The sequence below is a fragment of the Streptomyces sp. NPDC087428 genome (assembly GCF_044744085.1).
Taxonomy (GTDB): Bacteria; Actinomycetota; Actinomycetes; order Streptomycetales; family Streptomycetaceae; genus Streptomyces.
In genome coordinates this window covers 1-57,671 of the sequence record NZ_JBIUXR010000022.1, presented here as the reverse complement: position 1 = coordinate 57,671, position 57,671 = coordinate 1, and the positions used below count along the sequence as shown (strand labels likewise).

Annotated in this window: 33 protein-coding genes (1 of these 33 running past the window's edge); 20 read left to right on the top strand and 13 right to left on the bottom strand. The window is 72.2% G+C overall.

All coding sequences use genetic code 11. From position 1 onward, the window contains the following. Both glgP and ACIO3R_RS35635 read left to right on the top strand, forming a co-directional pair. Positions 1-454: the final stretch of an alpha-glucan family phosphorylase gene (glgP, locus tag ACIO3R_RS35640; protein ID WP_385032324.1), read on the top strand. The gene continues 2,147 nt to the left of window position 1, outside the view; the window shows 454 of its 2,601 coding nt (coding positions 2,148-2,601); its start codon lies off the left edge, out of view; the stop codon is at positions 452-454. A 215-nt stretch (positions 455-669) separates the two neighbouring features. Then, complete coding sequence (locus tag ACIO3R_RS35635; protein ID WP_385032327.1) at positions 670-1,887, top strand: alginate lyase family protein; 1,218 nt, start codon at positions 670-672, stop codon at positions 1,885-1,887. Positions 1,888-1,968: 81 nt separating this feature from the next. Here the strand turns inward: ACIO3R_RS35635 and ACIO3R_RS35630 are convergent, their stop codons facing one another. Then, positions 1,969-4,014 carry a M4 family metallopeptidase gene (locus ACIO3R_RS35630; RefSeq protein ID WP_402111155.1) on the bottom strand — a complete coding sequence of 682 codons (2,046 nt, stop codon included), beginning with the start codon at positions 4,012-4,014 and terminating at the stop codon, positions 1,969-1,971. Positions 4,015-4,175: 161 nt separating this feature from the next. Continuing rightward, a complete protein-coding gene (locus tag ACIO3R_RS35625) occupies positions 4,176-5,087 on the bottom strand; it encodes a TetR/AcrR family transcriptional regulator C-terminal domain-containing protein (protein ID WP_385032333.1) in 912 nt (303 codons plus the stop codon). 138 nt (positions 5,088-5,225) lie between these two features. Between ACIO3R_RS35625 and ACIO3R_RS35620 the strand changes: the two genes are divergently transcribed. Further along, positions 5,226-6,815 (top strand): MFS transporter, encoded by a 1,590-nt coding sequence (locus tag ACIO3R_RS35620; RefSeq protein ID WP_402111153.1) that lies wholly within the window; start codon positions 5,226-5,228, stop codon positions 6,813-6,815. A gap of 74 nt (positions 6,816-6,889) precedes the next feature. Here ACIO3R_RS35620 and ACIO3R_RS35615 read toward each other — a convergent pair whose 3' ends face one another. Then, the gene (locus ACIO3R_RS35615) at positions 6,890-8,791 is read right to left on the bottom strand and encodes an ABC transporter ATP-binding protein (protein WP_402111151.1); all 1,902 of its coding nucleotides are present in this window, start codon (positions 8,789-8,791) and stop codon (positions 6,890-6,892) included. After that, on the bottom strand, positions 8,788-10,677 hold the full coding sequence (locus ACIO3R_RS35610) for an ABC transporter ATP-binding protein (protein ID WP_402111150.1): 1,890 nt from the start codon (positions 10,675-10,677) through the stop codon (positions 8,788-8,790). The genes ACIO3R_RS35615 and ACIO3R_RS35610 overlap by 4 nt, the downstream gene beginning before the upstream one ends. Before the next feature lie 312 nt (positions 10,678-10,989). Between ACIO3R_RS35610 and ACIO3R_RS35605 the strand changes: the two genes are divergently transcribed. The 4 genes from ACIO3R_RS35605 to ACIO3R_RS35590 are packed head-to-tail and all read left to right on the top strand — an operon-like array spanning position 10,990 to position 14,728. Continuing rightward, entirely contained in the window at positions 10,990-11,928 is a 939-nt protein-coding gene (locus tag ACIO3R_RS35605) for an ABC transporter ATP-binding protein (RefSeq protein WP_385032346.1), read from the top strand. A gap of 1 nt (position 11,929) precedes the next feature. Then, positions 11,930-12,718: an ABC transporter permease gene (locus tag ACIO3R_RS35600; protein ID WP_385032349.1), complete on the top strand. Its 789-nt coding sequence runs from the start codon at positions 11,930-11,932 to the stop codon at positions 12,716-12,718. Between the two features lie 48 nt (positions 12,719-12,766). Beyond that, positions 12,767-14,041, top strand: a complete 1,275-nt coding sequence (locus tag ACIO3R_RS35595) for a sensor histidine kinase (protein ID WP_402111148.1) — start codon at positions 12,767-12,769, stop codon at positions 14,039-14,041. 36 nt (positions 14,042-14,077) lie between these two features. Further along, positions 14,078-14,728 (top strand): response regulator, encoded by a 651-nt coding sequence (locus ACIO3R_RS35590; protein WP_402111146.1) that lies wholly within the window; start codon positions 14,078-14,080, stop codon positions 14,726-14,728. 10 nt (positions 14,729-14,738) lie between these two features. On the opposite strand, the gene glgX is transcribed toward ACIO3R_RS35590, so the two are convergent. After that, a complete protein-coding gene (gene glgX / locus ACIO3R_RS35585; RefSeq protein ID WP_385032358.1) occupies positions 14,739-16,991 on the bottom strand; it encodes a glycogen debranching protein GlgX in 2,253 nt (750 codons plus the stop codon). 153 nt (positions 16,992-17,144) lie between these two features. Here glgX and ACIO3R_RS35580 point away from each other — a divergent pair, with 153 nt between their 5' ends. Both ACIO3R_RS35580 and ACIO3R_RS35575 read left to right on the top strand, forming a co-directional pair. After that, positions 17,145-18,377: an Ig-like domain-containing protein gene (locus tag ACIO3R_RS35580; protein WP_385032361.1), complete on the top strand. Its 1,233-nt coding sequence runs from the start codon at positions 17,145-17,147 to the stop codon at positions 18,375-18,377. 287 nt (positions 18,378-18,664) lie between these two features. Next, positions 18,665-19,918 (top strand): Ig-like domain-containing protein, encoded by a 1,254-nt coding sequence (locus ACIO3R_RS35575; RefSeq protein WP_385032364.1) that lies wholly within the window; start codon positions 18,665-18,667, stop codon positions 19,916-19,918. 135 nt (positions 19,919-20,053) lie between these two features. Here the strand turns inward: ACIO3R_RS35575 and ACIO3R_RS35570 are convergent, their stop codons facing one another. The 4 genes from ACIO3R_RS35570 to ACIO3R_RS35555 all read right to left on the bottom strand — a co-directional run bounded on the left by ACIO3R_RS35570 (position 20,054) and on the right by ACIO3R_RS35555 (position 25,973). Beyond that, positions 20,054-21,208, bottom strand: coding sequence for a hypothetical protein (locus ACIO3R_RS35570; protein ID WP_402111144.1), 1,155 nt, complete (start codon positions 21,206-21,208; stop codon positions 20,054-20,056). Between the two features lie 430 nt (positions 21,209-21,638). Beyond that, positions 21,639-22,301, bottom strand: coding sequence for a 4'-phosphopantetheinyl transferase (locus tag ACIO3R_RS35565; protein WP_402111143.1), 663 nt, complete (start codon positions 22,299-22,301; stop codon positions 21,639-21,641). Next, on the bottom strand, positions 22,298-23,146 hold the full coding sequence (locus ACIO3R_RS35560) for a metallophosphoesterase family protein (RefSeq protein WP_402111141.1): 849 nt from the start codon (positions 23,144-23,146) through the stop codon (positions 22,298-22,300). Before ACIO3R_RS35560 ends, ACIO3R_RS35565 begins: the two co-directional genes overlap by 4 nt. A 61-nt stretch (positions 23,147-23,207) precedes the next feature. Beyond that, positions 23,208-25,973 carry an AAA family ATPase gene (locus ACIO3R_RS35555; RefSeq protein ID WP_402111140.1) on the bottom strand — a complete coding sequence of 922 codons (2,766 nt, stop codon included), beginning with the start codon at positions 25,971-25,973 and terminating at the stop codon, positions 23,208-23,210. A gap of 207 nt (positions 25,974-26,180) precedes the next feature. Between ACIO3R_RS35555 and ACIO3R_RS35550 the strand changes: the two genes are divergently transcribed. Further along, positions 26,181-26,795, top strand: a complete 615-nt coding sequence (locus ACIO3R_RS35550; RefSeq protein ID WP_385032378.1) for a TetR/AcrR family transcriptional regulator — start codon at positions 26,181-26,183, stop codon at positions 26,793-26,795. A gap of 85 nt (positions 26,796-26,880) precedes the next feature. Here the strand turns inward: ACIO3R_RS35550 and ACIO3R_RS35545 are convergent, their stop codons facing one another. The 4 genes from ACIO3R_RS35545 to ACIO3R_RS35530 form a co-directional block, all read right to left on the bottom strand. Next, positions 26,881-27,150 (bottom strand): PqqD family protein, encoded by a 270-nt coding sequence (locus tag ACIO3R_RS35545; RefSeq protein WP_363026846.1) that lies wholly within the window; start codon positions 27,148-27,150, stop codon positions 26,881-26,883. Positions 27,151-27,516: 366 nt separating this feature from the next. After that, complete coding sequence (locus ACIO3R_RS35540) at positions 27,517-28,281, bottom strand: thioesterase II family protein (RefSeq protein ID WP_402111139.1); 765 nt, start codon at positions 28,279-28,281, stop codon at positions 27,517-27,519. A gap of 19 nt (positions 28,282-28,300) precedes the next feature. After that, positions 28,301-28,537 (bottom strand): acyl-CoA carboxylase epsilon subunit, encoded by a 237-nt coding sequence (locus ACIO3R_RS35535; protein ID WP_385032385.1) that lies wholly within the window; start codon positions 28,535-28,537, stop codon positions 28,301-28,303. Between the two features lie 62 nt (positions 28,538-28,599). Further along, positions 28,600-30,210, bottom strand: coding sequence for an acyl-CoA carboxylase subunit beta (locus ACIO3R_RS35530; protein ID WP_402111137.1), 1,611 nt, complete (start codon positions 30,208-30,210; stop codon positions 28,600-28,602). A 507-nt stretch (positions 30,211-30,717) separates the two neighbouring features. Between ACIO3R_RS35530 and ACIO3R_RS35525 the strand changes: the two genes are divergently transcribed. The 10 genes from ACIO3R_RS35525 to ACIO3R_RS35480 all read left to right on the top strand — a co-directional run. Continuing rightward, positions 30,718-31,584: an ACP S-malonyltransferase gene (locus ACIO3R_RS35525; RefSeq protein ID WP_385032400.1), complete on the top strand. Its 867-nt coding sequence runs from the start codon at positions 30,718-30,720 to the stop codon at positions 31,582-31,584. Between the two features lie 117 nt (positions 31,585-31,701). Then, complete coding sequence (locus tag ACIO3R_RS35520) at positions 31,702-32,565, top strand: sugar phosphate isomerase/epimerase family protein (protein WP_385032391.1); 864 nt, start codon at positions 31,702-31,704, stop codon at positions 32,563-32,565. Positions 32,566-32,620: 55 nt separating this feature from the next. Continuing rightward, complete coding sequence (locus ACIO3R_RS35515) at positions 32,621-33,850, top strand: cytochrome P450 (protein WP_385032394.1); 1,230 nt, start codon at positions 32,621-32,623, stop codon at positions 33,848-33,850. A gap of 12 nt (positions 33,851-33,862) precedes the next feature. Further along, positions 33,863-34,057: a ferredoxin gene (locus ACIO3R_RS35510; RefSeq protein ID WP_363026834.1), complete on the top strand. Its 195-nt coding sequence runs from the start codon at positions 33,863-33,865 to the stop codon at positions 34,055-34,057. A gap of 158 nt (positions 34,058-34,215) precedes the next feature. Further along, positions 34,216-35,751, top strand: coding sequence for an AMP-binding protein (locus tag ACIO3R_RS35505; RefSeq protein WP_402111134.1), 1,536 nt, complete (start codon positions 34,216-34,218; stop codon positions 35,749-35,751). Further along, a complete protein-coding gene (locus tag ACIO3R_RS35500) occupies positions 35,748-37,010 on the top strand; it encodes a type III PLP-dependent enzyme (RefSeq protein ID WP_402111132.1) in 1,263 nt (420 codons plus the stop codon). Before ACIO3R_RS35505 ends, ACIO3R_RS35500 begins: the two co-directional genes overlap by 4 nt. Then, a complete protein-coding gene (locus tag ACIO3R_RS35495) occupies positions 37,007-37,504 on the top strand; it encodes a cobalamin B12-binding domain-containing protein (RefSeq protein WP_402111130.1) in 498 nt (165 codons plus the stop codon). The genes ACIO3R_RS35500 and ACIO3R_RS35495 overlap by 4 nt, the downstream gene beginning before the upstream one ends. Then, positions 37,501-38,871 (top strand): methylaspartate mutase, encoded by a 1,371-nt coding sequence (locus tag ACIO3R_RS35490; protein ID WP_385036553.1) that lies wholly within the window; start codon positions 37,501-37,503, stop codon positions 38,869-38,871. Before ACIO3R_RS35495 ends, ACIO3R_RS35490 begins: the two co-directional genes overlap by 4 nt. Before the next feature lie 134 nt (positions 38,872-39,005). Then, positions 39,006-55,343: an SDR family NAD(P)-dependent oxidoreductase gene (locus ACIO3R_RS35485; RefSeq protein WP_402111129.1), complete on the top strand. Its 16,338-nt coding sequence runs from the start codon at positions 39,006-39,008 to the stop codon at positions 55,341-55,343. Between the two features lie 7 nt (positions 55,344-55,350). Continuing rightward, on the top strand, positions 55,351-57,671 hold a 2,321-nt coding region (locus tag ACIO3R_RS35480), incomplete at its 3' end, for a type I polyketide synthase (RefSeq protein WP_402111127.1).

The following is a 57,671-nucleotide window of genomic DNA, read 5'->3' as shown; positions in this document are numbered from 1 at the left end:
GCGTTCCCTGGACGCCGCCACCGCACAGGAGCTCTCCGGCTGGAAGGCCAGGGTCAGGGCGGCCTGGCCGCGGGTGGCGGTCGACCACGTCGAGGCGGTGACGCCCAGTGAGGCGGACAGCTCGGCCGAGCTGGGCTCGACGCTGGCGCTGCGGGTCCGGATCAGCCTCGGGGTGCTGGAGCCGGACGACGTGGAGGTGCAGGCGGTGGCCGGCCGGGTGGACGCCGCCGACTCCCTCACGGACGCCCAGATCTTCCCGCTGAAGCCGGCCGGGGGCCAGGACCTGGAGGGCCGCTGGCTGTACGACGGCCCGCTGGCCCTCGACCGCACCGGCCCCTACGGGTACACCGTGCGGGTGCTGCCGGCCCATCCGCTGCTGGCCGGCGGAGCCGAACTCGGCCTGGTGGCACAGCCGGCGGACGGCACGGGCGAGGCGGGTCTGGTGATGCGCTGACGTCCCGTCCCGACGACGGACCCCGGGGCCCGGCACCGTTCCACCGGTGCCGGGCCCTTCGTCTTCTGAACACATGTGCTTGACGTGTCCATGCGATGCATTTAAGTTCCTCACTCATCGCAGGGTTCATCACCCGGCCCATTGTTCACGTGAGTGAACGTCGTTGGTTTCGGGCCGAGTTGCCGGACCTTCTCCGCACCGGAAGGCACCCCCACATGCGCACCGGAACCATCGGGCGCGGCCTCGGCCTCGCCACCGCCCTCGCGGCACTGATCACCGGCTTCTCCACGGCCCCGGCCTCGGCCGGCCGGGCCGCCCCCGACCCGGCCCCGGCGGTGGCAGCCGCCCCCGCCGCCTTCACCCACCCCGGCGTCCTCGTCAGCCGTCCCCAGCTGGACTTCGTGCGCGCCAAGGTGCGGGCCGGCGCCCAGCCCTGGAAGAGCGCGTACGACCAGATGATGGCGAGCAAGTACGCCTCGCTCACCCGGACCGCCAAACCCCGGGCCGTCGTGGAGTGCGGCTCGTACTCCAACCCCAACTACGGCTGCACCGACGAGCGCGAGGACGCGACAGCCGCCTACACGCTCTCGCTGGCCTGGTACATCACCCAGGACAGCCGCTACGCCGCCAAGGCCGTCGAGATCATGGACGCCTGGTCGGCCGTGATCAAGGACCACACCAACAGCAACGCCCCGCTCCAGACCGGCTGGGCCGGCTCCTCCTGGCCACGTGCCGCCGAGATCATCAAGTACACGTACAGCGGCTGGCCGAACGCGGGCCGGTTCGCCACCATGCTCCGCGACGTCTACCTGCCCAAGGTCATCAACGGCTCGAACAGCAACGGGAACTGGGAACTGAGCATGACCGAGGCCGCGATCGGCATCTCGGTCTTCCTGGAGGACCGCACCTCGTACGACAAGGCGGTCACCAAGTTCCGCGGACGGGTCCCCGCGTACATCTATCTGACCTCGGACGGCGCGCTGCCGAAGACGGCGCCCGGCAGCGGACTGGACACCCGCGACAAGATCGTCAACTACTGGCAGGGCCAGTCGACCTTCATGGACGGGCTCTCGCAGGAGACCTGCCGCGACCTCACCCACACCGGCTACGGCCTCTCCGCCATCTCGCACATCGCCGAGACCAGCCGGATCCAGGGGCAGGACCTCTACCCGGAGATCGCCGACCGGCTGCGCCACGCGCTGGGGCTGCACGCCAAGTACCAGCTGGGGGAGGCCGTTCCGTCGTCGCTCTGCGGCGGATCGCTCAAGGACAGCCTCGGCCCGGTCACCGAGGTCGGGTTCAACGCGCTGCACAACCGGATGGGCATCGCGATGACCAACACCCAGACCCTCACGGAGCAGCGCAGGCCCGCCGGGACCGACAACCTGTTCGTCGCCTGGGAGACGCTGACCCACGCGGACAACCCCTCCTGAGCACGGAACCGCCCGGGAGGAGTGGGTACTCCTCCCGGGCGGGATACCGCGTCAGCTGTGGTGCGTGCCGTGCGGCTGGGTTCAGAAGGTGAGCTTGAAGCTGTTGATCTTCCCGGTGTCGCCCGAGTAGACGTCCTGGACCTTCAGCTTCCACGTCCCGTTCGCCACCACGGCGGAGGCGTTCACCGTGTACGTGGTCTGGACGTTGTCCGCCGAGTCGGTGGACGAGGAGTTCTTCAGGCGGTACGTGGTGCCGTTCGGGGCGACGAGGTCGATGACCAGGTCACCGCGGTAGGTGTGGGTGATGTCCACGCCGACCTTGAGGGCGCTCGGGGCGTTGCCGGTACGACCGGTGACGTTGACCGAGCTGGTGACGGCCGAGCCGTGGTCCGGGATGGCCGTGGCGGTGGTGTTCTCGAAGACCGTGCCACCGGGGTCGGTGCCGCCGCCGGGACGGGTACCGACGTTGATGCCGGCCCAGGCGTTGGCCACCGCCGTGTACTCGGCGCTGGTCGTGCCGTACAGCTCACCGGCCGCGGCGAGCGTGCCCGTACGGGCACCCGCGTAGTTCGTGGTGGAGCTGAACTTGGTGGTGAGCGCCTTGAACCAGATCAGCTCGGCCTTGGCACGGCCGATGCCGGTGACCGGCAGACCGTCGGAGGTCGGGGAGTCGTACGAGACGCCGTTGATCGTCTTGGCGCCACTGCCCTCGGAGAGAAGGTAGAAGAAGTGGTTGGCCGGGCCCGACGAGTAGTGGACGTCGATGTTGCCGATGCCGGAGTACCAGGCGTCCTTGGAGATGCCGTCCCGGCTCGGCTTGTCCTGGTAGCGCAGCGGCGTGCCGTCACCGTTGATGTCGATCTTCTCGCCGATGAGGTAGTCGCCCTTGTCGCTGGCGTTGTTGGCGTAGAACTCGACGGCGGTGGCGAAGATGTCGCTGGTCGCCTCGTTGAGGCCACCGGACTCACCGCTGTAGTTCAGGCCGGCGGTGTTCGAGGTGACGCCGTGCGTCATCTCGTGCGCGGCCACGTCCAGCGCGGTCAGCGGCGAGGCGTTCCCGCTGCCGTCGCCGTACGTCATGCAGAAGCAGCTGTCGTCCCAGAAGGCGTTGACGTAGCTGTTGCCGTAGTGGACGCGGGAGTACGCTCCGACGCCGTCACCCCGGATGCCCGTCCGGCCGTGGACGTTCTTGTAGTAGTCCCACGTCTCGGCCGCACCGTAGTGCGCGTCGGCCGCGGCGGTCTCGGCGTTCTGGGGGGTGCCGTCACCCCAGATGTCGTCCGAGCCGGAGAAGAGGGTGCCCGTGCCGGACGAACCGTGGTTCAGGTTGTACGTCTTGTGGTTGCCACGGGTGGTGTCGGTCAGGTTGTACGACCCGGAGGTGTTCAGGGTCACCTGCCCGCTGTACTCGGTGTTGCCGGTGCCCTTCTCGATGCCCTGCCACTCGTAGAGCTTCGCGCCGCTGGTCGCGTCCGTGACGACGTGCAGCGCGTTCGGGGTGCCGTCCTCCTGGAGACCGCCGACCACGGTCTCGTAGGCGAGCTGCGGCGTGCCGCTCGCCATCCAGACGACCTTGCGGGGCGCCTTCTCGGCCACGGTCTTGTCCGAGCCGTCGGCCTTGGCCGCACCGAGCGCCTGCTTCTCGGCCGTCGCCGGGGCGACCTCCGCGGCCGTGCCCACGGCCTTCAGCTGGGCGGTGGTGGCCTTGGAGGCCTTGGTGACGCTCTCGGTCGCGCCGGACTTCGACTCCTGGACGATCAGGTCGCCGCCCAGGACCGGGAGCCCGCTGAAGGTGCGCTCGTAACGGGTGTGCGTGGTGCCGTCGTTGTCCTGGATGACGTCCCGGACGACGAGCTTCTCCTGCGAGCCGAGACCGAGGTCCTTGGCGGTGGCCGCCTTGCTCGCGTTCGCGTCACGGATCAGCTCCGCACGCTGGGAGGGGGAGAGCTGCCGGGGCAGCGCACCGTGATCGGCACCTGCGGTTGCAGCGGCTTCGGCGGCGGCGGCGCTGGATGTGCCGGCCGGTGTCGCGGTGGCTGTGCCGGTCTGGACTCCGGCGGCCAGAAGAGCTGCTGCGGCTATCAGAGCGCCGGTCGCGGTGGCACGACGGCTGGGCGTGGATCTCACGCGGACTCCTTCTGCAAGGGGGTACCGGCGGCTGGTGAGCCGTCCGGGCAGAGCAGGCAGTGCGCAGAACGGGGTGAAGAGTGCCAGGAGAAAGGTGTTGCTGTCAGGAGCGCGTCAACAAGATGGCCGGAATTCGTCCGTTGCCGTAATGGTCATGTTCGTTAAGCGGACGTTTCGCCGATCATCACCGCGATGCCGTCCAGCGTCCTCCGCAGCCCGAAATCGAAGAGGACGTCGAGGTCGAGCTCGAACGCGTCGTGTTCGAAAAGATTGAGGAGAACCGGGAAGCGACCACCTGTCGAGACGGCTTCGAACTGTGGCTCGTTCCGCGTCATCCACTCCTCGTCGGACAGTCCGGTGTCCTGGAGCGCCTGCGCCTCCATGTCGGCGGCCTGGGCCAGTCCCTGGACATAGGCGAAGAGGGTGAGATGCGTGTGGAGCATGGCGTGCGGGGACAGCCCGGTGCCCTTCAGGGCGCGCAGCACCCACTCCGTGTACCGCATCGCGTGCGGGGACGCCGTGGGCCGGGTGAAGGAGGCCATCGCCTGGGCCATCCACGGATGGCGCCCGTACACCGCGCGCAGCCAGCGGGCGGCGAGCTCGAGACCGGTCCGCCAGTGCTGCGGCACGGGACCCAGCGGGCGTTCGCCGAGCGCCTCCTCCGACATCAGCCGCACCAGTTCGGCCTTGCCCGGGACATGGCGGTACAGCGCCATGGTGGACGTGGCCAGGATGGTCGCGACCCGGCGCATCGACACCGCCGGCAGGCCCTCGGCGTCGGCGAGTCCGACGGCGGTCCGGACGATCCGGTCGCGGTTCAGCGCGGAGCCGTCCCCGGCGCCCGCGAGCGGCGGGACACGGTCCGCGACCACGGTGCCGACGCCCGGCACGACCCGCACCAGCCCCTCCGCGCGCAGCACGGACAGCGCCTTCGTGGCCGTCGCCATGGCGACGCCCCACTCCCGGACGACGGCGCGGGTGGACGGCACCCGCTCACCCGGGGCGAGTTCGTCCGATGCGATCCGCCGACGCAGCTCGGCGGCGATCCTGAGGTAGGGCGGTTCGGTCGGCACGGAGCGGACTGTACTAGTGCACCCAGGACGTCGTACACCGTCCTGAACTGCCCCTGTCGGCCCGGCCCCGGACCGGTGACGGGCCATGTACTACGGCACTGTTTGTGGTGTACGCGGGCCCACTGCTGTGCTCCCGGCATGACTTCCTCACCGCCGGCCGCCCTCGCGGGCCGCCGTGAATGGACCGCACTCGGCGTGCTGATGCTGCCGCTGCTCTTCGTCTCGATGGACGTCTCCATCCTGTTCTACGCACTGCCCGCCATCGGCGCCGACCTGGAACCGGGCTCCACCCAGCAGCTGTGGATCCTGGACATGTACGGGTTCGTGCTGGCCGGGCTGCTCATCACCATGGGGGCGCTCGGCGACCGGATCGGCCGCCGCAAGGTACTGACGGGCGGCACGGTCGTCTTCGCCGCGGCGTCCCTCGCGGCCGCCCTCGCACGGTCCCCGGAGGCGCTGATCGCCGCCCGCGCGCTGCTCGGGGTGGGCGGCGCCTGCCTGATGCCGTCCACGCTCGCGCTCGTCCGCAACCTGTTCCACGACCGCGAACAGCGGTCCCGGGCCGTCGCGCTGTGGACGACGGTGATGGCCACCGGGATCTCCCTCGGCCCGGTCGTCAGCGGAATCCTCCTCGAACACTTCTGGTGGGGCGCGGTCTTCCTGATCAACCTGCCCGCGATGACGCTCCTGCTCGTCCTCGCGCCCGTACTGCTCCCGGAGTCCCGCAGCCCCGTGCGAGCGCGGTTCGACGTCCTGAGCGCCGTGCTCTCGCTCGCCGCGCTGCTGCCGGTGATCCACGGCATCAAGGAGCTCGCCAAGCACGGCTACCGGCCGCTGCCCGCCCTCGGCATCGCCGTCGGCCTCGTCCTCGGACTCGTCTTCGTCCACCGCCAGGGCCGCCTCACCCACCCGATGGTCGACCTCGCCCTCCTGCGCCGCCGCGCCTACGGGGGGTCGGTCCTCGTCAACCTCCTGGCGATGGCCGCCACGATCGGCTTCGCCGCCTTCTTCTCGCAGTACGTGCAGTCCGTCCTCGGCAAGAGCCCCTTCGAGGCCGCGATGTGGAGCGTGGTGCCGTCCCTCGGCGTCGTCGTCGCCGCACCGGCCGCCGGAGCGCTCGCCAAACGCCTGGACCGCGGATACGTCATGGGTGGCGGGTTTCTCGTCTCGGCGGCGGGCTTCCTCTCGCTCACCGGGACACGGGCCGACTCCCCGCTCTGGGTGACGCTGGCGGGCTCCGCCGTCTACGCGGGCGGCCTGGTCGCGGCGATGACCCTGGCCAACGAACTCGCCCTGGGCGCCGCCCTGCCCGAGCGCGCGGGCTCCGCCGCGGCCGTCCTCGAATCGGGCCAGGAACTCGGCGGAGCGCTGGGCATGGCCCTGCTCGGTTCGCTCGGCGCGGTCGTCTACGGGCGCGACATGACCGACGCCGTGCCGGACGCCCCCGACGCGGCCCGGGAGACCCTGGGCGGCGCGGTGGCCGTGGCCCGGCAACTCCCGTCACAGGACCGGGAGGCCTTGCTCTCCGACGCGTTCAGGGCCTTCACCCACGGCCTGAACACGGCGGCGGCGGGCGCGGCCGCGGCGATGGCGGTGGCCGCGCTGGTCTCGGTCGTCGTGCTGCGGCGGGCCGGCGGGTCCGCGTCGGCCGATCCGGGTAACCGGACCAGCGCGGACCTGCCGGAGGAAGGGCTTCGGTACGCGGACGTGGACGCGGATGTGCGATGACATGCGGCGGCCGGCCGGAGCGGGACGCGCAGCGCGGGGCGGTGGCCGGACCGGAGCGCCGGTCCGGCGGCAGCTCACACCAGGCTCTCCCGCCAGACGCGATGCAGGCCCGCGAACCGGCCCGTGCCGCCGATGAGTTCGGCCGGGGATCCGTCCTCCACGATGCGGCCGTGCTCCATCACCAGGACCCGGTCCGCGATCTCCACGGTCGACAGCCGGTGGGCGATCACCACCGCGGTGCGGCCGTGCAGCACCGTGTCCATCGCCCGCTGGACCGCCCGCTCGCCCGGGATGTCGAGGGAACTGGTCGCCTCGTCGAGGATCAGTACCGCCGGGTTCGCCAGCAGGGCGCGGGCGAAGGCGACCAACTGGCGCTGGCCGGCCGAGATCCGGCCGCCCCTCTTGCGCACGTCGGTGTCGTAGCCGTCGGGCAGACCGCTGATGAAATCGTGGGCGCCGATCGCCTTCGCGGCCTCCTCGATCTCCTCGCGGCTCGCGTCCGGGCTGCCGATCGCGATGTTCTCGGCGACGGTCCCCGAGAACAGGAAGGCCTCCTGGGTCACCATCACCACCCCGCGCCGCAGTTCGGGGACGGCGAGGTCCCGCAGATCGGTGCCGTCCAGCAGCACCCGGCCGTCGGTCGGGTCGTAGAAGCGGGCCAGCAGCTTGGCGAGCGTCGACTTGCCGGCGCCCGTCGAACCGACCACGGCCATCGTCTGGCCGGCGGGGACGGTCAGATCGAAGCGGGGCAGCACCTCACCACCCGTGCGGTAGGCGAAGCTCACCGCGTCGAAGACCACCTCGCGGCCCGGGAGCTCACCCGCGAGCGGCGGCAGCTCCCGCGGCTCCAGGGCTTCGGGAACCGTCGGGGTCTGGGCCAGCAGACCCGCGATCTTCTCCAGCGACGCCGCCGCCGACTGGTAGGAGTTGAGGAACATGCTGAGCCGGTCGATCGGGTCGTAGAGCCGCCGCAGATACAGCACCACCGCGGCCAGCACACCGAGGGCGAGGGTGCCGGAGGCGACACGGTAGGCACCCCACAGCACGATTCCGGCCACCGCGGTGTTGGCGATCAGCCGGGAGCCGACGACGTAACGCGCGTTCTCGATTATCGCGTCGCCGTTCGTGCGCCGGTGCTCGTGGTTCAGCTTCCGGAAGGCCGCGTCGTTGACCGCCTCCCGGCGGAACGCCTGGACGGGGCGGATGCCGTTCATCGTCTCCGCGAACTTCACGATGACCGCGGCGATCGCCGTCGACCGGGCGGCGAAGATGACTCCTGCCCGGCGCTGGTACTGCCGTACCAGCAGATACAGCGGGGCGAAGGAGAGCACGGCGACGGCGCCCGTCGCGAAGTCCAGCCAGAGCAGCACCAGGGAGATCGAGACGAAGGAGAGGACGACCCCGATCAGCTCCTGGAGCCCCTCGCTGAGCAGTTCGCGCAGCGACTCCACATCGGTGGTGGAGCGGGAGATCAGCCGGCCCGAGGTGTACCGCTCGTGGAAGTCCACGCTCAGGGCCTGGGCATGGCGGAAGATCCGGCCGCGCAGATCGAGCAGGGCGTCCTGGTTGACGCCGGCCGAGGCCCGGATGAAGGCGTACTGCATGGCGCCCGCGCCGGCGGAGCACAGGGCGTAGCCGATGCCCACGGCGATCAGCGGCCCGTAGTCCTTGTCCCGGAACGCGGGCACCCCGCTGTCGATGGCGTACGCGACGAGCAGCGGACCGGCCTGCACCGCCAGCTGCTGGACCAGCAGGAACAGCGCGGCCACCACGACCCGGCCGCGGTGCGGGCGGAGCAGCGAGACGAGCAGCTCGCGCGTCGCGCCGCGGGGGGCGGGCAGGTCGTCGCGGTCGAAGGAGTCCCGGGGCGCCGGGGTGCGCGCCGGGTCCTGGACGCCGGGGACCGACGCGGTCCTCTCGCCGCCGTCCCCGCCGTCGCCGGGTTCCGTGGGCCGTCCCGTCGTGGTGCTGGTCATCGGCTGCTGCCCTCCTCGGCAGGGGCGTTCGTGCCCAGGGTGTCGTCGCTCGGGCCGGGGCCACCGGGGTACGTGTCCTCGCCGGCCGGGCTTCCCGCGCCGGACATCAGCCAGGCGTACTCGGCGTTGCCGCGCAGCAGTTCCTGGTGGGTGCCGACCGCGCTGATCCGGCCCTCCGACAGGAGCGCCACCCGGTCCGCGAGCATCACGGTGGACGGCCGGTGGGCCACCACCACCGCCGTGGTGTCCCGCAGCACGCTGCGCAGCGCGGCCTCGACCAGCGTCTCGGTGTGCACGTCCAGTGCGGAGAGCGGGTCGTCGAGCACCAGGAAGCGCGGCCGGCCGACGACGGCGCGGGCCAGCGCGAGGCGTTGCCGCTGACCGCCGGAGAGGCTCAGTCCCTGTTCGCCGACCTGGGTGTCGATCCCGTGCGGCAGGTCGTGGACGAAGTCGGCCTGCGCGACCGAGAGGGCGCGCCGCAGCTCGTCCTCGCCGGCGCCCTCCGCGCCCATCAGGACGTTCTCCCCGACGCTCGCGGAGAAGAGCGTCGGCTCCTCGAACGCCACGGACACCAGCTCCCGCAGCCGCTCGCGCGGCATCGCGGTGATGTCCTCGCCGTCCAGGGTGATGCGCCCCGAAGTGGCCTCGTGCAGCCGGGGCACGAGCGCGGTGAGCGTGGTCTTGCCGCAGCCCGTGGCCCCGACCAGGGCCATCGTCTCGCCGGGACGGATCCGCAGATCGATCCGGGCCAGCACGGGAGCGGAACCCTCCGCCGCGTCCGGGTAGCGGAACCGGACCCCCTCGAAGACCATGCCGCCCGCCCCGGCGGCGTCCTCGGCGGGGCCACCGGACGGGCTCCCGGCCGCCGGCCGGTCCGCCGCGGACTCCTCCTCCTCCTCGGCCACGTCCATCACCTCGAAGAACCGCTCGGTCGCCGTCGCCGACTCCTGGCTCATCGCCAGCAGGAAGCCGATCGACTCGACCGGCCAGCGCAGCGCCAGCGCCGTGGAGAGGAAGGCGACCAGCGTGCCCGCGGACAGCCCGCCGTCCGCGACCTCGATCGTGCCGAGCACCAGCGCCGCCCCGACGGCGAGTTCTGGGATCGTCGTGATGAGGGCCCAGATGCCCGCGAGCAGCCGCGCCTTGTCCAGCTCCGTGGCCCGCAGCCGCTGCGCGAGGGCGCGGAACGCGAGGGCCTGGCTGCGGTGCCGGCCGAAGCCCTTGACGATCCGGATGCCGAGCACGCTCTCCTCGACCACCGTCGTGAGATCACCGACCTGGTCCTGGGCGCTGCGCGCCGCCAGCGAGTACTTCGCCTCGAAGACCGAGCAGGCGATCATCAGCGGCACGACGGGGACGAGCAGCACCAGGCCGAGCGTCCACTCCTGGCCGAGCAGGATCACGAAACCGACGACGATCGTGGTGGAGTTGACCACCAGATAGGTCAGCGGGAAGGCCAGGAACATCCGCACCAGCATCAGGTCGGTCGTGCCGCGCGACAGCAACTGGCCCGACGGCCAGCGGTCGTGGAAGGCGACCGGCAGGCGTTGCAGATGCCGGTAGAGCGCGGCCCGCATCGACGCCTCGACAGCGGCCAGCGGACGCGCCACCACCCAGCGCCGGAGGCCGAACAGGAACGCCTCCGTTATCCCCAGCAGCAGCAGATACAGCGCCCCGAGCCAGACGCCGCCGGGGTCCCGGTCGGCGACCGGGCCGTCGACCATCCACTTCAGCACCAGCGGGATCACCAGGCCGAGGCACGAGGCGACGACCGCGATCACGACCGCGCCGGACAACTGGGCCCGCACCGGTCTCACGTACGGCCACAGCCGCATCAGGGAGCGTGCGACGGACCGGTCCTTGGGCTCTGCGTGTTCTTCGGGCATCAGGGGCGAGCCTACGGTTCACCACTGACATCGCTCATCTGCTTTTCCCGTCCGGAACCCGCTTGACGCCGTGATCACCGCAGCCGATATTTGGTCGGCCCCGGGGGAGGGACGGCCGGTCGCGGAATCCGCGCAGCCGTGGCCCACGCGCCGGAGGGCGACGACCACGACGCCGACGGCGAACGGGCCTTCCGCCGCGTACCGGGGCCGGGGCGTACAGCGGTCGTAGCGAGGCATCAACCGATCGGCTGATGCCGGTTCGAGCGCGATGGCGGATACCGCGTGCGGGCCGGGGCCGGGATGCTCGTGGACATGGCAATCATCGAAGTGGACGGGGTGCACAAGGCCTACGCCGGACGCCCCGCGGTGGACGGGGTCGGCTTCTCCGTCGACGAGGGGGAGATCTTCGGGATTCTCGGCCCCAACGGTGCGGGCAAGACCACCACCGTCGAATGCGTCGAGGGACTGCGGGTCCCCGACTCCGGTACGGTCCGGGTCGCCGGGCTCGACCCCGTCGCCGACCACGACCGGGTGACGCTGCTGCTCGGCGCCCAGCTCCAGGAGAGCGAACTCCAGCCCAAGATCACGGTGGGGGAGGTGCTCGAACTGTACAGCGCGTTCTACCCGGACCCCGCGGACTGGCGGCCGCTCGCGGAGCGCCTGGGCCTGCACACCAAGCTCACCACCCGGTTCGGCCGGCTCTCCGGCGGTCAGAAGCAGCGGCTGTCCATCGCGCTCGCGCTCGTCGGCAACCCCCGGGTCGTGGTCCTCGACGAGCTGACCACCGGGCTCGACCCGCGCGCCCGGCGCGACACCTGGCAACTGATCGAGGAGGTACGGGCGAGCGGCGTCACGGTCCTGCTCGTCACGCACTTCATGGAGGAGGCCCAGCGGCTCTGCGACCGGATCGCCGTGATCGACAAGGGCAGGGTCGTCGCCCTCGACACCCCGTCCGGGCTGATCGCCAGGGCCGGCAGCTCCACGGTCATCTCCTTCACGCCCTCGCGGCCGCTCGACGACGCCGAACTGGCGCGGCTGCCCGGTGCGGCCTCGTGCGAGACCCGTAACGGCCGCATCGTCATCGACGGCACCGACGAGACCGTCAACGCCGTGATCTCGCTGCTGGCCCGGCTCCGCGTCACCGCGCACCAACTGCGCGTCGCCGACGCCACCCTGGACGACGCCTTCCTCGACCTCACCGAGCACCCCGGACCCGCCGAGCGGCACGCACTCACAGAACGGGCGGTCTGAGATGGCCACAGCGAACACCGACACCGGCCACGTCCCGCGCACCGCCCCGGCGGGCGCCTCCCTCGCGGTCCTCAGGGCGGAGACCAGGCTCTTCCTGCGCGAACCCGGCAGCCTGTTCTGGATCCTCGTCTTCCCGACCGTACTGATGACGATCCTGGGCCTGATCCCGTCCTTCCGGGAGCACGACGACGGACTCGGCGGCCGGCGCGTCATCGACCTGTACGTCCCCGTGGCGGTGCTGCTCGCCATGATCATGGCCGGTCTGCAGGCGATGCCGCCCGTACTGACCGGCTACCGCGAGCGCGGCATCCTGCGCCGCATGTCCACCACCCCCGTACGGCCCGCCGCCCTCCTCGGTGCGCAGATCGTCCTGCACGGCGCCGCGGCACTCGGCTCCACCCTGCTGGTGATGGCGGTCGGCCGGATCGCGTTCGGGGTGCGGCTGCCCGGACAGCCCTTCGGCTATCTGCTGGCGCTGCTGCTCGCCGTGGCCTGTGTGCTGGCGCTGGGCGCACTGGTCTGCGCGGTCTCCCGCACCACCAGGATCTCGGCGGCCCTCGGCTCCGTCGTCTTCTTCGCGATGATGTTCACCGCGGGCGTCTGGGTGCCGGTGCAGGCCATGCCCGACACCCTGCGGCGCATCGTCCAGGCCACCCCGTTCGGCGCGGCCTCCCAGGCGCTGGACCGGGCCGCCTCCGGTGACTGGCCGAGCTGGACGTACCTCGGTGCGGTGGCGTTGTGGACGGTACTGGCGGCGGGGGTCGCGGTCCGCAACTTCCGCTGGGAGTAGACGGTCCGGGGAGAGACGTCGGCCACGGGTGCGGGGGACACTTCAGTCATGAGTGCGGGGGAGCGGGAAGCCGTCATCCGGGTGGCGACGGCCGAGCAGTGGTGGGAGCGGTTCTTCCGGTACGGACCGTACGGACTGCTCGGCCTGGCCACCGGGGTCTCGGCCGTGACCGGCGAGCTCATCATGTCCCGCGCGGACGTGTACGCGGTCGCGGTTCTCGTTCCGGTGGCGCTCGTCCTCCAGCTCTGGCGGGGCCGCGACCCCTGCGGGCCGGGGTCACGGGCGGCGCTGTTCTACTTCGTCGCCCGCACGCTTCTGGCCTCCGCGCTGACCTGGTGCAACCCGTTCTTCTCCATCTTCGCGACGCTCGGCTACTTCGACGCGGGCCGGCTGCTTCCGCGGCGGGCCATGCGGGCCGGAATGCTGGCCACCGCCGTCATCATGGCGGGTTCGCAGTGCGGCAGCGGCCTGCCGCCGGCCGGCCTCATGAACTGGATCGCCTTCGGCATCCTCTTCATCCTGCACGGGACCCTCACCATGGTCTTCGCGCAGATCAGCAACCGGGAGGCCGAGCAGGTCCGTACCCAGTCCGACACCATCACCGCACTGGAGTCGGCCAACGCCCGGCTCGAACAGGCCATGGCGGAGAACGCCGGACTCCACGCCCAACTCCTCGTCCAGGCCCGCGAGGCCGGGGTGGCCGACGAGCGCAGGCGGATGGCCGCCGAGATCCACGACACCATCGCCCAGGGGCTGACCGGCATCATCGCCCAGCTCCAGGCCGTGACGTCCGCCGCCGCCACCGATCCGGAGCTGGCCGGGGAACACCTGGTCCGGGCCACCGCCCTCGCCCGGCACAGCCTGGGCGAGGCACGCCGCTCGGTGCACAACCTGCTCCCCGCCGCGCTGGAGCACGACGACCTGCCCGGCGCACTCAAGAAGACGGTCACCACCTGGTCGCAACGGACCGGCGTCCGCGCCGATTTCACCGTCACCGGCACGGCCGAGCCGCTGCACGACGAGGTCGGCGCCACCCTGCTCCGGATCGCCGAGGAGGCGCTCGCCAACGCCGGCCGCCACGCCGCCGCGACCCGGGCGGGCGTCACCCTGTCCTACATGGGCGACGAGATCACCCTCGACGTACGGGACGACGGCCGCGGCTTCGACCCGGCCGCGCTGCCGCCGTACCGGGGCGCCGGCGGATTCGGGCTCGGCGGCATGAGGGCGCGCGCCGAACGCATCGCGGGCACGGTCGAGGTGGAGACGGGACCCGGCCTCGGCACCGCGGTCTGCGCCCGGGTCCCGCTGGTCCGCGACGACTGAGACGGCACCGCCGCGCGCACAGTACGGTGGGCCGCTATGGCTGAGGAACCCGCACGCGTCATCACGCTGATCGTCGTCGACGACCACCCCGTCGTACGGAACGGGCTGCGGGGCATGTTCGAGTCCGCGGCGGAGTTCCGGGTGCTCGGCGAGGCGCCGGACGGTGTCGAGGGCGTCGAGATGGCGCTCCGGCTCGATCCCGACGTCGTCCTGATGGACCTCCGGATGCCCGGTGGCGGCGGGGTCGCGGCGATCACCGAACTGACCCGGCGCGGCGCCCGCTCCCGGGTCCTGGTCCTCACCACGTACGACACCGACTCCGACACGCTGCCCGCGATCGAGGCCGGTGCGACCGGGTACCTGCTCAAGGACGCCCCGCGCGAGGACCTGTTCACGGCGGTGCGCGCCGTCGCCGACGGCCGTACCGTCCTGTCGCCCGCCATCGCCTCCCGTCTCGTCTCGCGGGTGCGCGCCCCCGTCCGGCCCGGCGGCGAGACGCTCTCCGCGCGTGAGCGCGAAGTGCTCGAACTCGTCGCCAGGGGGACCTCGAACCGGGAGATCGCCGCCGTGCTGTTCATCAGCGAGGCCACGGTGAAGACCCATCTCACCCATGTCTTCGCCAAGCTGGGCGCCAAGGACCGCGCGGCCGCCGTCGCCGTGGGCTACGACCGCGGCATTCTGGGCTGAGCGGCCGGGCTCACTCCCGTACGCGCAGCAGCAGCACCGATCTCGCGGGCACCATGAGGCCCGTGTCGCCCCGGTGGACCGTGCCCGGTGCGGTGGACTGGTCCTCCCGCGACGTGTCCAGGACCAGTTCGTAACTCTGCGCCCACGGCGCTCCCGGCAGCCGGAGGTCCGCCGGGCGGTCACCGGCGTGCAGCACGGCCAGGAAGCTCTCGTCGGTCACCGGCTCGCCCCGGGCGTCCCGGCCCGGGATGTCGCGGCCGGAGAGGTAGAGCGCCACCGTCGCGGCCGGTGCGTACCAGTCCCCCTCGGTCATCTCGGTCCCCTGCGGGGTGAACCACGCCAGGTCCCGCAGCCCGTCCGGGGACTGCGCCCGGCCGGAGAAGAACGCCCGGCGGCGCAGCACCGGGTGGGTGTGGCGCAGGGCCAGCACCCGGGCCGTCAGCTCGGTCAGCTCCCGCCACTGCGGCTGTTCCAGGAGTGACCAGTCCAGCCAGCCGACCTCGTTGTCCTGGCAGTACGCGTTGTTGTTGCCGCCCTGGGTGCGGCCCATCTCGTCGCCCGCGACGAGCATCGGCACCCCGGTCGACAGCAGCAGGGTGGTGAGCAGGTTGCGCAGCTGGCGGCGGCGCAGCGCGTTGACGCCGGCGTCGTCGGTCTCGCCCTCGGCGCCGCAGTTCCAGGACCGGTTGTCGCCGGTGCCGTCGCGGTTGCCCTCGCCGTTGGCCTCGTTGTGCTTCTGCTCGTAGCTCACCAGGTCGCGCAGGGTGAAGCCGTCGTGCGCGGTGACGAAGTTGACCGAGGCGTACGGGCGGCGGCCGCCCCACGCGTACAGGTCGCTCGATCCGGTCAGCCGGTAGCCGAGATCGCGTACGTCGGGCAGCGCGCCGCGCCAGAAGTCCCGTACGGCGTCGCGGTAGCGGTCGTTCCACTCGGTCCACAGCGGCGGGAAGGCGCCGACCTGGTAGCCGCCGCTGCCGACGTCCCACGGCTCCGCGATCAGTTTGACCCGGCGCAGCACCGGGTCCTGGGCGATCACCGCGAGGAACGGGGAGAGCATGTCGACGTCGTGCATCGAGCGGGCGAGCGCCGCCGCCAGGTCGAAGCGGAAGCCGTCGACGCCCATCTCGGTGACCCAGTACCGCAGGGAGTCGGTGATCAGCCGCAGGACGTTCGGCTGCACCACGTGCAGGGTGTTGCCGCACCCGGTGTAGTCCGCGTATCTGCGGGCGTCGGACTGGAGCCGGTAGTAGCCGCGGTTGTCGATGCCGCGCAGTGACAGCGTCGGGCCGAGCTCGCCCGCCTCCGCCGTGTGGTTGTAGACGACGTCGAGGATCACCTCGATCCCGGCGTCGTGCAGGGCGCGGACCATCCGTTTGAACTCGCCGACCTGCCGGCCCGCGGTGCCGCTGGCGGAGTAGCCGGCGTGCGGGGCGAAGTAGCCGATCGAGTTGTAGCCCCAGTAGTTGTGCAGCCCGCGCCGGAGCAGATGGTCCTCGTGGGCGAACTGATGCACCGGCAGCAGCTCCACGGCCGTCACCCCGAGGCGCTTCAGATGGCCGACGGCCGCGGGGTGGGCGAGTCCGGCGTAGGTGCCCCGCAGCTCCTCGGGGATGTCCGGGTGGAGCTTGGTGAAGCCGCGGACGTGGAGTTCGTAGATGACGGAGTCGGCCCAGGGGGTCTTGGGCCGCCGGTCCTCGGCCCAGTCGTCGTCCTCGTGGACCACCACCCCCTTGGGGACGTACGGGGCCGAGTCCCGTTCGTCGCGCACGGTGTCGGCGACCTGCTGCTGGGGCCAGTCCCTCACATGGCCGTACACCTCGGCCGGAAGGGTGAAGGACCCGTCCACCGCACGGGCGTACGGGTCGAGGAGCAGCTTCGCCGCGTTCCAGCGGGCGCCCGTCCACGGGTCCCAGCGGCCGTGCACCCGGTAGCCGTAGCGCTGCCCGGCTCCCACGCCGGGCACGAAGCCGTGCCAGATCTCGTGGGTCAGCTCGGTCAGCGGCAGCCGGGTCTCGGTGCCGTCCGCCTCGAAGAGGCACAGCTCCACGGCCTCCGCCCCGCCCGCCCAGAGCGCGAAGTTGGTGCCCGCCACCCCGTCGGGCCCCACCCGGAAGCGGGCTCCGAGCGGCGTCGGCGTACCGGGCCACACGGCGGGCGGCCGCTGTCCGGGGCCGGCCGGAGCGGTGGCCGGCCGTTCCACCGCCTGTCCGGGCGGTCCCGGACACGTCTTCGGCGCGGTCTCCTGTTCGGCTGCGCTCGACACCTGCTCGCCTCCCGCGGCTCGTGGGGGACCGGCACGGAAAGGGAGCGCGCGGCGTCCCGGCCGCTGCTCCCGGCGTGTGGTCTCCCCTCTGTTCTGCCCACGAGTGGCCCCGCACTCACGTTTCCCCCGAGCGGCCCCTGTCGTTGGGGGGACGTGAACCACGTAGCGAAGAAGGCAGACGCGAGCCCGGTCCCCGTGCTGACACGCTCGGGACTGCTCGCCGTACTGGCCCTGCTGGCCGTTCTGACCGGCTGTTCGGGCACGGGCTCGATCATCGGCGGGAAGTCCCGGTCGCCGCAGGAGGCGATCCGGATCACCCCGCAGGACAGGGCCGAAGGTGTGAAACCTGACAGCAAGGTCGAGGTGAAGGTCCCGGACGGGCGGCTGGAGAGCGTCAAGGTGACCCGGATCGAGGACGCGCAGGAGCAGGAGGTGAGGGGCCTGATCGCGAAGGACGGCCTCTCGTGGACGCCGCAGGGCACGGCGGGCCGGCTCGGGCTCGCCGCCAAGTACAGCGTCGACGCGGTGGCTCTGGACGGCGCGGGGCACCGGTCGGCCCGCCACACCACCTTCACCACAGTGGTGCCCGAACACCGCTTCATCGGCTACTTCAAGCCGGAGAACCGGTCCACGGTCGGCACCGGCATGATCGTCTCCTTCGAGTTCAACCGTCCGATCACCCGCCGCGCGGCCGTGCAGCGGGCCATCCGGGTGACCAGTGATCCGCCGGTCGAGGTGGCCGGGCACTGGTTCGGCGCCGACCGGCTGGACTTCCGTCCGGCCGCCTACTGGGAGCCGGGCACCGAGGTCACCGTCGAGGTGGCGCTGCGCGATGTGGAGGGGGCGCCGCAGGCGTACGGCAGCCAGCACAAGACCGTCAGGTTCACGGTGGGCCGGGAGCAGGTCTCCCGGGTGGACTCGGCCGCGCACACCATGGAGGTGCGCCGGGACGGGCAGCTCGTCTCCACGGTCCCGATCACGGCGGGCTCCCCGACGACGACCACGTACAACGGCAAGATGGTGGTCAGCGAGATGCACGAGGTGACCCGGATGGACGGGCGGACCGTGGGCTTCGGCGGCGAGTACGACATCAAGGACGTGCCGCACGCCATCCGGCTCACCGAGTCCGGCACCTTCCTGCACGGCAACTACTGGTCCGACGACGACATCTTCGGCTCGACCAACGTCAGCCACGGCTGCATCGGGCTCCGCGACGAGCAGGGCGGCAGCGGGTCCACCCCGGCGGGCTGGTTCTTCGACCGGACGCTCATCGGGGATGTCGTCGAGGTCGTCAACTCCAAGGACAAGAAGGTCGCCCCGGACAACGGGCTGAGCGGCTGGAATCTGAACTGGACCCAGTGGAAGGCGGGTTCCGCCGTGCGCTGACCCGTCCCCGCTCCTCCGCGCACACCTCGGCTCCGCCCCGGAGCCGTCCGGACGGCGCGGCCGGTGCGGCCGCGCCGTCGTCGTGTCCGCCCACCGCCGCCGGTACCACTCCCCACCAGGCGAAGTCCTGAACCAGTTGGGACGGAATGGTGACATCCCGGGGGAGATCTGTCCGCAGCCGGTGTGATTATCTTTCGCTGAGCGCGCATATGCAGCGCGTGGGGGCGGGAGCACATGAGCTCCCAGGGCCTTGGCGGGGCCAGGCCGTGCGAGGGGAGACGACCACATTGAACGGGCAGCCGATATCGGGGACATCGGCCGGGGCGGACAGCGGGCGGCGTGGACGTGGGGCCACCGGACTGCTGGCTCTGGTGCTGGGCGCGCTGTTGCTGCTGGTGACGGCGTGCGGCGGGCAGGAGACCGGGAGCGGGGGCAAGGGCGGCGGCAAGGGCGGGGCGAAGACCGACGACACCAGCGCCTCCCAGGCGGTGGTGAAGGTCGCCCCGAACGACGGCGCCGACTCCGTCGCCACCAGCGGGGCGCTGAAGATCTCCGCCGAACAGGGGAAGCTCTCCACGGTCAAGGTCTCCGACGCCAAGGGCGCGGAGGTCGAGGGCAAGATCGCGGCGGACGGCGCGAGCTGGGAGCCGGAGCGGCATCTGGCCTCCGCGACCAAGTACAAGGTCCACGCCGTGGCGAAGGACGAGAAGGGCCGTGAGTCGGCGAAGGACACCACCTTCACCACGCTGGTCCCGCAGAACACCTTCATCGGGCAGTACACCCCGGAGGACGGTTCCACGGTCGGCGTCGGCATGCCCGTCTCGATCCACTTCACCCGTGGCATCACCGACCCGGAGGCCGTCGAGAAGGCCGTCAAGGTGACGGCCGAACCGGCCGTCGAGATCGAGGGCCACTGGTTCGGCAACGACCGCCTGGACTTCCGGCCGGAGGACTACTGGGCCGCGGGCACCAAGGTGACCGTGAAGCTCGACCTCGACGGTGTCGAGGGACGCCCGGGGGTCTACGGCAAGCAGACCAAGACGGTGTCGTTCACCGTCGGCCGCCGTCAGATCAGCACCGTGGACGCGAACTCGCACCGGATGAAGGTCGTCCGCGACGGCAAGCAGGTCAAGGACATCGCGATCTCCGCGGGCGCCCCGGCCACCACCACGTACAACGGCCGGATGGTCATCAGCGAGAAGCTGCGGGTGACCCGGATGAACGGTGACACCGTCGGCTTCGGCGGTGAGTACGACATCAAGGACGTGCCGCACGCGATGCGGCTGTCCACGTCGGGCACCTTCATCCACGGCAACTACTGGGGCGGTTCGGGTGTCTTCGGCTCCACCAACACCAGCCACGGCTGTGTCGGCATGATGGACGCCCGCGGCGGCGGTGACCCGGGCACCCCGGCGGCCTGGTTCTTCAACAACTCGCTCATCGGCGACGTCGTGGTCGTGAAGAACTCGCATGACAAGACGATCCAGCCGGACAACGGCCTCAACGGCTGGAACATGGACTGGTCGGAGTGGATCAAGTAGCCCTGACCGCCTGAGCGACGTCGGCTCCCGGGACCACAGTGGTCCCGGGAGCCGACGTCGTCATGGGGGAGTGGCGCGGGCGGTGTGGAACGGTATTTCGGCACGTATTCGATTCGTGCCCAACAGTCCGGTTCGTTACATGGGTGATGTTCCGGGCGTGTATGTCGAGGGCGGAGGCTCATCCGCGTCCCGGGGATTATCCGCCGGGCCGGGCTCTTTTTCCGTCGCTGCCAGGTTCGGTGGAAAGGGTTCGTCGACCAGGCCCGCCCGGGTCAGATGAACACCGGCCTGAAAGCGGCTGAGAGCCCCTTGTTCCTCCATTATCTCCGCGATATGGCGGCGGCACGTACGGACCGATATACCGAGCCGGCGTGCCACCATTTCGTCCTTGTGGCCCATGGCCAGAAGGCGCACTATCGACTTCTTGAGTTCATCGATGGTGTGTGTGGTGTTCTTCGCGTCGGGAATGAGCGGGCTCGCGGTGTTCCACAGGTTCTCGAAAGCGGCGCAGGCGAACGCCACCACGGCCGGGTCCCGCACCGCGGCCGCCGACGTCGGGCCGGCCCCCCGGGAGGAGTCCGGCGACAGCGGCAGTACGAGCGCCTCGCGGTCGAAGGCGACGAGCGGATCGATCAGTTCGGCGCTGGTCCTGACCTCGGCCCCGTGCTGGGTGAGCTCCCGCACCAGGGACCGGGTGACCAGGTCGCCGCGGATGGCGTGCTGGTAGATCAGCCGGGCCCGCACCCCGCGGGCCAGCAGGTCCAGGGTGATCTTCCGGGCGACCGCGAAGGACTGGCAGGGGCGGGCGCCACTGGGCAGGACGAGGAGGAGCTCCTCGTGGCAGCGGGCGCTCATCTCGTCGATCAGCGCGTGGAAGGCGGCGGCGTCGGCGGGATCGCACGCCGGGGGAGGGTCGGCGGCGGAAGGCTCCGCCGGGTCCGGCCCGTTCTCCTCGTGGTCACGGGCGCCGTCCGGGTGCCGTTCGTGCGGCACGCTTTCGCGGAGCCGGCGTTCGCGCAGTTGCGCCCCGAGCGCCCGCGCCAGCATCGCCCCCGTCTCCTCCGCGTCCACCGGGGCGATGAGTTCGCCCGCGGCGGCGGCCGACCGGATCAGACCCAGGAGGCGCAGCACCCGCTCCGCGCCGATCGACTGCTCAGGACTCAGGCTCAGGCCCGCCGCGACGTCCTCGCGCTCGAACCGGGCCTCGTCCCCGGTGAACCGATGCGTCGGAGCGCCGCGGTCCCGCGGCGCGAACTTCCCGAGCCAGTCTGACCCTCTGGCTGCCGGCATTCGCTGCTCCCCCCTTGTGCCCGCAGGTCGGTGGGCTTCAACTCTAGGGTATATGGATTTCGTGAAGAGAAATGGAGCATGAATTCACTCACGAATGATCCAAGGGTGTAACCGTGCAGTGGAGAGGGGCGGTGCGGGAAATTTCGGAAAGGTTGTTGCGAATTAAGACAATGGCGCTCGGGGGGCTGTCCCGGTGGTGCCGAGTCAGGAAATATTCCCCTCACGCCGAATTGTCTGTAAGCGCAAACGGAGCGGGCTTGGTCGGTCACGAGCGTAACCGAGGGGGTTGCCTGCCGAACAGTGTTTACTCAATTAATGCAGTTCATTTACTGTCCCTTTACTTGTGTTCGTATGGTGACCCCGTTTGGGTTCGCCGCATGGGGGAAGGGGTTAGTTGAATGTTTCCTTTGTTTCTGCCGCGCGGTTCATCTCACGCGGGCAGGGCGATCGCGGTCACGACGAAGCCGCGTCCCGCCGTCCAGCGCCCGGAGAACGTGCCGTGCCGCCGCCCGGCCACCTCGGGCCCCGGCACCAGCAGTCGCGCCGAGAAGGTGCCCGCCGGGTCGAAGGCGAGCTCCGCCTCCGTGAAGTCGAGCTCGCGACCGGTCAGCGGGTACCAGGTCTTGAACACCGCCTCCTTGGCGCTGAACAGCAGCCGGTCCCCGTGCACCTCCGGGCGCTGCCGGGAGAGTTCGGTGAGCCCGGCGCGCTCGCGGGGCAGGGAGACGACCTCCAGCACACCGTCGGGCAGCGGCCCGTTCGGTTCCGCGTCGATGCCCAGTGACGCGATGGCCCCGGTGCGGGCGACCGCCGCCGCACGGAATCCGGCGCAGTGGGTCATGCTGCCGACCACGCCCTCCGGCCAGCTGACCGCGCCGCGTTTTCCCGGCAGCAGGGGGGCCGGTGCCAGCCCGAGCTGTTCCATGGCGCGCCGCGCGCACAGCCGTACGGTGGTGAACTCGGCGCGGCGACGGGCCACCGCCCGAACGATCGCCGCCGTCTCCGCCGGGAAGAGCTCGCAGCCCTCCCGGGGCGACAGATCACCGAAGACGCTCACGGCGGCCACGTCCGGGGGGAGTATGGCGCCGATCATGCCGAGGGTCCCGACGCGGGCGGCGGCAGGATCTGGCGCAGCGGGGAGCGGGGCGGCCGGGAGCGCCACTCCCGCGGGTACCCGATCGACACCTCCTCGAAGCGGACCCCGTCGTACCAGGTGACCCGGGGGATGTGGAGGTGGCCGTAGACGGCGGCGACCGCCCGGAAGCGCCGGTGCCAGTCGGCGGTCAGCTCGGTGCCGCACCACTGGGCGAACTCGGGGAAGCGCAGGACCCGCGTCGGTTCCCGCACCAGCGGATAGTGATTGACCAGCACCGTGCCGTACCGGGGGTCGACGGCCGCGAGCCGCTCCTCCGTGAGGGCGACCCGGGCCCGGCACCAGGCGTCCCGCGACGGGTACGGGTCGGGGTGCAGCAGGAACTCGTCGGTGCACACCACCCCCGATTCGTTGGCCACGCGCAGGGATTCCTCCTTGGTCCGGGTCCCGGGGGCGAGGAAGGAGTAGTCGTACAGGACGAACAGGGGGGCGATCGTGACGGGTTCCGCACCGCCGTGCCAGACGGGGTACGGGTCCTCGGGGGTCAGCACACCGAGGCCCCGGCACAGTTCGACCAGGGCCTCGTAGCGGGCGGTGCCCCGCAGGGTGACGGAATCGGCGGGGTGGGTCCACAACTCGTGGTTGCCGGGGGCCCAGACGACCTGGGCGAACCGCTCCGAGAGGAGCTTCAGCGCCCAGGCGATGTCCTCGAACTTCTCGCCGACATCCCCGGCGACGAGCAGCCAGTCGTCCTCGGACTCCGGCCGGAGAGACTCCGTGATGCGCCGGTTCTCCTCATGGGCGACGTGCTGGTCGCTGAGCGCGAACAGCTTTCCTTGGGTCACCGGGACCAGTCCTTCCAGTCCGTGCCGAAGTCGCGGTCCACGGCGAACCCGGCAGGTCTGATCAGACGGCTTCGGCGGTGGAGACCGCGAGGTGGAGGTCCACCGGCAGATCCTGCCGGCGGGTGATGTTGAGTTTGCGGTAGACGCGGGTGAGGTGCTGTTCGACGGTGCTGACGGTGATGTGCAGCTTCAGGGAGATCTCGCGGTTGGTGTAGCCGCTCGCCGCGAGGGTGGCCACCCGGCGCTCGGAGTCGCTCAACTTGGTGTCGAGATCGGAACGGTACTCCTCCGGGGCGCCGCGCCGGTGCGTTCCGTCCTCCGGACCGAGTTCCGGGCAGATCTCCTCGCACAGCGATTCGGCACCGCACTCCCGGGCCAGGTTCCAGGCCCTGCGGATCACCGCGTCCGCCCGTGCGGGTTCGGCGACCGCCCGCAGGGAACGGCCCAGCGCGGCGAGCGAACGGGCCAGTTCCACCCGGTCGCCGGAGCGGCTCAGCTCGTCGACCGACTGATTCAGCAGGGCGAGCTGCTGGCGAGGATCCGAGGTCACCGCGCGTAGACGAAGACTGATACCGCGTACCCACGGCCTGCGCGCGTCCGGATCGGCGAACTGCTGCTCCACGAGCGCCTTGGCCCGCTGCGTCTCGCCGAGCCGGAACAGCGCGTCGGCCGCGTCCGTGCGCCAGGGCAGCACCGCCGGCCGGTCCACACCCCAGCTCTTGGCGAGCCGGCCCGCCTCCAGGAAGTCGCCCAGCGCGGCCTGGAGTTGATGAGTGGCCATGAGGTAGAGACCGCGGGCGCGCAGGTAGGAGAGACCGTGCGTGCTCTTGAACAGCGTGTCCGCGACGGGCTGGTGGAGCTGCCGGGCGACCGCCGCGTGGTCCCCCATGAGGGTGCGCGCCCGGATCAGGGTGGCCGTCGGGCTGCCGATGAACGCGCTGCTGCTCTGCTCGGGCAGGCAGTCCAGCGCCCGGCGCGCGTACTCCTCCGCCGCGTGCAGATCGCTCAGCCGCAGCAGCACCGCCGCGAGCGCGGAGGAGAACAGGGCCTGCCAGGCGGGGGCCTTCTGGCGCTCGGCCTCGGCGATCAGCTCGCGGCAGCAGGCGGCGGCCCGTTCGGGCTGACCGAAGTAGGAGAGGGACCGCAGTGCGCGCATGACCGGTTCCAGCGTCTCGTCGGTGAGGACGGTCGTGCGCAGGAAGCGTTCGGCGGCCGTGGTCTCGGCGCTGGTCTCGGTGTCGGCGGGTCTTCCCCCGCCTGGTTCCCCCGGGTTCTCGATCCGGACCCCGGACGTGCCCGCCGCCTCGGCCGGACGGCGTCCGTATCCGGTCCCCGCGGGGGCCCCGGCGCCGCTCGCCGCGGTATCGCTGAGGATCATGGACATCACCTCGGCCGCCTCGGCGATCCGGCCCTGGGAGGTGAGGAGTTCGGCCAGCGGTGCCAGGCGCTCCGCGGCCAGCCGGCCCGACCGGAGCACCGCGAGCGGGGCCGACAGGTGCTTCTCCGCCCGTCCCGGGTTGACCCGCCAGGTGACGGCCGCGAGCCGGGTCTTGATGTCGGCCCGCTGCTGTTCGTCGCGGCTCAGCTCGTGGGCGAGTTCGAGCGCCTTGGTGGCACGGACGGATTCGCCGTGGGCGAGCAGGTCCTCGGTGGCCTCCCGCAGCACGTCGACGGCCCAGGGGACGGCGGTGAGCGATCGGCCCAGCTGGGCGGCGGCGAGCAGATGGCCGGCGACCTGGGTGACGGACTCGCTCTCCAGGTGCAGGAGTTCGGCGGTACGCAGGTGCAGGCCCGCCAGCACGTCGGCCGGCACCTGGTCCAGGATCGCCGTCTTGGTGTGGGGGTGCGGGAAGCGGTGACCGTTGAGAATGCCGGAGGCGGACAGCGAGGCGACCGACTGCGCGGCGGCGAAGGCCGGGACGCCCAGGAGCCGGCCGGCCCGCTCCGGTGTGTAGGAGTCGCCCAGCACGGCGAGCGCCGCGCCCAGGTCCAGCATGTGCGGTCCGCTGTGCCGCAGGCAGGTCAGGACGGCCTGCCCGAACAGCCCGCCCTGCTCGGGGCGGAAGGCGTCGGTGCCGGTCGGGGCCGAGCGGTACTCCTCCAGGAGCGCGCGCAGCAGCAGCGGGTTGCCCCCGCTGATCGCGTGCAGCTCGCCCGAGAGCGCCTCGCGCGGTGTGGGGCCGTGGGAGCCGGCCGCGACGCGCCGGCATCCCTCGGGGCTCAGCCGCCGCAGCCGGATGCGCCGCACGTTGCGGCTGCGCAGCAGCTCCGTACCGAAGGCGGCGTCCTGGCCCTCCTGGTGGAGGGGCGTCGTGAGGACCAGCAGCATCCTGGTGGAGCGGCAGTGCCGGACGATGTGCTGGAGATAGCGCAGGGACGCGCTGTCCGCGTGGTGCACGTCGTCGACGGAGATGATGACCGGGGTGGTGGCGCCCAGCCGCTCCAGCGCCGCCTGGAACTCCCGCATCGCGCTGACCTGCGGCTGGCCGTCCGGTGTCGCGGAGGCCTCGGGCAGTGCGCCGGCCGGCGCGTCCCCGGTCAGCTGCCGCATCAGGCCGAGCGGCAGGGCCCGTTCGGTCGGTGAGCAGTACGCCCGCAGGGCCACCTCGTCGCCCGTGTCGGTCCATTCGGCCAGGGTGTCGACGAGCTCACTCTTGCCGCATCCCGCGGCTCCCTCGATGAGGACGATACGGGCCGCGCCGTTCCGGCACTCGTCGAGTGCCGTGCGCAACGTCCTGACTTCCAGCTCTCTTTCGGCAAATTCCACTCTGTCCCCCGAACACCACGCTGCAGATTGACTTGTTCCGGCATTGGCAAAATGCCTCATTGGAACGCGTGTGGCGTATATGGAACGCGTGTGCGTACGCCACACGCCTCTGAGTGTGGCGCACGCTCGGCGCATCCTCTAGTGGCCACAAGCTGCACGCACGGCGAGGCGGTGTTGCGTTCGCCGGTCACGGTCCAACGCTTGTCGGTTCCGAGGGAGTTCGGTCGGTCTAAGATGCCCCGACGGCTTCAAGGCAAGGGTGGTGCTGTGGGTCACCGTGAAGATCTTCTGGAAGGCGCGAAACGCTGTCTCCTGGAGAAGGGGTTCGCCCGTACGAGCGCGCGGGACATTGTGGCGGCGTCCGGAACCGCTCTGGCGTCCATCGGCTACCACTACGGTTCCAAGGACGCCCTGCTGGTGCAGGCGTACGTCCAGGCGATGCAGGAGTGGGCGGACGAGTTCGGACCGGACACCGCGATCGGGGCCGATCTCGAATCCGCCTCGTCGACGATCGAGCGCTTCGAGATGGTGTGGAACCGCATCGTCGAGATCTTCCCGGAGCGCAAACCCCTGTGGGCGCTGAGCGTGGAGGTCGCCGTGCACGCGGAGAACCAGCCCCTGATGCGTGAGGGGCTCTCCAGGGCGCAGCCGTTCGGCTGGTCGGCGCTGGTGGCGCTCTTCCACGGCGTGGACGAGAGCGAGGTCGACGAGCAGATGGCGGTCACCCTCGGGCGGTTCTACGCCGCGTTGCTCAACGGGGTGATGTCGCTGTGGCTGTTCTCGCCGGAGACCGCGCCCTCCGGGCGTGATCTGGCCGAGGCGATGCGGGCCATTCTGGTGCTGCACCAGGGTGCCGCCGCCGTTACGGGCCCGGCTGCCTGAAGGGGGCCGGGCCCGGCTGCCCGGCAAGGGGTGCGAAGGGCGGTCGGGCGCCCGGGAGGGGGCGGGTGCCGCGGCCGCCGCCCCCTCAGGGCTCGTCGCGGACCAGGCCGGCGTCGCGCAGCTCGCTCACCCAGATGTCCATGTCGGTACGGGTGTTCTCCGGGTCCGTGCACCACAGCTCGGCCAGCATCTCGGCCGCCGGGCCGAGTTGGCCGTTGTGCTGGCGCAACGCGATCCACATGGCCGCGGCGACGGGGCTGCACCGGTAACTGGGGCCGTCCGGCGAGGTGAGGAATTCGAGGCACCCGTCCTCGGTGACGCGCGAGGTGACGCCGTGCTCTGGTCGTACCGGCACTCTGGCCTCCGTAGTCGATAGCCGGTCGGTGACGGCCAACCATGGGAAGGAGGCGTGACCGTGTACGCGGGGCGGGTTGGGGGGATGTCTGTCAGGCCGGTGTGCTCACGGGCGCCGGCCGGGACTGCCTCGCACATCGGTTCTTGAGGGCAGACTGCCCGATGCCGCGATAGACGTTAGTCTAGTACGGTCGTCTAGATTCTGGTGGGGGAAGCGCAACTCTGTCCGGATTCCATTGGACGGGGCATGAAACGCGCATGCCCCGGAGATGACTCCGGGGCATGCGGCAGGGGGCTTCCCGAGACGGACGCCGGTCCGGGCGCCCCGTACGGCACTACACGCGGACGGCCCGCCGCCCCCGGCGGTTCACGGTCCCACCGCCAGTACGCCCGTGCGCGCGCGGATCAGATCGAGGACCGCGGCCACGTGGGAGTCCAGGAAGAAGTGGCCGCCCGGGAACACCTTCAGCTCGAACGACGCCGTGGTGTGCGCGCGCCACGACTCCGCCTCGTCGACGGTCACCTGCGGATCGTCGTCACCGACGAGCGCCATGACGTCCAGGCCGAGCGGCGGCCCCGGCCGGTAGCGGTAGGTCTCCGCGGCCTTGTAGTCGCTGCGGATCGCCGGGAGGATCATCCGCAGGATCTCGGGATCGGCCAGCACCGCGGAGTCCGTCCCGCTCAGTTGGGTGATGTCCGCGATGAGGCGGTCGTCGTCCGCCAGGTGCACGGTCTCCTCGCGCACCCGGGAGGGCGCCCGGCGGCCGGAGGCGAAGAGCATCCCAGGCGGTGTCCCCGCGGCCTCCAGCCTGCGGGCCACCTCGAACGCGAGCGTCGCCCCCATGCTGTGGCCGAACAGGATCAGGGGTACGTCACCCCAGGGGCGCAGCTCCGCCACGACGAGGCCGGCCAGCTCCTCGATGTCCTCGACGCAGGGCTCGTTCCTGCGGTCCTGGCGGCCCGGGTACTGGATCGCGAGTACGTCGACCGCGGGGGACAGCGCACGCGACACCGGGAAGTAGTAGGTGGCCGATCCGCCCGCGTGCGGGAAACAGACCAGGCGGGCGCGTGCCTCCGGCGCCGGATGGAAACGCCGGATCCAGGGTCCGGTCTCCCGGGAGTCGTCCGTCATCAGTGCTCTACATCCTTACTCATCGTGCCGCCCAGCTTCCTGGCGGCCGGTAGTGAAGCGGTGCGCTCCAGCGGGGCGCGGTGTCGGGGCGGGGGGCGTCCGGACCGGCCGCCGGGGCGCGGCGCAGGCTCAGCAGCGCCGCGGTCACCGCGGCGATCTCCTCGCTGGACGGCGCGCCGCCGAGGAAACGCAGCGCCGGTCCGGTGCGGTCCGGGGCCGCGGTCCGGGCCGCCGGGGCGTGGGCGAGAACGGTCATGGGGCGGGTCACTCCTCACAGGTCACAGGTCACAGATCGTCGCGGGTCGCGGATCGCGGGGCTCAGGTCGGCGGGTTGCCGTGCTTGCGGGCCGGGACCGGCGCGTCCTTCGTCCGCAGCATCGCGAGGGAACTCACCAGCACCGCACGGGTCTCGGCCGGATCGATCACATCGTCGACCAGCCCGCGCTCCGCCGCGTAGTAGGGGTGCATCAGCTCCTGCTGGTACTCCTTGATCCGCTGCTCACGGGCTGCCGCGGGATCGGGCGCGGCGGCGATCTCGCGGCGGAAGACGATGTTCGCCGCACCCTCCGCGCCCATCACGGCGATCTCGTTGGTCGGCCACGCGAAGGACAGGTCGGCCCCGATGGACCGCGAGTCCATCACGATGTACGCACCGCCGTACGCCTTGCGCAGGATGACCTGGACGCGCGGAACGGTCGCGTCGCAGTAGGCGTAGAGCAGCTTCGCACCGTGCCGGATGATGCCCCGGTGCTCCTGGTCGGTGCCCGGCAGGAAGCCCGGCACGTCCACCAGCGTGACCAGGGGGATGCTGAACGCGTCGCAGGTCTGGACGAACCGCGCCGCCTTCTCCGAGGCGTGGATGTCCAGCACCCCGGCCTGCGAGGCGGGCTGGTTCGCGACGATGCCGACCGTGTGGCCGTCCAGCCGGGCCAGCGCGCAGATGATGTTGGTGGCCCACTGCGCGTGGACCTCGAAGAAGTCCTCGTCGTCGACGATCTCCCGGATCACCGCACGCATGTCGTACGACTGGTTGGCGTGGTGCGGCACCAGGGTCAGCAGGCTCTCGCACCGCCGGTCCGGGGGATCGTCGGTCGGCGCCTCCGGCGGCAGTTCGCGGTTGTTCGCGGGCAGCAGCGAGAGCAGGTGCCTGACCTCCTCCAGGCACTCCGCCTCGTCGTCGTACACGAAGCCCGCCGCGCCGGAGACCGTCGCGTGCACCTCCGCCCCACCGAGCTGTTCGTGTGTCACCCGCTCGTTGGTGACGGCCTGGACCACGTCCGGACCGGTGATGTACATCTGCGAGATGTCCCGCACCATGAAGACGAAATCGGTGAGCGCCGGCGAGTAGGTCGCGCCGCCCGCGCACGGCCCGAGGATCACGCTGATCTGCGGAATCACCCCGGACGCCCGCACGTTGCGGCGGAAGATGCCGCCGTACCCGGCCAGCGCCGTCACACCCTCCTGGATCCGCGCCCCCGCGCCGTCGCTCAGACCCACCAGCGGCGCCCCGGACGACAGCGCCAGATCCATCACCTTGTGGATCTTCTGCGCGTGCGCCTCGCCCAGCGAGCCGCCGAAGACCCTGAAGTCGTGCGCGTACGCGAACACCGTACGGCCGTGCACCTGGCCCCACCCGGTGATCACCCCGTCCCCGCTCGGCCGCCGGTGCTCCAGGCCGAAGCCCGTGGACCGGTGCCGCCGCAGCGGCTCCACCTCGCGGAACGTGCCCGGGTCGAAGAGCAGCTCCAGCCGCTCCGGAGCGGTCAGCTTGCCCCGGGCGTGCTGCTGTTCGGTGGAGCGCGGGCCCATCCCCTCACGCGCCGCACTCTTCAGCTCCGCCGCCTGAGCCACCAGCGAGCGCAGATCCGGCCGGGGTGCCGGGGAACGGTCGCCCGCACTGTCCGACGGGGCGTCCTGAATCACTGTCATGGTCCCACCCATCCATGGCTCGACGGTGCGCGGCGGATTCCTCCACCGGCGCCGGAATCCGGATAACCGTCCCTCATTGAAGACCCGGCGCGGCCCCGTGCCCTCCCCTAAGTTGTCCGGCACCCCCCTACACCGGGCCCACGGGCCCGAGCCCGGCCCGCCGCCGGGACCCGCCCCGTCCGGTCCCGACGCCCGACCCTTAGGGGCCCTACGGGGCACCGCCGGGTGGAAGCGAAGTCCCTTTACGCCGGCCGGACCGCAGGACGCCGCGCCACCACGAGCACGCGGCGTCAACGGAATTGGGACCCGCAACCTTAGGGGTTTTGGCGGCGGCGGGCAGACCTCAGCCTGGGTCCCGACCGGTTCGGAAACGAAGCGCCCGACGGGCTGATCGCGCCGGGACGACGGGCTGAAGGGCAGGACACCATGAGAGACGACTTCCGCACCGGCGCTGCGCTGGTCTTCCCCGGCATGAGCCCCACGCGCTTCCAGGACTCGGCCAAATTCATGCTGATCAACCCGGTGGCCCGCCGGCTGGTCGCCGACGCCGACGACGCGCTCGGCTACTCGCTCGTCGACCGCTACCGCGAGGCCGAGGGCGACTACAGCGAATACGCGCAGGTCGCGTTCCTCGTCAACTGCCTGGCGCTCGCCGCGTGGGCGCACGACCGCTTCGACCCGGAACCCGCGCTCTGCGTCGGACCCAGCTTCGGCGGAAAGACCGCGGCCGCCCACACCGGCGTCCTCGACTTCGCCGACGCGGTCCGCCTGACCGCCGGCTGGGCCAGGCTCCTGGAGTCCTGGTTCGCCGAGAACCACCAGGACGTCGTCACCCACTCCTTCACCCGCGTCCCGCTCCCGGAACTGGACCGGGTGCTCGCCGAACTCGACGAGCGCGGCGAGTGGTACGAGATCTCCTGCCACGTCGACGAGGACTTCCACATGGTGTCGCTGCGCGCGCCCGTCCTGGACTGGCTGGGCAAGCGGCTCCGCTCGGTGGGCGGCCTGCCGCTGTACACGATGCGCCCGCCCATGCACGCGAGCGTCTTCGCCCCGCTGCGCGAGCGGGCCGAGAAGGAACTGTTCGCCCCCCTGACCTTCCACGATCCCCGCATCCCGGTCGTCGCCGACCAGGACGGCACCCTGCTGACCACCGGCGAACAGGTCCGCACCATGCTGCTCGACGGCTTCGTCCGCCCGGTCCGCTGGCCCGTCGTCGTCGACTCCCTGCGCCGCCACGGCGTCGGCAGGCTGTACGTCGCGGGACCGGACAGCCTCTTCGGCCGGGTACCCGTCACCACCAGGAACTTCGACGTCGTCGCCGTGGACCCCCGGACGGCGCTCAGGCCCGTCCGCCGGAGCCTCGCCGCCTGAGCGCGGCCCGGTCACCCCGGACCCAACGCACCTCCGGTGGGACGCGCCCAGGCCGGCGCCGCGTCCCTGCCACCGGAACTCAGGACCGGCCGCGGACTTCCGAGCGAGAGGTACACCATGACCCTTCTGACCAGGACCGACCTGGGATTCGCCTATCTGCAGCTGACCGGGTCGGCCTGGCAGGAGCCGGTGCGGTACACGCTGGAGGAGCGGCTGGCCGCGCTGGCCGAGAACAACTGCGTCTCGATGGGCATGAGCATCGAGGAGCTGGAGTCGTTCCTCTCCGAGTACTCCGCGGACAAGCTGCGCGGACTGCTCTCCGAGTACGCGGTCCGGCTGCACGAGCTGGAGGTCCACTTCGGCTGGAACGCCGGACCCGAGGAGAGCGCCGCCGCCCTGGAGACGGAGACCCGCTTCTTCGAGCTGGCCGAGATCGCCGGCATTCCCTCCGTCAAGTCCTGCGCCGTCTACCCGCCCGGTGTGGAGATGCCGCCCACCGAGGTCCTCGCCGAGCGCTTCGGCGCGATGTGCGACCGGGCCGCCGCGCGCGGACTGAACGTCTCCCTCGAAGCGATGGCCGTGATGCCCGGCTTCACCTACCAGGTCGCCTCCGACATCATCGCCGCCGCCGACCGGCCCAACGCCGGTCTGCTCGTCGACATGTGGCACCTCTTCCGCGACCCGACGGGCCTCGGCTCGATCGACCAGCTGACGGGCGCGCAGATCGCGGGCGTGGAGTTCGGGGACGCCCCGCGCACCGCGTCCCCCGACGTCATGAACGAAGTCCTCAGCGGCCGCCTGCTGCCGGGCGACGGCGACTTCGACATCACCGGGCTGCTGCGCAAGCTGGACGCCAAGGGCGTCGACGTCACCCCGGCGGCGGAGGTCCTCTCCGCCGACCTGCGCGCCCTGCCGCTCAGCGAGAACATCGCCCGCACCGCCGCCGCCGTGCGCGCCTCCCTGGAGAAGGCGCGTGGCTGAGCCGGTCACCGCCGCCCCGTATCCACCGAGCGCAGAGACCTCTGGAGAAGGAACCGTGTCCGATCTCGTCGACGCATGCCCGCACGCCCAGCCCCGCCCCTTCCCCCTGGAGCGCACCGGCTGTCCCCTGGACCCCGCACCCGAGTACGCGACGCTGCGGGAGACCGAGCCGGTCTCCCGGGTCAAGCTCAGGTTCAACGGCCGTGAGGCCTGGCTCCTCACCCGTTACGAGGACGTCCGGCAGATGCTGGTCGACCCGCGGTTCAGCGCCAACATGGCGGACCCCGGCTACCCGCTCCAGTTCCACTTCCCCATGGAACTGCTGGGCAAGGTCAAGCCCGCCCTGCTGCACATGGACCCGCCGGAGCACACCGCGCACCGCATGATGCTGATGCCGGAACTCAGCGTGAAGCGCGTCGAGGCGATGCGGCCGCGCACCCAGGAGATCGTCGACGAGTGCATCGACGCGATGCTGGCCCAGGGCGGCCCGGTGGACCTGGTGTCCATGCTGTCGATGCCCGTGCCGTCCGTCGCCATGTGCGAGCTGACCGGTGTCCCGCACGAGTCGCGCGACCTGTTCCACCGCTGGGTCACCCTCCTCGTCACCCAGGGCAGCGCCGAGGAGCACGCCTCGGCCAACGCCGAGGTCGAGGTGCTCCTCTACGAGCTCATCGCCGAGCGGACGAAGAACCCCGGCGACGACCTGATCAGCAGCCTGCTCCAGCGCAACGGGGAGAAGAACGAGCTGGAACCGTCCGACATCAGCGCCCTGGTACGGGCCATGATCGCGGCCGGCCACGAGAGCACCGTCAACGGCATCTCCATCGGCGCCCTCGTCCTCCTCCAGCACCCCGAGCAGGCCGACTGGCTCCGCGAGCACCCCGAGCTCTCCGGCCAGGCCGTCGACGAGCTGTCGCGCTACTCCAGCATCTCCGACCACGGCACCGTCCGGGTCGCACTGGACGACGCCGTGATCGGCGGCCAGCTGATCCGCAAGGGCGAGGGCGTCATCTGCTCGCTCTCCGCCTCCAACCACGACCCGGCCGTCTTCAAGGACCCCAACACCCTGGACCTGAGCCGCCGCGAGGCACGCCACAACGTCGCGTTCGGCTTCGGACGCCACCAGTGCGCGGGCCAGATGCTCGTCCGCATGCAGCTGGAGGTCGTCTTCACGACCCTGCTGCGGCGCATCCCCGGACTGCGTCTCGACGCGGCCCTGGACGAACTGCCCTTCAAGGCCAACGCCCTCATCGACGGCGTCCACGAGCTGCCGGTGACCTGGTAAAGGAGTTTCCCCATGCGTGTGATCGTCGACAAAGAACGCTGTGTCGCCGCCGGTTCCTGTGTGATCACCTCGCCCGCGGTCTTCGACCAGGACGAGGAGGACGGCAAGGTCGTCCTGCTGATCGAGACGCCGGACGAGAAACTCCGCGAGGAAGTCCTGGAGTCCGTCAACGTCTGCCCGGTCGCGGCGCTGAGCGTCGCCGACTAGGTACGGGGCGCAGCCCCCGGAAGCCGGGGCACGGAACCCACCCCCTCAGGTTCCGTGCCCCGGCCGCACCGGCTCCCCACACCTCCGAAGAGCCCGGCCCCCGTCGCGCGACGACGCCGGCCCGCTCGCCACCCACACCCGAAAGCGACGTTGGAACCGTGGAGAATCCGAACACCACTTACGCGCCGACGGCGCACGGGAACGGCGGGACGGTCCATTCCCTCCTCGACGACGCGACCGCCGACACCCCCGACGGACGGTGTCTGCACGACTCCGCCGGCGAGGTGACGTACCGGCGGATGGCCGAACTCAGCCACGGCTTCGCCGCCTGGCTCACCGAGCAGGGCGCGGCCCGCGGTGACCGGCTGCTGGTCCAGCTGCCCAGCCGGCGGGAACTGGTGGCGATGGTCTACGGGGCCTCGCGCCTCGGAGTGATCCTGGTGCCGCTCAACCCCGCGATGAAGGAGTACCACCTCCGGTCCGTCATCGAGGACGCCGAACCCACCCTGATCATCGGCGACGGCCCCACCACCGAGGTGCTCGGCCGGGCCGCCGGCCTCCCCGTGCACGACCTCGCGGCGATCTGGCCCCACGTCGAGGAGGCCGCCGGCCGCCCGGCGCCGCCGCCCCTCGACATCGGCGTCGACGAGACCGCGTTCCTCGTCTACACCTCCGGCTCCACCGCCGCGCCCAAGGCGGTCGTGTGCCCGCACGCGCAGGTCACCTTCGCCTCCCGCGCCATCCAGGAAGTGCTGGGATACCGGCCGGACGACGTCGTCTTCTGCCGCTTCCCGATCTCCTGGGACTACGGCCTGTACAAGGTGCTGCTCGCCTGCCTGGGACGCTCCCGACTGGTCCTGGACGGCGGCGAGTCCGACCTCGTCCTGCTGCGGCGGATGCGGGAGACCGGCGCGACCGTGGTGCCCATCGTCCCCTCGCTGGCCACGATGATCGGCACCCTCGCCCGGCGCGACACCCAGGACCCGCCCCCGGTAAGGATGTTCACCAACACCGGCGCCGCCCTGCCCGCCCACGCGGTCACCGCCCTGCGCGAGGCGTTCCCCGGCGTGCGGGTGGTCCGCCAGTTCGGCCAGACCGAGTGCAAGCGCGTCTCCATCATGCCGCCGGACCAGGAACACGAACGCCCCCAGTCGGTGGGCCTGCCCCTGCCCGGCACCACCGTCCTCATCCTCGACGCGGAGGGCCGGCCCCTCCCGGCCGGCGAGACCGGCGAGATCGTCGCCGTCGGCCCGCACGTCATGCCCGGCTACTGGCGCCGCCCCGAACTCTCGGCGCGCACCTTCCGCCGCGACCCCGGCACTGGGGCGCTGCGGCTGCACACCGGCGACTACGGCCGGCTCGACGAGGACGGCTACCTCTACTTCGAGGGCCGCCGCGACGACATGTTCAAGCGCAAGGGCATCCGGATGAGCACGGTGGAGATCGAGGCCGCCGCCATGGACATCCCCGGCGTGCGGACCGCCACGGCGCTGCCGCCCACAGAGACCCGGGACCTGGTCGTCTTCGCCGAGACGGAACTGCCGCCGCACACCGTTCTGAAGGAACTCGCCGAACGACTGGAGCCGGCCAAGGTGCCCGCCCTGTGCCGGGTCCTGGACGAACTGCCGCTGAGCCTGCACGGGAAGAACGCCCGGCAGCTGCTGACCGAGATGATCGACGGGGAAGGGCGATGAGCCGCTACCAGGCACTGGCCGAACGCTTCGGCACACCGCTGTACGTGTACGACCTCGACGAGATCGAGGCGGCCCGGCAGCAGCTGTCCGACGCGCTGCCCGAGGAGTTCACCCTCTTCTACGCCCTCAAGGCCAACCCCCACCCGGGGCTGGTCCGGGCCCTGCGCGAGGGCGAGGGCCGCCACTGCCGGCCCGAGATCAGCTCCACCGGCGAGCTGGAGTCCGCCCTCGCCGCCGGCTTCCGCGGCGAGGACTGCCTCTACACCGGCCCCGGCAAGACCGCGGGGGAACTGGACGAGGCGATCCGCCTGGGCGTCCGCGTCTTCTCCACCGACTCGGTCTCCGACGTCCGCCACGTCGCGGACGCCGCCCTGGCGAACGGGGTGACCGCCGACTGCCTGCTGCGCGTCAACAGCGCCACCGCCAGCGCCACCAGCAGCATCCGGATGACCGGCACCCCCTCGCAGTTCGGCTTCGACAGCGAGACCCTGGCCGACGTCGTCCCCGAACTGCGGACCGTCGCGGGCGTCCGTATCACCGGGATGCACTTCTTCCCGCTGAGCAACGCCAAGGACGAGGAGAGCCTCGTCGGCGAGTTCCGCCACACCATCGAACTGGCCGCCCGCCTCCAGCAGGAGCTGGACCTCCCCCTGCGCTTCCTCGACATCGGCGGCGGCTTCACCGTGCCGTACGCCGTGCCCGGCAGCCGGGGGACGTACCCCAAGCTGCGCGGCGAACTCGCGGCCGCGCTGGACACCCACTTCCCGCGCTGGCGGACCGAGGGCCCCGAGATCGCCTGCGAGTCCGGCCGCTACCTCGTCGGCGCGAGCGGCACGCTGGTCGCCTCGGTCAGCAACGTCAAGGTCAGCCGCGGCCGCAAGTTCGTCATCCTCGACGCGGGCATCAACACCTTCGGCGGCATGTCGGGCCTGGGCCGGCTGCTGCCCGTGGCCGTCGGGACCGAATCCGGGGAGTGCGTCGAATCCGCCAGCCTGGTGGGCCCGCTGTGCACGCCCGGCGACATCCTCGGCCGCGAGATCGACCTGCCCGCGCTCGCCCCCGGCGACCTGGTGACGATCCCCAACGCCGGGGCGTACGGGCCGACCGCCAGCCTGCTGATGTTCCTGGGCCGCCCGGCCCCCACCGAGGTGGTCGTACGGGGCGACACGGTGCTGTCCGTCTCCCGCATCGAGCACAGCCGCTCCTACGCGACCGTGGACGAACCGTCCGCGGCCACCCGGGCGGGAGAGACCGCATGAGCGCCCTCACGCACGGCGCCACCGACGCCGTGAGCGCGGCGGGCGGCCGGCGCGGCACCGTGATCGTCACCACCGTGGCCTCCGACTCCCACACCTGGAACCTCGTCTTCCTCCAGCTGCTCATCGAGGAGCTGGGATACCGGGTGATCAACCTGGGGCCGTGCGTCCCGGACCAGGTCCTCGTCGACGCCTGCCGGGAGACCGCCCCCGACCTGGTGGTGATCAGCAGCGTCAACGGGCACGGCCACCAGGACGGCCTGCGCGTCATCGACGCCCTGCGCACCCGCGGTGAACTGGCCTCGACCCCCGTGGTCATCGGCGGCAAGCTCGGCGTCGCCGGGCAGCAGAGCGACGCGGCGATCGGCGAGCTGATCTCCGCCGGTTTCGACGCCGTCTTCGACGACGCCTCCACCACCACCAGGGACTTCAGCCGGTTCGTCGGCGCCCTGACCACCACCCCCCGCGCCCTGGAACGCACCGAGGTCGTGGCGTGAGACCGGGCGCGCGCCCGCTCCGGCGGACGTCAGAGGGGGCGCGCCCGGTGGACTTCGGAGCCTTCGTCCGGGCCAGGAGCCGCGCCGGCGACCTGGTGGTGCAGCCCCGGATGGGGTTCAGTGACCCCGCCACCATGCGTGCCGGACTGGCCGCGACCCGCGCCGCCGACGCCGCGACCGTCGGCACCATCACCCTCGACAGCTACACCAGGGTCGGCGAACTGGCCTCCGTGGAAAGCGCGTTGCGGGCCGGGGCCGACCTCAACGGCTACCCCATCGTCAGCTACGACCCGGCCGTGACCGGTCAGGTTCTCGCGGGCATCAGGGACGAGGCGTTCCCCGTCCAGGTCCGGCACGGATCGGCCGTCCCCGAGGACATCTTCGCCGCGCTGCGCCGGACCCTGATCAACGCCACGGAGGGCGGCCCCGTCTCCTACTGCCTTCCCTACGGACGGACTCCGCTGGACGAGTCCGTACGGAACTGGGTCCGCTGCACCGAGGATTTCGCACAACTGCGGGAATCGGGCGTGGAACCGCATCTGGAGACGTTCGGCGGCTGCATGCTCGGGCAATTGTGCCCACCCAGCCAGCTGGTGGCGATCAGCGTGCTCGAAGCGCTTTTCTTCTGCGCGCACGGAATACGCAGTGTGTCGCTCAGCTATGCCCAGCAGACCCACCCGGGGCAGGACCGGGAAGCGGTCGCGGCTCTGCGGCGGCTCTGCGCCGAATTGCTCCCGACGCCCAACTGGCACGTGGTCATCTACGCCTACATGGGCGTGTACCCGACCACGGACGAGGGCGCCTATCTGCTGCTCGACCAGGCGACCCGCCTCGCCGTCGACTCCGGCTCGGAGCGGCTCATCGTGAAGACGGTGGCGGAGTCCCGCCGGATCCCGACCGTCGCGGAGAACGTCGCCGCACTGGAGTCCGCGGCCCGCACCGCCAGGGCGGCGCCGCCCGGCGGCCCGGCCCCCGCGGAGGCCGACTCGCAGACATACCTGGAGGCCAGAGCCCTGATCGAGGGGGTACTCGAACTGGCCCCGGACATCGGCCACGCACTCGTCCTCGCCTTCCGGCAGGGCGCCCTGGACATCCCGTACTGCCTGCACCCGGACAATCACGGCCGGGCCCGCAGCTACATCGACGGCGACGGCCGGCTGCGGTGGGCCGGCATCGGGCGGCTGCCGCTGGCCGGGCTCGTCGGCCGGGCCCGCGGCCGGGAGGTCACCTCGGCGGGACTGATCGCCGACCTCTCCTACGTACAGAAGTCGTTCGACCGGACCGCGATGGAATCCGGTGACTTCCGGGACCGCGAAGACGCGGACATCGCACCGGCCGGACACCGTTCACTCTCCCGCGGCGAATAACGGGCGAGATCTCAGGTCTTAGGGGGGCTCTAGGGGCTGCGTGCGGCCTTTCGCCTTCCATAGCGTGACCCGCAAGTGGTGCGGTTCCCTGGTGAATTCCGTCCGGCGACGGGCGACAATTGTGTGGAGTGCAGATGACTGAGTCGGAAAACTTCGTCTCTGGCACCGACGGTGTGCCGGACGGGGGCACGGTGCAGCAGTCCGCACTCGTGCGTGAGCTGGAATCCCTCCCCACCTCGGAGCAGACCCGGGTGCTGCTCGACCTGGTGCGGGAGAGCACCGAGGCCGTACTGCGGCAGACCCGGCCGGACGCCGCGCAGACCGTGGACCCGGTCCGCGCCTTCCGCGAGCTGGGGCTCGACTCCGTGGCGCTGGTGGCGCTGCACGCCCGGCTCGCCGCGGCCACCGGTCTCGCACTGCCCCCTACCGTCGCCTTCGACCACCCCTCACCGGCCGCGCTCGCCGCACATCTGCGCACCGAGGCCCTGGGCCTGCCCGACCTGCCCGACCCGGTCGTCGCACCCGGCATCGCCACCGACGACCCGATCGCCGTCGTCGGCATCGGCTGCCGCTACCCCGGTGACGTGTCGTCCCCCGAGGACCTGTGGCAGCTCGTCGCCGACGGCACCCACATCCGCGACGACTTCCCCACCGACCGCGGCTGGGACCTCGACCGGCTCTTCGACGACGACCCCACGACCCCCGGCACCACCTACGCCCGGCACGGCGGATTCCTGTCCGGCGCCGCTGAGTTCGACGCGGACTTCTTCTCCGTCAGCCCCCGTGAAGCCCTCGCGATGGACCCGCAGCAGCGCCTCGTGCTGGAGACCGTGTGGGAGGCCGTGGAGCGGGCCGGGATCGACGCGCGGACCCTGCGCTCCAGCCGGACCGGCGTCTTCGTCGCCGCCGAGCCGCAGGAGTACGCGATGCGCCTGCACGAGGCGCCGGACGGCCTGGACGGATACCTGCTCAGCGGCAACGCCCCCAGCGTGGTCTCCGGCCGGGTCGCCTACACGCTCGGCCTGGAAGGACCCGCGCTGACCGTCGACACCGCCTGCTCGGGCTCGCTGGTCGGCCTCCACCTCGCCGTCCAGTCGCTGCGGCGCGGCGAGTGCACCCTCGCGCTGGCGGGCGGCGTCGCCGTCATGGGCAGCCCCGGTGTGTTCACCGCGTTCAGCCGGCAGCGCGGACTCGCCGCCGACGGCACGGTCAAGGCGTTCGCCGCCGCCGCGGACGGCACGGCGTTCGCCGAGGGCGCCGGTGTGTTCGTCCTGGAACGCCTCTCCGACGCACGCGCCAACAACCACCCGGTCCTCGCCGTCCTGCGCGGTACGGCCATCAACCAGGACGGCGCGTCCAACGGCCTGACCGCGCCCAGCGGCCGCGCCCAGCGCCAGGTGATCCGCCAGGCACTCGCGGACGCCGGACTCACCGCGGGTGACGTCGACGCCGTCGAGGCGCACGGCACCGGCACCACCCTCGGCGACCCCATCGAGGCCCAGGCACTGATCGCCACCTACGGGCAGGAACGCACCGCGGGGCCGGCCTGGCTCGGCTCGGTGAAGTCCAACATCGGACACACCCAGGCGGCCGCGGGCTCGGCCGGCCTGATCAAGATGATCATGGCGATGCGTCATGGTGTGCTGCCCGCGACCCTGCACGTGGACGCCCCCTCGCCCAACGTCGACTGGTCGGCGGGGGAGGTCCGGCTGCTGACGGAACCCGTGCCGTGGGCGCCCGGCGACCGCCCCCGCAGGGCCGCCGTCTCCTCCTTCGGCGTCAGCGGCACCAACGCCCACATCGTCATCGAGGAGCCGCCGGCCGGGACCGCGCGGAGCGCCGCCGCCGAGGGCGACGGCACCGCCACCGACGACGGACGCCCCCTGCCCGCGACGCTCTCCGCCCGCACCGGGGCCGCCCTGCGCGACCAGGCCCGACGCCTGCTGGCACACGTCGAGAACACCCCCGACGCCCGCCCCCTCGACCTCGCCCACTCCCTGGCGACGACCCGTGCCGCGCTGTCCCACCGGGCCGTGGTGCTCGCCGGTGACCGCGCGGGCCTCCTCGACGGGCTGCGCGCCCTGGCCGACGGCCGGAGCGCCCCCGGCGTCCACACCTCCGTCACCGGCGGCGGCACCGCGTTCCTCTTCACCGGCCAGGGCAGCCAGCGCCTCGCCATGGGACGCCTGCTCTACGACGCCCACCCGGCCTACGCCAAGGCCCTGGACAACGCCATCGGCTACCTCGACCTCCAGCTCGACCGCTCCCTGTGGGACGTCCTGTTCGCCGACGAGGACACCCCGGAAGCGGCCCTCCTGGACCGCACCGAGTACGCGCAGGCGGCCCTCTTCGCCGTCGAGGTCGCCCTGTTCAGGCTCCTGGAGTCCTGGGGCGTCCGTCCCGACTACGTGGCCGGGCACTCCATCGGCGAGCTGACCGCCGCCCACGTCGCCGGTGTGCTCACCCTCGACGACGCCGCCACCCTCGTCGCGGCGCGCGGCCGGCTGATGCAGGCACTGCCCGAGGGCGGCGCCATGATCGCCGTGGAGGCCGCAGAGGAGACGGTGGAGCCGCTCCTCGCGCACTGCCGCGACACGGTGAGCATCGCCGCCGTCAACGGCCCCCGCTCCGTCGTCCTGTCCGGGGACGAGGCGACGGTCACCGACGTCGCCGCCCGGCTGGAGGCCGCCGGCCACCGCACCAAGCGGCTCCGGGTCAGCCATGCGTTCCACTCACCGCTGATGGCACCCATGCTCGACGACTTCCGGCAGATCGCCCGGATCCTCAGCTACGCCGCACCGAAGCTCCCCGTCGTCTCCGCCCTCACCGGCCGGCTCGCCACCGCCGCGGAACTCACCGACCCCGAGTACTGGGTACGGCACATCTGCGCCCCCGTACGCTTCCACGACACCGTCGCCTCCCTCACGGACCGGGGCGTCGCCACCTTCCTCGAACTCGGACCCGACCCGGTGCTCTGCGCCATGGGCCGCGAGAGCGCCGACCCGGCCGCGGTGTTCGCCCCGCTCCTGCGGCGCGGGCACGACGAGCCGTACCAGCTGCTGAGCGCCCTGGCCGTCGCCCACACCCGTGGCACCCCCGTCGACTGGCACGCCTTCTTCGCCGGCGCCGGCGCCCACCGCGTCGAGCTGCCCACGTACGCCTTCCAGCGCGAACGGTTCTGGCTCAGCGCCCCCGACGCCGCCCAGGACGCGACGGCGCTCGGCCAGATGGCCGCCGGCCACCCCCTGCTGGGCGCGGTGGTCGGCCTCGCGGACACCGGGGGCGCCGTCCTCACCGGACGGGTCTCGCTGCGCTCGCACCCCTGGCTCGCCGACCACGTGATCGACGGCCATGTCCTGCTGCCCGGCACCGCGTTCGTCGACCTCGCGGTCCGGGCCGGCGAGCAGACCGGCTGCGAACGCCTCGACGAACTGGTCATGGCGGCCCCGCTGATCCTGCCCGGCACCGGCGGCGTCGCCCTCCAGATCGTCGTCGACGCCCCGGACGCCACCGGCCGCCGCCCCGTCGCGTTCTACTCACGCGACGAGGACGCCCCCGCCGACGCCCCGTGGACCCGGCACGCCACCGGCCGCCTGGCCCCCCGCGGCCCGGCCGGACCGGGGACCGCGGACTTCGCCTCCGGCACCTGGCCGCCACCCGGCGCCGAGCCCCTCGACATCACCGGCCTCTACGGAGACCTGGCCACGCAGGGCTACGGATACGGCCCCGCCTTCCACGGCCTGCGAGCCGTCTGGAAGGCCGCCGGGGGCGAGGTGTTCGCCGAGGTACGGCTGCCGGAGACAGCCGGCGACCCGGCCTCCGCCTACGGACTCCACCCCGCACTGCTCGACGCCGTCCTGCACGCCACCGACTTCGCCACGCAGGACGGCACCGACAGCCAGGACGGCCGCATCCTGCTGCCCTTCGCCTGGACCGGCGTCACCCTCCACGCGTCCGGCGCGACCACCCTGCGGGTACGCGTCACCGCCACCGGCACCGACGAGGTCGCCCTCGAACTGGCCGACGCCACCGGGGCCCCGGTCGCCTCCGTCGACTCCTTCCTCGTCCGCCCCCTCACGGCCGGCGGACTGGCCGCCACGGCGCACCCCGACGCGCTCCACCACGTCCGGTGGACCCCCCTGCCCGACCCCGCCCCCACCGCGTCGGCCCCGGCCCCCGGCCCCGTCCACCACTGCCCCGCCCCGACCGGGCCCGACGTCGCCGCCGACGTCCGCACCGTCCTCGGCACCACGCTCACCGCCGTGCGGGACTGGCTCGCCGACGAACACTCGGCCACCGCACGGCTGACCGTGCTCACCCGGGGCGCGGTCGCCGCCACCCCCGGCGAACAGGCCGCACTCGCCCAGGCACCCGTCTGGGGCCTGGTGCGCTCGGCCCAGGCAGAACACCCCGGCCGCTTCCTCCTGCTCGACAGCGACGGCTCACTCGGCACCGACGAACTGCTCCGCCTCACCGCGGACACCGACGAACCCGAGATCGCCCTGCGCGACGGCCGGCTGCACGTCCCCCGGCTGACCCGCACCACCCAGGCACCGAACCCCGACACCGCCCCCTGGCGCACCGAAGGCACCGTCCTGATCACCGGCGGGACCGGCGGCGTCGGCGCCACGCTCGCCCGCCACCTGGTCACCGCACACGGCGTACGCGGACTGCTGCTCACCGGCCGCCGGGGCGCGGCCGCCCCCGGCGCCGAGGAGCTGCGCTCCGAGCTGACCGCCCTCGGTGCCGAGGTCACGATCACCGCCTGCGACGCCGCCGACCGCGACGCGCTGGCCGACGCCCTGGCCGCCGTACCGGACCGGCTGCCGCTGAGCGCGGTCGTGCACGCGGCCGGGGTGCTCGACGACGCACTGGTCGACTCCCTCGACGACACCCGCCTGGACACCGTCCTGCGGCCCAAGGCCGACGGCGCCTGGAACCTCCACGAACTCACCCGCGACAGCGACCTCTCCGCGTTCGTGCTGTTCTCCTCCACCGCCACCCTCCTGGACGGTGCGGGGCAGGGCAACTACGCCGCCGCCAACGTCTTCCTCGACGCCCTGGCCACCCACCGCGCCGCCCTCGGCCTCCCCGCGACCTCGCTGGCGTGGGGGCTGTGGACCGGCACCGGCGGCATGGGCGGCACCCTCGACGAGGCCGCCCTGCGGCGCATCGAACGCCTCGGCCTCCAGCCCCTGTCCGTCGCGGAGAACCTCGCCCTCCTGGACCGCGCGATCAGCACGGAGGCGCACCCGGCCGTCGTACCCGTACGGCTGAACCTGCGCACGCTCAACGCCCGCGCCGACGAGGCCCCCGCCCTCCTGCGGGCCCTGGTCCGTCCGCCGCGCCGTGCCGTGGGCGGCGGCGGGATCAGCGTCGAGCAGTCCCTCGCGCGCAGCCTGAGCGGCCTGACCCGCTCGGAGCGCGGCGAGGCCCTCCTCGACCTGGTCCGCGCCCAGGTGGCCGCCGTCCTCGGCCACGACGGACCCGAACGCGTCGTCACCACACGGGCGTTCAACGAGATGGGCTTCGACTCCCTCGCGGCCGTCGAACTCCGCAACCGGCTCGGCTCCGCCACCGGACTGCCCCTCACGGCCACCCTCGTCTTCGACTACCCCTCGCCCGCCGCCCTCGCCGACCACCTGGCCTCCCGGCTCGGCGGCGACGCGGAGCAGCGGACCGGCCGGCACGCCCCGGCCACCTCCGCCTCCGCCTCCGACGACGACCCCATCGCCATCGTCTCCATGGCCTGCCGCTACCCCGGCGGCGTGACCTCGCCCGAGGAGCTGTGGCAGCTCGTCGAGGAAGGACGCGACGTCGTCTCGGCGTTCCCCACCGACCGCGGCTGGGCCACCGACATCCACGACACCGAGCCCGGCACACCGGGCAAGAGCCTCACCGACCAGGGCGGATTCCTCCACGAGGCGGCCGACTTCGACGCCGCGTTCTTCGGGATCAGCCCCCGCGAGGCCCAGGCCATGGACCCCCAGCAGCGACTCCTGCTGGAGATCGCCTGGGAGACCGTGGAGCGCGCCGGCATCGACCCGCACGCCCTGCGCGGCAGCGACACCGGTGTCTTCGCCGGTGTGATGTACCACGACTGGGGGCTGCGCCTCGGCCCGCTTCCCGAGCACGTGGCCGGCTACCACGGCAACGGCAGCCTCGCCAGTGTGGTGTCCGGCCGGGTCGCCTACACCCTCGGCATCGAAGGCCCCGCCGTCACCGTCGACACCGCCTGCTCCTCCTCCCTGGTCGCCCTGCACTGGGCGGCCCAGGCCCTGCGCCGGGGCGACTGCGCCCTCGCCCTCGCGGGCGGCGTCACCGTCATGTCCACCCCCGACACCTTCGTCGACATGAGCCGGCAGCGCGGCCTGGCCGCCGACGGCCGGTGCAAGTCGTTCGGCAGCGGTGCGGACGGCACCGGCTGGGGCGAGGGCGTCGGCATGCTCCTGCTGGAGCGGCTCTCCGACGCCGAACGCAACGGCCACCGTGTGCTCGGCATCGTCCGGGGCTCCGCCGTCAACTCCGACGGCGCCTCCAACGGCCTCACCGCACCCAACGGACCGGCCCAACAGCGGGTCATCCGACGCGCGTTGGACGTCGCCGGCCTCACCCCCGCCGACGTCGACGCCGTCGAGGGCCACGGCACCGGCACCGTCCTGGGCGACCCGATCGAGGCCCAGGCGCTGCTGGAGACCTACGGCCAGGAACGCCCCGCGGACGGCAGCCCGCTGCTGCTCGGCTCCATCAAGTCCAACATGGGCCACACCCAGGCGGCTGCCGGGGTGGCGGGCATCATCAAGATGGTGCAGGCGATGCGCCACGGCACCCTGCCCGCGACCCTGCACGCGGACGAGCCCTCACCGCAGGTGGACTGGGACTCCGGCGCCGTCGCCCTGCTGACCGGCCCCACCGCCTGGCCCGCCCACGGCCGCCCGCGCCGCGCCGGGGTGTCGTCGTTCGGTATCAGTGGCACCAACGCCCACGTGATCATCGAGGAGCCGCCCGCCACCGCTCCGCAGGACGCGCCCGAACCGTCCGGCTCCACGTCCGCCCCGGTCGCCTGGCCGGTCTCGGCGAGGACCCCGGAGGCGCTGAGCGCCCAGGCGACGCGCCTGCTCAGCCACCTCGCGACCGTCCCCGACGACGCACTCGCCGCGACGGGCCACGCCCTCGCGACGACCCGCGCCGCCCTGGACCACAGAGCCGTCGCCCTCGGCGCCGACCGCACGGAACTCACCGCCGCACTGGAGGCGTTGGCCTCCGGCGCGGGACCGGTACGGGACACGGTCAGCGAGGGCAAGGTCGCGTTCCTGTTCACGGGTCAGGGTGCGCAGCGGCTGGGGATGGGCCGGGAGCTGTATGAGGCGTTCCCGGTGTTCTCGGAGGCGTTCGACGCGGTGCTGGTGGAGCTGGATGCCCGGCTGGGGCGTTCGTTGCGTGAGGTGGTGTGGGGTGAGGACGTTGGCCTGTTGAACGGGACGATGTTCGCCCAGGCCGGCCTGTTCGCCGTCGAGACCGCACTCTTCCGCCTGGCGGGGTCCTGGGGCATACGTCCGGACTTCCTGGTCGGCCACTCGGTCGGTGAGATCGCGGCCGCACACGTCTCCGGTGCGTTGTCGCTGGGTGACGCGGCTGAACTCGTCGTGGCGCGTGGCCGGTTGATGCAGGCGCTTCCCGCCGGTGGGTCGATGGTGGCGGTGGAGGCGACGGAGGCCGAGGTGCTTGGGCTGCTGAACGCCGAGGTGGGGATCGCAGCCGTCAACGGGCCCGCCTCCGTGGTCGTTTCGGGTACGGAGGACGCGGTTCGCGCGCTGGTCGCCACGTTCGAGGACCAGGGGCGCCGGACGAGTGTGCTGCGCGTCTCTCACGCCTTCCACTCGCCGTTGATGGAGCCGATGCTGGCGGAGTTCGGGGCGGTGGTGGCCGGACTGTCGTTCGGCGCCGCGTCGATCCCCGTCGTGTCGGGCGTGTCCGGAGATCTGGCCGAGGACTGGGGTTCGGCGGAGTACTGGGTACGGCATGTGCGGGAAGCGGTGCGGTTCGCGGACGCCGTCCGGTTCCTGGAGGACCGCGGCGTCACCTCGTACCTCGAGATCGGCCCCGACGCCGTACTCAGCGGCATGGGCCAGAACTGCGTCCAGGACCCGGACGGGGCGGCGTTCGTCCCGTCGCTCCGCCGCAACCGGCCCGAGGCCCGCGAACTCCTGGCCGCCGTCGGCCGTGCCCACACCCGCGGCGTCACCGTCGACTGGGACACCCTCTTCGGCCTCCGCGGCATCGGACAGGGCCCGGACCTGCCCACCTACGCCTTCCAGCACGAGCGCTACTGGCTCGACCTGGCCACCGCCCCCGGCGACCTGGACGCGGTCGGCCTCGAAGCGGTCACCCACCCCCTGCTGAGCGCCGCCGTGGCGACGCCCGACGACGGCGGGGTCGTCCTCACCGGACGGCTCGCCACCGCCACCCAGCCCTGGCTCGCGGACCACGGCGTGCTGGGCAGCGTGCTGCTGCCGGGCACCGGATTCGTCGAACTCGCGGTCCGGGCGGGCGACCACGTCGGCTGCGGCCGGATCGAGGAACTCCTCCTCGAAGCACCCCTGACCCTGCCCGCCAGGGGAGGCGTCGCCCTGCGCGTCGTCGTCGGCGCACCGGACGCATCCGGCGCCTGCTCGGTCAGCATCCACTCACGCGGCTCCACCGAGCCCGACGCCCCGTGGACCAGGCACGCCCACGGCACCCTGACCCGCGAAGCACCCGCCCCCGCCTTCGACCTGGTCCAGTGGCCGCCGGCCGGCGCCACCCCCGTCGACGTCGAGTCCGCCTACGAGCGGCTGCGCGAGCGCGGATACGCCTACGGCCCCGCCTTCCAGGGGCTGCGCGCGGCCTGGCGGCGCGGCGACGACGTGTTCGCCGAGGTCGCCCTCGACGGTCCCGCCCGCGCGGAAGCGGCCGCCTTCGGACTGCACCCCGCACTTCTCGACGCGGCCATGCACGCCGATCTGCTGACGGACCCGGCCGCCGACGCGGCCACCCTGCTGCCCTTCTCGTGGAACGGCGTCACCCTGCACGCCGCCGGAACCCCCGCGCTGCGCGTCCACATCCAGCGGCTCCGCGGCGACGAGGTCTCCGCCATCATGGTCGCCGACGAGAGCGGCGCACCGGTCGCCACCGTGGAGTCGCTCGTCTCCCGGCCGGTCTCGCCGGAGCAGATCGCGGCGGCCTCCGGCGCACCGTCCGCCTCCCTCCACCGGATCGGCTGGCAGCGGACGGAACCGGTCACCGCGGCGGCCGACGCCGCCCCCGCGTACACCGTTCTGCACTGCCCGGCGTCCCCCGAGGGCCGGCACGTCCCCGACGCCGTGCGCGACCTCACCCACCACGTGCTCGACGCGATACGCGAGCGGCTCACGGACCCCGAGGCCGCCGACCGCCCCCTCGTCGTGGTCACCCGGCGCGCCGTGCCCGTACGGCCCGGCGAGGACGTGGACCCGGCGCAGGCCCCCGTATGGGGTCTGGTGCGTGCCGCACAGGCCGAGAACCCGGGCAGGTTCCACCTGCTCGACGTGGACGGCGCGTCCCGGCCGACCGACGCCGAGCTCTCCGCCGCCGTCACGTCCGCCGAACCCGAATCCGCCCTGCGCGAGCACGAGTTGTGGGTGCCTCGGCTCGGCCGGGCCACCGCACCCGAGCCCGCCCGGCCCGCCCCGTGGGACACCGCGGGCACGGTGCTGATCACCGGGGGGACCAGCGGCCTCGGCGCACTCGTCGCCCGTCACCTCGTCACCGAACACGGCGTGCGCCACCTCCTGCTGGCCGGCCGGCGCGGCACGGACGCACCCGGTGCGCGGGCACTCGCCGCCGAACTCACCGGCCTCGGCGCCCACGTCGTGATCGCCGCCTGCGATGTGGCCGACCGCGACGCACTGGCCGCACTGCTCGCCGGGATCGACGCCGAACGGCCGCTGCGCGCCGTCGTGCACGCGGCGGCGGTCGCCGACGGCGGACTGGTCGGCAGCCTCACGCACGAGCGGTTCGACGCCGTCCTTCGCCCCAAGGCCGACGGCGCCTGGAACCTGCACGAACTGACCAGGGACACCGACCTCACCGCGTTCGTCATGTTCTCCTCCGCGGGCGGCCTCGTCCTCGCCGCGGGCCAGGCCGACTACGCGGCGGCCAACGTCTTCCTCGACGCGCTCGCCACCCACCGCGCGGCGGCCGGACTGCCCGCGACCTCGATCGCGTTCGGCATGTGGGAGGTCAGCACCGGCCTCGGCGGCGACCTCACGGAAGCCGACCTGGACCGGATGCGGCGCCTCGGCCTGCCCGCCCTCCCCGCCGACCGGGGCCTCGCACTCCTCGACGCCGCCGTCGTCGCCGGGGACACCGTCGTCGTCCCCCTCACCATCGACCCGGTGGCGCTCGCCGCCCGCGGTGACGAACTGCCCGCACTGCTCCGCGGCCGGGTCCGTACCCCCGCGCGCCGCACCGTCCGGGCGGCCGCCACCGGCTCCGCACTGGAACGCCGGCTGTCCGGTACGACCCCCGACGAGCGGGCCCGCGTCCTGCTCGACACCGTCCGCACCCAGGTCGCCGCCGTCCTCGGCCAGCCGACCCCCGAGGCGGTCGGACCCGACACCGCCTTCCGCGACCAGGGATTCGACTCCCTCGCCGCCGTGGAACTGCGCAACCTGCTGGTCGGCTCCACCGGACTGCGGCTGCCCGCGACACTGGTCTTCGACTACCCCAACTCCCGTGCCGTGGCCGGACATCTCGACACCCTGCTCACCGGCACGACCACCGCCGCGCCCACCGCGGCCCCCCTCGCGGCCGTCGACGACGACCCGATCGCGGTGGTGGCCATCAGCTGCCGCTTCCCGGGAGGCGTCCGCTCGCCCGAGGACCTGTGGGACCTCGTCGCGGACGGCGTCGACGCCATCGGCGACTTCCCCGCCGACCGCGGCTGGGACGCCGACGCCCTCTACGACCCCGAGCCCGGACTCCCCGGCCGCACCTACGTCCGCGAGGGCGGATTCCTCTACGACGCGGCCGAGTTCGACCCCGGGTTCTTCGGCATCATGCCGCGCGAGGCCCTCGCGATGGACCCGCAGCAGCGCCTGCTGCTCCAGTCCGCGTGGGAGACCTTCGAGCGCGCCGGAATCGACCCGGAGACGCTGCGCGGCAGCCAGACCGGTGTGTACGCCGGTGTGATGTACCACGAGTACGGCAGCCGGGTCACCGACGTCCCCGACGACCTGGCCGGCTACCTCGGCAACGGCAGCGCGGGCAGCATCGCCTCCGGCCGCGTCGCCTACGCGCTGGGCCTCGAAGGCCCCGCCGTCACCGTCGACACGGCCTGCTCCTCCTCCCTGGTCAGCCTCCACATGGCCTGCCAGGCACTGCGCACCGGCGAGATCGACCTCGCCCTGGCGGGCGGTGTCACCGTCATGCCGACCCCGGAGATCTTCGTCGACTTCAGCCGGCAGCGCGGTCTCGCCTCCGACGGACGCTCCAAGGCGTTCGCGGGTGCCGCCGACGGCACGAGCTGGGCCGAGGGCGTCGGCCTCCTCCTGGTCGAGCGCCTCTCCGACGCCCGCCGCAACGGACACCCCGTCCTCGCGGTCGTCCGGGGCAGCGCCATCAACCAGGACGGCGCCTCCAACGGCCTGACCGCCCCCAACGGCCCCTCCCAGCAGCGCGTCATCCGCAAGGCCCTCGCGGCCGCCGGACTCGACCCCGCCGAGGTGGACGCGGTGGAAGGGCACGGCACCGGCACCCGGCTGGGCGACCCGATCGAGGCACAGGCCCTCCTCGCCACGTACGGCCAGGACCGCCCCGCCGAGCGCCCGCTGTGGCTCGGCTCGGTCAAGTCCAACATCGGGCACGCCCAGGCCGCCGCCGGCGTCAGCGGAGTCATCAAGATGGTGATGGCCCTGCGCAACGGCCTGCTGCCCCGGACCCTGCACGTCGACGAGCCGTCACCGCAGGTGGACTGGGAGGCCGGCGGCGTACGCCTGCTGACCGAGCCGGTCACCTGGGCGGCGGGGGACCGGCCCCGGCGGGCCGGGGTCTCCTCCTTCGGACTCAGCGGCACCAACGCCCACGTCATCATCGAGGAAGCGCCCCGGGACAGCGCCGCCCCCGCCGAACCGCAGCCCCTCGTGTCGCTTCCCGCCGAACTGCTTCCGCCGTCCGCCGTACCGCTGCCCGTCGTACCGCTTCCGCTGTCCGCGCGGAGCGCCACCGCGCTCACCGCACAGGCCGGGCGACTCCTCGCCCATATGGAGGCACACCCCGACGAACTGCTGGTGGACGTCGGTCATTCGCTGGCCACGACGCGTGGCGTGCTGGACCACCGTGCGGTCGTGATGTCCGCGGACCGCGCCGCGGCGCTGCGTGCGCTGTCCGATCTGGCGGCGGGCCGGGAGAACGCGGACGTGGTCACGCCGGCCGGTTCCACGACGGAGGGCCTGACGGCCTTCCTGTTCACGGGCCAGGGGGCGCAGCGACTGGGGATGGGCCGCGAACTGTACGGCGCCTTCCCGGTGTTCGCCGAGGCCCTCGACACGGTGGTGGGGGAGCTGGACGCCCGGCTGGGGCGTTCGCTGCGCGAGGTGATGTGGGGCGAGGACGCCGACCTGCTCAACGGGACGATGTTCGCCCAGGCCGGGCTGTTCGCCGTCGAGACCGCCCTGTTCCGCCTGGTGGAGTCCTGGGGCGCGCGGGCCGACGTGGTGGCCGGGCACTCGATCGGTGAGATCACGGCCGCGCACGTCGCAGGCGTGCTGTCCCTGCCGGACGCGGCCGAACTCGTCGTCGCACGCGGCCGGTTGATGCAGGCCCTGCCGGCCGGCGGGGTGATGGTGGCGGTGGCCGCGTCGGAGGACGAGGTGCTTGTACTGCTCGGCGACGAGGTGGGACTGGCCGCCGTGAACGGCCCGTCGGCCGTGGTGATCTCCGGGGCGCGGGAAGCGACGCTCGCCGTCGCGGAGCACTTCGCCGCGTCGGGGCGCCGCACCAAGCGGCTGAGCGTGTCGCACGCCTTCCACTCGCCCCTCATGGAGCCCATGCTCGACGCGTTCCGACAGGTCGCCGAGACACTCACGTACACCGCTCCCCAGATGCGCGTCGTGTCCCACGTGACCGGAACCGAGGCGACCGCCGAGCAGCTGACCTCGCCCGCGTACTGGGTCCGCCACGTGCGCGACGCCGTCCGGTTCGCCGACGGCGTCGCCCACCTCTCCGGCCAGGGCGTCACCCGCTTCGTGGAACTCGGCCCCGACGCGGTGCTCACCGCACTCACCGAGGCCACCGCACACCACACCCCCGACACCCTCACCGTGCCCGTCCTGCGCAAGGGCCGGCCCGAGGTCGCCACCCTGCTCACCGCCCTCGCCCGACTGCACGTCACCGGACCCGCCGTCCGCTGGGCCGACGTCCTCGAAGGCCGCGGCGGCCGCACCGTCGAGCTGCCCACGTACGCCTTCGACCGGACCACGTACTGGCTCGACGCACCCGCCCCCGTCGGCGGCGACGTGACCGGCCTCGGCCAGACCGCCGCCGCGCACCCCCTGCTCAGCGCCGTGGTCGCCTCCCCGGAGGCCGGCGGCGTCGTGCTCACCGGGCGCCTCTCCGTCCGCACCCACCCCTGGCTCGCCGACCACGACGTCCTCGGGACCGTGCTGCTGCCCGGCACCGGCTACATCGAACTCGCCATCCGGGCCGGAGAGGAAGTCGGCTGCGAGGTGGTGGAGGAACTCACCATCGAGGCCCTCATGCCGCTCCCGCCCCACGGCGGACTCGCCGTCCAGGTCGTCGTGGACGCACCCGACGCCGGCGGGCGCTGCTCACTCGGCGTCTACTCCCGCGCCGACGACGCCCCGGCCGGCGCACCCTGGAGCAAGCACGCCAGCGGTGTGCTCGCCCCCGGAACCGGACAGGCACCGCCCGCCGACGCGTTCGCCCCCGCCCCGGCCGACTGGCCGCCCACGGGTGCGACCGAGGTCGACATCTCCGGTGTGTACGACTACCTCACCGGCCAGGGCTACGGTTACGGCCCCATGTTCCGGGGCCTGCGCGGCATCTGGTCCAGGGGCGCGGAGACCTTCGCGGAGGTGTCCCTGCCGGAGGACTCCCTCGACGTCGGGAAGGACTTCCGCCTCCACCCGTCCATCCTCGACGCGGCACTCAGCGCGACCGACTTCATGGACGGCCGACGCCCCCAGGACGTCGGCGGCACCCAGCTGCCGTTCGCCTGGTCCGGTGTCACCCTGCACGCCGCCGGCTCCTCCCGGCTGCGGGTCCGCATCACCGCCGTCGCATCCCACCGGTCACAGGGCTCGGACGCGGTACGCCTCGAACTCACCGACCCCGCGGGCACCCCGGTCGCCACCATCGACTCCCTCGTGGTCCGCCCCGTCACCGCCGCCAAGGTCAACGCGGCGGCCGCCGCGGGCGGCGGTGAGCACGAGGCCGTGTTCCACCTGGTCACCCAGCAACTGCCGCTCGGCGCCGCCGTCACCGCGGCCACGGACCGCTGGGCGGTGCTCGGCACCGGCCCAGAGGCCACCTCTCCTGCCGGACCCGGCACCGGCTACCCGGACCTCGCCGCCCTCGGCGCCGCCCTCACCGGCGGCGCCCCGGTACCCGACGTCGTCGTCCTGCCCGTACCACCGGCCCCGGACCACGAAGACATCCCGACGGCCGTCCGCTCCGTGACCGGACACCTGCTCGCCGCGTTGCAGTCCTGGCTCGCGGACGAGCGGTACGCGCACTCCCGCCTCATGGTGGTCACCCGCAACGCCCTCCCCGTGGAGGAGAGCGACGCCGCCGCCGTGGACCTCGTCCAGGCACCGGTATGGGGCCTGCTGCGCTCCGCCCAGGAGGAGTACCCCGGCCGGTTCGTCCTCGTCGACTCCGACGGCACGGACACGGCCCGCGAGTCGCTGCCCGCCGTGGCCGCGTCCGGCGAACCCGAGGCGATCCTGCGCGGCGCGGAGGTACGGGTGCCCCGACTGGCCCGGATGGCAGCGGCAGCACCCACCACGCCCCTGCCCTGGGACGCCGAGGGGACCGTACTGATCACCGGAGGAACCAGCGGCCTCGGCGCCGTCGTCGCCCGCCACCTGGTCGAACAGCACGGCGTACGCCACCTCCTGCTCGCCGGACGGCGCGGCCAGGACGCACCCGGCGCCACCGCGCTCCGCGACGCACTGACCGGACTCGGCGCCACCGTCACCCTCGCGGCCTGCGACGCGTCCGACCGTACGGCCGTCGACGCACTGCTGACCGCGATCCCGGCCGCACACCCGCTGACGGCTGTGGTCCACGCGGCCGCCGTCATGGACAACGCACTGCTCGCCGCCCTCACCCCCGCACAGGTCGACACGGTGATGCGCCCCAAGGTGGACGCGGCCTGGAACCTGCACGAGGCGACACGCGGACTCGACCTGAAGGCGTTCATCCTCTTCTCCTCCTGCGCCGGACTGGTCGTCGGCGTCGGCCAGGGCAACTACGCCGCCGCCAACCGCTTCCTGGACGCCCTCTCCGCCCACCGCCGCGCCGCCGGACTGCCGGCCACGGCACTGGCGTTCGGCCTCTGGGAGACCAAGACCGGCCTCGGAGGCGGAGTCACCCACGCCGACCTGCGGCGCATGCGCACCATGGGCATGCCCGCCCTGCCGACCGCCGAGGGCCTCGCCCTGCTCGACGAGGCCCTGGAACTCGACCGGCCGGTGCTCGTACCGATCCGGGTGGAGCGCGACCAGCACGCCACGGCCGAACCGCCGTACCTGCTGAAGGACGTGCTCGGCGCGCCGGAACGGCCCGCCGCCCGCAAGGAGGTTCGCGCCCCCGCCGTCACCGCGGCGGCCGCCGCCCCCGCCACCGAACAGACCCTGGAGCAGCGGCTGTCGGGCATGAAGACGGCCGAACGCAAGCGCACCGTGCTGGACGTCGTGCGCGAGCAGGTCGCCGGAGTCAGCCACAGCGTCCCGGCCACCATCGACGTCTCCAAGGGCTTCACCGAGCTCGGCCTCGACTCGCTCGCCGCGATCGATCTCCGCAACCGGCTCCAGAAGGCCACCGGCCTCCGACTCCCGGCCACACTCATGTTCGACTACCCCAGCCCGATGGTGCTGGCCGACTTCCTCCTCGACGAACTCCCCCCGGGCATCGAGGAGAACGCGCCGGACGCGTCCGCCGGAACCACGCCCGCAACCGCACCCGCACCGGGCGGACCGGGCACCGCGGAGGCAGACGCCGCCATCCGGCAGACCCTCGCGGACATCCCGGTCGACGCGCTCCGGCAGGCCGGCCTGCTGGACGCGCTGCTGAAGCTCGCCCCCCGACCCACGACACCCGCACCGGCACCCGCACAGGCCGGCGAAGCGATCAGGACCATGGACGTCGACGACCTGGTGCGCGCCGCGCTCGCGTCCGCCGACCCGACCCGGAACCCGAGCGAGGGCTGAGGACATCATGGAAACATCTGTAGAGCAGCTGGTGGCCGCCCTCCGCGCGACCATGGTCGAGAACGAACGCCTCCGCTCGGCCAACGACCGCCTCACCGACGACGCCTCCGAGCCGATCGCGATTGTCGGGATGGCGTGCCGTTATCCGGGTGGGGTGGGTTCTCCGGACGATTTGTGGGATTTGGTGGTGGAGGGCCGGGACGGTGTGTCGGGGTTTCCGGTGGATCGTGGGTGGGATGTGGAGGGGCTTTACGATCCGGAGCCGGGGAAGCCGAATCGTACGGTGACGCGTGAGGGGGGTTTCCTGTATGACGCGGCTGATTTCGATGCCGGGGTGTTCGGGATCTCTCCGCGTGAGGCGTTGGGGATGGATCCGCAGCAGCGGTTGCTGCTGGAGGCGTCCTGGGAGGCGGTGGAGAGTGCGGGGATCGATCCCCTCTCCCTGAAGGGCAGCCGGACCGGCGTCTTCGCCGGAGTCATGTACCACGACTACGGCCCCGGCACGAGCGACGGCAGCCTCGTCACCGGCCGTATCGCCTTCACTCTCGGCCTCGAAGGCCCCGCCGTCACCATCGACACCGCGTGCTCGTCCTCGCTCGTCGCCCTCCACTGGGCAGGACAGGCACTGCGCCGGGGCGACTGCTCGATGGCGCTGGTCGGCGGCGTGACGGTGATGACGACGCCCGACATGTTCCTCTACTTCAGTCACCAGCGGGGCATGGCGAAGGACGGCCGCTGCAAGTCCTTCGCCGCCGACGCGGACGGCACGGGCTGCTCGGAGGGCGTCGGCGTCCTCATGGTCGAGCGCCTCTCCGATGCCCAGCGCAACGGGCACCCCGTACTCGCGGTGATCCGGGGCAGCGCCATCAACCAGGATGGCGCGTCGAGCGGGATGACCACCCCCAACGGCCCCTCCCAGCAACGGGTGATCCGCGCGGCACTGGAGAACGCCGGCCTCACGACCACGGACGTGGACCTGGTGGAGGCGCACGGCACGGGCACCCGGCTGGGCGACCCGATCGAGGCGCAGGCGCTCCTCGCGACGTACGGGAAGGGGCGCCCGGAGGGCGATCCGCTCTGGCTGGGCTCGTTGAAGTCGAACCTGGGCCACACCCAGGCAGCCGCCGGTGTGGGCGGTGTGATCAAGGCGGTACAGGCGATCCGGCACGGCGTGTTGCCGAAGTCCCTCCACTCGCAGACGCGTTCACCGCACGTGGACTGGGACGCCGGCGCGGTGGAGTTGTTGACGGAGTCGCGGGTGTGGCCGGAGCGGGACCGTCCGCGTCGGGTGGGTGTGTCGTCGTTCGGTCTGAGTGGGACGAACGCACACGTGATCGTCGAGCAGGCTCCGGTGGTGGAGGCTCATGCGGTGGTTTCCTCGGTCGAGGTGCCGGTGGTGCCGGTGGTGTTGTCGGCGCGGAGTGAGGCGGGGCTGTCGGGACAGGCGGCGAAGCTGCTGTCCAAGGTCGCGGGGTCTGCTTCATCGCTGGTGGATGTGGGTTTTTCGTCGGTGGTGTCGCGTGCGGTGCTGGAGCATCGTGCGGTGGTGGCGGCGTCGGACCGTGAGGAGCTGGTACGGGGTCTGACGGCTCTTGTTGAGGGCGAGGTGTCGGCTTCGGTCGTGAGCGGGTCGGTGCGGCCGGCGGGTGCTACGGCGTTCCTGTTCACGGGTCAGGGTGCGCAGCGGCTGGGGATGGGCCGGGAGTTGTATGAGGCGTTCCCGGTGTTCGCGGAGGTCTTTGATGCGGTGCTGGTGGAGCTGGATGCTCGGCTGGGGCGTTCGTTGCGTGAGGTGGTGTGGGGTGAGGACGTTGGCCTGTTGAACGGGACGATGTTCGCCCAGGCCGGGTTGTTCGCGGTGGAGACGGCGTTGTTCCGCCTGGTGGAGTCGTGGGGTGTGCGTCCGGACTTCCTGGTGGGTCATTCGGTCGGTGAGATTGCGGCCGCGCACGTCTCCGGTGCGTTGTCGCTGGGTGACGCGGCTGAACTCGTTGTTGCGCGTGGTCGGTTGATGCAGGCGCTTCCCGCTGGTGGGTCGATGGTGGCGGTGGAGGCGACGGAGGCCGAGGTGCTTCCGCTGTTGAGTGGTGAGGTGGGGATCGCGGCGGTCAATGGTCCGCGTTCTGTGGTGGTGTCGGGTGTGGAGGGTGCGGTTGCTGATCTGGCGGGGAAGTTCGCCGGTCAGGGCCGTAGGACGAGTGTGCTGCGGGTGTCTCATGCGTTCCATTCGCCGTTGATGGAGCCGATGTTGGCGGAGTTCGGGGCGGTGGTGGCCGGGCTGTCGTTCGGCGCCGCGTCGATCCCTGTGGTGTCGGGTGTGTCCGGGGA

Excerpts from the sequence above, each read along its gene's own strand:
- ACIO3R_RS35485 (WP_402111129.1), top strand. The coding sequence starts at position 39,006 with ATGACTGAGTCGGAAAACTTCGTCTCTGGCACCGACGGTGTGCCGGAC.
- ACIO3R_RS35555 (WP_402111140.1), bottom strand. The coding sequence starts at position 25,973 with ATGAGGCATTTTGCCAATGCCGGAACAAGTCAATCTGCAGCGTGGTGT.
- ACIO3R_RS35600 (WP_385032349.1), top strand. The coding sequence starts at position 11,930 with ATGGCCACAGCGAACACCGACACCGGCCACGTCCCGCGCACCGCCCCG.
- ACIO3R_RS35590 (WP_402111146.1), top strand. The coding sequence starts at position 14,078 with ATGGCTGAGGAACCCGCACGCGTCATCACGCTGATCGTCGTCGACGAC.
- ACIO3R_RS35540 (WP_402111139.1), bottom strand. The coding sequence starts at position 28,281 with ATGACGGACGACTCCCGGGAGACCGGACCCTGGATCCGGCGTTTCCAT.
- ACIO3R_RS35565 (WP_402111143.1), bottom strand. The coding sequence starts at position 22,301 with ATGATCGGCGCCATACTCCCCCCGGACGTGGCCGCCGTGAGCGTCTTC.
- ACIO3R_RS35620 (WP_402111153.1), top strand. The coding sequence starts at position 5,226 with ATGACTTCCTCACCGCCGGCCGCCCTCGCGGGCCGCCGTGAATGGACC.
- ACIO3R_RS35500 (WP_402111132.1), top strand. The coding sequence starts at position 35,748 with ATGAGCCGCTACCAGGCACTGGCCGAACGCTTCGGCACACCGCTGTAC.
- ACIO3R_RS35605 (WP_385032346.1), top strand. The coding sequence starts at position 10,990 with ATGGCAATCATCGAAGTGGACGGGGTGCACAAGGCCTACGCCGGACGC.
- ACIO3R_RS35495 (WP_402111130.1), top strand. The coding sequence starts at position 37,007 with ATGAGCGCCCTCACGCACGGCGCCACCGACGCCGTGAGCGCGGCGGGC.
- ACIO3R_RS35525 (WP_385032400.1), top strand. The coding sequence starts at position 30,718 with ATGCTGATCAACCCGGTGGCCCGCCGGCTGGTCGCCGACGCCGACGAC.
- ACIO3R_RS35570 (WP_402111144.1), bottom strand. The coding sequence starts at position 21,208 with ATGCCGGCAGCCAGAGGGTCAGACTGGCTCGGGAAGTTCGCGCCGCGG.
- ACIO3R_RS35535 (WP_385032385.1), bottom strand. The coding sequence starts at position 28,537 with ATGACCGTTCTCGCCCACGCCCCGGCGGCCCGGACCGCGGCCCCGGAC.
- ACIO3R_RS35530 (WP_402111137.1), bottom strand. The coding sequence starts at position 30,210 with ATGACAGTGATTCAGGACGCCCCGTCGGACAGTGCGGGCGACCGTTCC.
- ACIO3R_RS35635 (WP_385032327.1), top strand. The coding sequence starts at position 670 with ATGCGCACCGGAACCATCGGGCGCGGCCTCGGCCTCGCCACCGCCCTC.
- ACIO3R_RS35615 (WP_402111151.1), bottom strand. The coding sequence starts at position 8,791 with ATGACCAGCACCACGACGGGACGGCCCACGGAACCCGGCGACGGCGGG.
- ACIO3R_RS35510 (WP_363026834.1), top strand. The coding sequence starts at position 33,863 with ATGCGTGTGATCGTCGACAAAGAACGCTGTGTCGCCGCCGGTTCCTGT.
- ACIO3R_RS35610 (WP_402111150.1), bottom strand. The coding sequence starts at position 10,677 with ATGCCCGAAGAACACGCAGAGCCCAAGGACCGGTCCGTCGCACGCTCC.
- ACIO3R_RS35595 (WP_402111148.1), top strand. The coding sequence starts at position 12,767 with ATGAGTGCGGGGGAGCGGGAAGCCGTCATCCGGGTGGCGACGGCCGAG.
- ACIO3R_RS35520 (WP_385032391.1), top strand. The coding sequence starts at position 31,702 with ATGACCCTTCTGACCAGGACCGACCTGGGATTCGCCTATCTGCAGCTG.